General features: G+C 73.2%; 51 protein-coding genes and 2 rRNA genes (1 of these 53 cut by a window edge). 33 read left to right on the forward strand and 20 right to left on the reverse strand.

The features are described 5' to 3' along the window. Window positions 1-1524 carry the 5' portion of a putative Ig domain-containing protein gene (locus BM223_RS25890; protein WP_052138843.1) on the reverse strand. The gene continues 1038 nt to the left of window position 1, outside the view, so 1524 of the gene's 2562 nt are visible here — the first part of the coding sequence; the start codon lies at window positions 1522-1524; its stop codon lies off the left edge, out of view. Between the two features lie 100 nt (window positions 1525-1624). On the opposite strand from BM223_RS25890, the gene BM223_RS25895 reads away from it, so the two are divergent. Both BM223_RS25895 and BM223_RS25900 read left to right on the forward strand, forming a co-directional pair. Continuing rightward, window positions 1625-2476 carry a hypothetical protein gene (locus BM223_RS25895; RefSeq protein ID WP_038680345.1) on the forward strand — a complete coding sequence of 284 codons (852 nt, stop codon included), beginning with the start codon at window positions 1625-1627 and terminating at the stop codon, window positions 2474-2476. An 11-nt stretch (window positions 2477-2487) separates the two neighbouring features. Beyond that, a complete protein-coding gene (locus BM223_RS25900) occupies window positions 2488-2814 on the forward strand; it encodes a hypothetical protein (protein WP_038680347.1) in 327 nt (108 codons plus the stop codon). Between the two features lie 37 nt (window positions 2815-2851). On the opposite strand, the gene BM223_RS25905 is transcribed toward BM223_RS25900, so the two are convergent. The 5 genes from BM223_RS25905 to BM223_RS25925 all read right to left on the reverse strand — a co-directional run bounded on the left by BM223_RS25905 (window position 2852) and on the right by BM223_RS25925 (window position 6867). Next, window positions 2852-3157 (reverse strand): hypothetical protein, encoded by a 306-nt coding sequence (locus BM223_RS25905; protein WP_038680348.1) that lies wholly within the window; start codon window positions 3155-3157, stop codon window positions 2852-2854. 41 nt (window positions 3158-3198) lie between these two features. Beyond that, on the reverse strand, window positions 3199-4131 hold the full coding sequence (locus BM223_RS25910) for a MetQ/NlpA family ABC transporter substrate-binding protein (protein WP_052138844.1): 933 nt from the start codon (window positions 4129-4131) through the stop codon (window positions 3199-3201). Window positions 4132-4147: 16 nt separating this feature from the next. After that, window positions 4148-4819 carry a methionine ABC transporter permease gene (locus BM223_RS25915; RefSeq protein WP_038680350.1) on the reverse strand — a complete coding sequence of 224 codons (672 nt, stop codon included), beginning with the start codon at window positions 4817-4819 and terminating at the stop codon, window positions 4148-4150. Next, window positions 4816-5838, reverse strand: coding sequence for a methionine ABC transporter ATP-binding protein (locus BM223_RS25920; protein WP_075018764.1), 1023 nt, complete (start codon window positions 5836-5838; stop codon window positions 4816-4818). Before BM223_RS25920 ends, BM223_RS25915 begins: the two co-directional genes overlap by 4 nt. Window positions 5839-5952: 114 nt before the next feature. Beyond that, window positions 5953-6867 (reverse strand): Lrp/AsnC family transcriptional regulator, encoded by a 915-nt coding sequence (locus BM223_RS25925; RefSeq protein WP_038680352.1) that lies wholly within the window; start codon window positions 6865-6867, stop codon window positions 5953-5955. Between the two features lie 213 nt (window positions 6868-7080). Here BM223_RS25925 and BM223_RS25930 point away from each other — a divergent pair, with 213 nt between their 5' ends. Both BM223_RS25930 and BM223_RS25935 read left to right on the forward strand, forming a co-directional pair. Beyond that, the gene (locus BM223_RS25930; RefSeq protein WP_235318964.1) at window positions 7081-7500 is read left to right on the forward strand and encodes a nuclear transport factor 2 family protein; all 420 of its coding nucleotides are present in this window, start codon (window positions 7081-7083) and stop codon (window positions 7498-7500) included. A 7-nt stretch (window positions 7501-7507) separates the two neighbouring features. Further along, window positions 7508-9016 carry a purine-cytosine permease family protein gene (locus BM223_RS25935; protein WP_038680354.1) on the forward strand — a complete coding sequence of 503 codons (1509 nt, stop codon included), beginning with the start codon at window positions 7508-7510 and terminating at the stop codon, window positions 9014-9016. A gap of 195 nt (window positions 9017-9211) precedes the next feature. On the opposite strand, the gene BM223_RS25940 is transcribed toward BM223_RS25935, so the two are convergent. Further along, window positions 9212-9841 carry a TetR/AcrR family transcriptional regulator gene (locus BM223_RS25940; protein ID WP_038680356.1) on the reverse strand — a complete coding sequence of 210 codons (630 nt, stop codon included), beginning with the start codon at window positions 9839-9841 and terminating at the stop codon, window positions 9212-9214. A 96-nt stretch (window positions 9842-9937) separates the two neighbouring features. On the opposite strand from BM223_RS25940, the gene BM223_RS25945 reads away from it, so the two are divergent. The 6 genes from BM223_RS25945 to BM223_RS25970 all read left to right on the forward strand — a co-directional run bounded on the left by BM223_RS25945 (window position 9938) and on the right by BM223_RS25970 (window position 16165). After that, the gene (locus BM223_RS25945; protein ID WP_038680358.1) at window positions 9938-10867 is read left to right on the forward strand and encodes a patatin-like phospholipase family protein; all 930 of its coding nucleotides are present in this window, start codon (window positions 9938-9940) and stop codon (window positions 10865-10867) included. Next, entirely contained in the window at window positions 10864-11712 is an 849-nt protein-coding gene (locus tag BM223_RS25950) for an SDR family oxidoreductase (protein ID WP_038680360.1), read from the forward strand. Before BM223_RS25945 ends, BM223_RS25950 begins: the two co-directional genes overlap by 4 nt. Continuing rightward, window positions 11709-13217 (forward strand): flavin-containing monooxygenase, encoded by a 1509-nt coding sequence (locus BM223_RS25955; protein WP_038680362.1) that lies wholly within the window; start codon window positions 11709-11711, stop codon window positions 13215-13217. Before BM223_RS25950 ends, BM223_RS25955 begins: the two co-directional genes overlap by 4 nt. A gap of 69 nt (window positions 13218-13286) precedes the next feature. Beyond that, on the forward strand, window positions 13287-14186 hold the full coding sequence (locus tag BM223_RS25960) for a helix-turn-helix transcriptional regulator (RefSeq protein ID WP_052138845.1): 900 nt from the start codon (window positions 13287-13289) through the stop codon (window positions 14184-14186). Window positions 14187-14288: 102 nt separating this feature from the next. Continuing rightward, on the forward strand, window positions 14289-15545 hold the full coding sequence (locus BM223_RS28715; protein ID WP_141267513.1) for a hypothetical protein: 1257 nt from the start codon (window positions 14289-14291) through the stop codon (window positions 15543-15545). An 8-nt stretch (window positions 15546-15553) separates the two neighbouring features. Then, a complete protein-coding gene (locus BM223_RS25970) occupies window positions 15554-16165 on the forward strand; it encodes a hypothetical protein (protein ID WP_141267515.1) in 612 nt (203 codons plus the stop codon). A gap of 114 nt (window positions 16166-16279) precedes the next feature. On the opposite strand, the gene BM223_RS25975 is transcribed toward BM223_RS25970, so the two are convergent. Then, a complete protein-coding gene (locus tag BM223_RS25975) occupies window positions 16280-16918 on the reverse strand; it encodes a TetR/AcrR family transcriptional regulator (protein ID WP_052138846.1) in 639 nt (212 codons plus the stop codon). 99 nt (window positions 16919-17017) lie between these two features. Between BM223_RS25975 and BM223_RS25980 the strand changes: the two genes are divergently transcribed. The 7 genes from BM223_RS25980 to BM223_RS26010 are packed head-to-tail and all read left to right on the forward strand — an operon-like array spanning window position 17018 to window position 24638. Then, window positions 17018-19111 carry an acetate--CoA ligase family protein gene (locus BM223_RS25980; protein ID WP_052138847.1) on the forward strand — a complete coding sequence of 698 codons (2094 nt, stop codon included), beginning with the start codon at window positions 17018-17020 and terminating at the stop codon, window positions 19109-19111. Then, window positions 19108-19941 carry an ABC transporter ATP-binding protein gene (locus BM223_RS25985; RefSeq protein ID WP_082003719.1) on the forward strand — a complete coding sequence of 278 codons (834 nt, stop codon included), beginning with the start codon at window positions 19108-19110 and terminating at the stop codon, window positions 19939-19941. Before BM223_RS25980 ends, BM223_RS25985 begins: the two co-directional genes overlap by 4 nt. Then, window positions 19938-20768 (forward strand): ABC transporter permease, encoded by an 831-nt coding sequence (locus BM223_RS25990; RefSeq protein ID WP_038680368.1) that lies wholly within the window; start codon window positions 19938-19940, stop codon window positions 20766-20768. Before BM223_RS25985 ends, BM223_RS25990 begins: the two co-directional genes overlap by 4 nt. A 37-nt stretch (window positions 20769-20805) precedes the next feature. Beyond that, entirely contained in the window at window positions 20806-21795 is a 990-nt protein-coding gene (locus BM223_RS25995) for an ABC transporter substrate-binding protein (protein WP_141267517.1), read from the forward strand. Window positions 21796-21804: 9 nt separating this feature from the next. Beyond that, complete coding sequence (locus tag BM223_RS26000; protein ID WP_038684882.1) at window positions 21805-22506, forward strand: hypothetical protein; 702 nt, start codon at window positions 21805-21807, stop codon at window positions 22504-22506. A gap of 13 nt (window positions 22507-22519) precedes the next feature. After that, window positions 22520-23746: a CaiB/BaiF CoA transferase family protein gene (locus BM223_RS26005; RefSeq protein ID WP_038680371.1), complete on the forward strand. Its 1227-nt coding sequence runs from the start codon at window positions 22520-22522 to the stop codon at window positions 23744-23746. Window positions 23747-23759: 13 nt separating this feature from the next. Continuing rightward, a complete protein-coding gene (locus tag BM223_RS26010; protein ID WP_038680373.1) occupies window positions 23760-24638 on the forward strand; it encodes an SDR family NAD(P)-dependent oxidoreductase in 879 nt (292 codons plus the stop codon). Here BM223_RS26010 and BM223_RS26015 read toward each other — a convergent pair. The 3 genes from BM223_RS26015 to BM223_RS26025 form a co-directional block, all read right to left on the reverse strand. Then, window positions 24635-25570, reverse strand: a complete 936-nt coding sequence (locus BM223_RS26015) for a hypothetical protein (RefSeq protein ID WP_038680375.1) — start codon at window positions 25568-25570, stop codon at window positions 24635-24637. The genes BM223_RS26010 and BM223_RS26015 overlap by 4 nt on opposite strands. 10 nt (window positions 25571-25580) lie before the next feature. Then, entirely contained in the window at window positions 25581-27029 is a 1449-nt protein-coding gene (gene zwf / locus BM223_RS26020) for a glucose-6-phosphate dehydrogenase (protein ID WP_038684884.1), read from the reverse strand. Window positions 27030-27150: 121 nt separating this feature from the next. Beyond that, a complete protein-coding gene (locus BM223_RS26025; protein WP_038680377.1) occupies window positions 27151-27642 on the reverse strand; it encodes a TetR family transcriptional regulator in 492 nt (163 codons plus the stop codon). 96 nt (window positions 27643-27738) lie between these two features. Between BM223_RS26025 and BM223_RS26030 the strand changes: the two genes are divergently transcribed. From BM223_RS26030 to bioD, 9 genes are all read left to right on the forward strand, one after another. Further along, window positions 27739-28338, forward strand: a complete 600-nt coding sequence (locus BM223_RS26030) for a biotin transporter BioY (protein WP_038680379.1) — start codon at window positions 27739-27741, stop codon at window positions 28336-28338. Next, a complete protein-coding gene (locus tag BM223_RS26035; protein ID WP_038680382.1) occupies window positions 28335-29036 on the forward strand; it encodes an energy-coupling factor ABC transporter ATP-binding protein in 702 nt (233 codons plus the stop codon). Before BM223_RS26030 ends, BM223_RS26035 begins: the two co-directional genes overlap by 4 nt. A 5-nt stretch (window positions 29037-29041) precedes the next feature. Continuing rightward, entirely contained in the window at window positions 29042-29653 is a 612-nt protein-coding gene (locus BM223_RS26040; RefSeq protein WP_038680384.1) for an energy-coupling factor transporter transmembrane component T family protein, read from the forward strand. A 66-nt stretch (window positions 29654-29719) separates the two neighbouring features. Continuing rightward, window positions 29720-30562, forward strand: coding sequence for a hypothetical protein (locus tag BM223_RS29395; RefSeq protein ID WP_038680386.1), 843 nt, complete (start codon window positions 29720-29722; stop codon window positions 30560-30562). A gap of 1 nt (window position 30563) precedes the next feature. Continuing rightward, complete coding sequence (locus BM223_RS26050) at window positions 30564-31088, forward strand: RNA polymerase sigma factor (protein WP_158510217.1); 525 nt, start codon at window positions 30564-30566, stop codon at window positions 31086-31088. A gap of 115 nt (window positions 31089-31203) precedes the next feature. Beyond that, window positions 31204-32274: a biotin synthase BioB gene (gene bioB, locus BM223_RS26055; protein WP_038680388.1), complete on the forward strand. Its 1071-nt coding sequence runs from the start codon at window positions 31204-31206 to the stop codon at window positions 32272-32274. A gap of 5 nt (window positions 32275-32279) precedes the next feature. After that, complete coding sequence (locus BM223_RS26060; protein WP_038680390.1) at window positions 32280-33563, forward strand: adenosylmethionine--8-amino-7-oxononanoate transaminase; 1284 nt, start codon at window positions 32280-32282, stop codon at window positions 33561-33563. Next, window positions 33560-34687, forward strand: coding sequence for an 8-amino-7-oxononanoate synthase (locus tag BM223_RS26065; protein ID WP_038680392.1), 1128 nt, complete (start codon window positions 33560-33562; stop codon window positions 34685-34687). Before BM223_RS26060 ends, BM223_RS26065 begins: the two co-directional genes overlap by 4 nt. Then, a complete protein-coding gene (gene bioD / locus BM223_RS26070) occupies window positions 34684-35364 on the forward strand; it encodes a dethiobiotin synthase (RefSeq protein ID WP_038680394.1) in 681 nt (226 codons plus the stop codon). Before BM223_RS26065 ends, bioD begins: the two co-directional genes overlap by 4 nt. A 68-nt stretch (window positions 35365-35432) precedes the next feature. Here bioD and BM223_RS26075 read toward each other — a convergent pair whose 3' ends face one another. The 3 genes from BM223_RS26075 to BM223_RS26085 are packed head-to-tail and all read right to left on the reverse strand — an operon-like array spanning window position 35433 to window position 38909. Beyond that, on the reverse strand, window positions 35433-36860 hold the full coding sequence (locus BM223_RS26075) for an amidase (RefSeq protein ID WP_038680396.1): 1428 nt from the start codon (window positions 36858-36860) through the stop codon (window positions 35433-35435). A gap of 45 nt (window positions 36861-36905) precedes the next feature. Continuing rightward, a complete protein-coding gene (locus BM223_RS26080) occupies window positions 36906-37907 on the reverse strand; it encodes an SLC13 family permease (protein WP_052138849.1) in 1002 nt (333 codons plus the stop codon). A 12-nt stretch (window positions 37908-37919) separates the two neighbouring features. Further along, window positions 37920-38909, reverse strand: coding sequence for an alpha/beta fold hydrolase (locus BM223_RS26085; RefSeq protein WP_052138850.1), 990 nt, complete (start codon window positions 38907-38909; stop codon window positions 37920-37922). Window positions 38910-39011: 102 nt separating this feature from the next. On the opposite strand from BM223_RS26085, the gene BM223_RS26090 reads away from it, so the two are divergent. The 6 genes from BM223_RS26090 to BM223_RS26115 all read left to right on the forward strand — a co-directional run bounded on the left by BM223_RS26090 (window position 39012) and on the right by BM223_RS26115 (window position 45637). After that, a complete protein-coding gene (locus BM223_RS26090; RefSeq protein WP_038680401.1) occupies window positions 39012-40196 on the forward strand; it encodes a PucR family transcriptional regulator in 1185 nt (394 codons plus the stop codon). Between the two features lie 216 nt (window positions 40197-40412). Continuing rightward, window positions 40413-41612: an acyltransferase domain-containing protein gene (locus BM223_RS26095; protein WP_038680404.1), complete on the forward strand. Its 1200-nt coding sequence runs from the start codon at window positions 40413-40415 to the stop codon at window positions 41610-41612. After that, window positions 41609-42607: a beta-ketoacyl-ACP synthase III gene (locus tag BM223_RS26100; RefSeq protein ID WP_038680406.1), complete on the forward strand. Its 999-nt coding sequence runs from the start codon at window positions 41609-41611 to the stop codon at window positions 42605-42607. Before BM223_RS26095 ends, BM223_RS26100 begins: the two co-directional genes overlap by 4 nt. A gap of 60 nt (window positions 42608-42667) precedes the next feature. After that, window positions 42668-42913: an acyl carrier protein gene (locus BM223_RS26105; RefSeq protein ID WP_038680408.1), complete on the forward strand. Its 246-nt coding sequence runs from the start codon at window positions 42668-42670 to the stop codon at window positions 42911-42913. A 32-nt stretch (window positions 42914-42945) separates the two neighbouring features. Next, window positions 42946-44196, forward strand: a complete 1251-nt coding sequence (locus tag BM223_RS26110) for a beta-ketoacyl-[acyl-carrier-protein] synthase family protein (RefSeq protein ID WP_038680410.1) — start codon at window positions 42946-42948, stop codon at window positions 44194-44196. A 139-nt stretch (window positions 44197-44335) separates the two neighbouring features. Further along, the gene (locus BM223_RS26115) at window positions 44336-45637 is read left to right on the forward strand and encodes an acyl-CoA carboxylase subunit beta (RefSeq protein WP_240532645.1); all 1302 of its coding nucleotides are present in this window, start codon (window positions 44336-44338) and stop codon (window positions 45635-45637) included. A gap of 12 nt (window positions 45638-45649) precedes the next feature. On the opposite strand, the gene BM223_RS26120 is transcribed toward BM223_RS26115, so the two are convergent. From BM223_RS26120 to BM223_RS26130, 3 genes are all read right to left on the reverse strand, one after another. Beyond that, window positions 45650-46573, reverse strand: coding sequence for a hypothetical protein (locus BM223_RS26120; RefSeq protein WP_141267523.1), 924 nt, complete (start codon window positions 46571-46573; stop codon window positions 45650-45652). Window positions 46574-46703: 130 nt separating this feature from the next. Beyond that, entirely contained in the window at window positions 46704-47201 is a 498-nt protein-coding gene (locus BM223_RS26125) for a DUF3145 domain-containing protein (protein ID WP_038680412.1), read from the reverse strand. A gap of 197 nt (window positions 47202-47398) precedes the next feature. Further along, window positions 47399-48319 carry an alpha/beta fold hydrolase gene (locus BM223_RS26130; protein WP_052138852.1) on the reverse strand — a complete coding sequence of 307 codons (921 nt, stop codon included), beginning with the start codon at window positions 48317-48319 and terminating at the stop codon, window positions 47399-47401. An 83-nt stretch (window positions 48320-48402) separates the two neighbouring features. Here BM223_RS26130 and BM223_RS26135 point away from each other — a divergent pair, with 83 nt between their 5' ends. After that, a complete protein-coding gene (locus BM223_RS26135) occupies window positions 48403-49023 on the forward strand; it encodes a hypothetical protein (protein WP_141267525.1) in 621 nt (206 codons plus the stop codon). Window positions 49024-49026: 3 nt separating this feature from the next. Here the strand turns inward: BM223_RS26135 and BM223_RS26140 are convergent, their stop codons facing one another. The 3 genes from BM223_RS26140 to BM223_RS26150 form a co-directional block, all read right to left on the reverse strand. Next, a complete protein-coding gene (locus tag BM223_RS26140) occupies window positions 49027-50130 on the reverse strand; it encodes a hypothetical protein (protein WP_038680416.1) in 1104 nt (367 codons plus the stop codon). A gap of 90 nt (window positions 50131-50220) precedes the next feature. Next, window positions 50221-50337 (reverse strand): 5S ribosomal RNA (rrf, locus tag BM223_RS26145). Between the two features lie 195 nt (window positions 50338-50532). Further along, window positions 50533-50848 (reverse strand): 23S ribosomal RNA (locus BM223_RS26150); the annotation flags it as partial.

Raw genomic sequence — 50848 nt, forward strand, 5'->3', positions numbered from 1 at the left:
CACCCGGCAGCCGTGCTGCCCGCCGGCGCTGAGCCGCACCGTCGTCGGCAGCGGGACGGTCGCGTCGATCCGGAGCGGCAGGACCACCGGGCTCGCCGCGACGCCCGTGGAGGTCTGCGTGAAGCCGAGGGTGACGCTCGACGTGCCGGCCGCGTTCGGGGTGCCGGTGATCAGGCCCGTCCCGGCGGCGTAGGTCAGGCCGGCGGGCAGGCCGGACACCGACCAGGTCCCGGCCGGGCTGCCGACCGCGGTGAGCTGCTTCGAGTACGCCGTGCCCTGCACGCCGTCCGGGAGCGTGCCGGTCGCGATGACCGGCGGCGGCGGGGCGGTGACCAGCAGCGGGAGGATCACCGGGCTGGCCGCGACGCCCGTGGAGGTCTGGGTGAAGTTGAGGGTGACGCTCGACGTGCCGGCCGCGGTCGGGATACCGGTGATCAGGCCCGTCGCGGCGGCGTAGGTCAGGCCGGCGGGGAGGCCGGACACCGACCAGGTCCCGGCCGGGCTGCCGACCGCGGTGAGCTGCTTCGAGTACGCGGCGCCCTGCAGACCGTCCGGCAGCGACGACGTCGCGATCACCGGCGGGGGCGCGGCCGCGACGTGCAGCGGCAGCACGACCGGGTTCGCCGCGACACCGTTGGCCGTCTGGGTGAAGCCGATGGTGACGCTCGACGTGCCGGCCGCGGTCGGCGTCCCGGTGATCAGGCCCGTCGCGGCGGCGTAGGTCAGGCCGGCGGGCAGGCCGGACACCGACCAGGTCCCGGCCGGGCTGCCGACCGCGGTGAGCTGCTTCGAGTACGCGGCGCCCTGCAGGCCGTCGGGCAGGGACGACGTGGCGATCACCGGGACCGGCGTCGTGGCGCCGAGGGTCCGCAGCGGCGAGACGCCGGCGAGCCGGGGTCCGCCCGCCGGGACCGTGGCCCGGTAGGTCGTGGCGCCCGACGCCGTCGTCGTCGCCGTGAAGGAGCCTGTCGCGTCGAGCGTCGCCGTCGTCACCGGCACCCACACCGCGCCGGACCTGCTCTGCAGCGTGACCGTCGACCCGGTCGCGAAGGGCCGCACCGTGCCGCGCAGGGTGACGGTGGTCGGCACGCCGTCCACGACGGACGCCGGGTCGACGGTGAGACCGACGGCGACCGAGGTCTGCGCGACCACGGCCACCGGCCGCGACGTCGCCGCCTTGAGCTTGCCGCGCTTGGGCGCGACCGCGCGGTAGTAGTAGGTGCCGGCCGTCGTCGGGCGGGCCAGCGTGACCGCATAGGTCCCGGCCTTGTTCTTCGTCTTCGCGGCCTTGACCTTCGTCCAGCGGGTGCCCACCTTGCGCTCGACGACGAGCGGCGTCCCCTTCGGCGACCGGGTCAGCCGGCCGGCGAAGGTCACGGTGGACCCCGTCAGCGCCTGGGCCGGTGCGGCCGTCAGGCTGACGGTGCGCTTCGTCACCGCGTCGGCGACACCGGGCACACCGGTGAGGAGGAGAGCCGCGAGCAGCAGCGGCAGGACAGTTCGGAGCAGGCGCGTCAGCAGCACGAGGACCTCGGGAGCTAGGTCGAGTGGGGGGACGCCCAGGCTAGGCGCCGCAGGGCACCACCACCGCCGAACGCGACAACCGGTCACTAACCTCGGGGGCGTGGACACCTGGCGAGAGCGGGCCGCGGCGCACGCCGCGCGCATCGACGCGTACATCGCGCCGCACCTCGCGCGCCGCGAGTCGCACGTCAAGCACCCGGTGTTCGACTTCCTCTTCACCTACTACTCCCACCGGCCCGCCCAGCTCCGCCGCTGGCACCCCGGCTACGGCGTGACCCTTCCCGCGTCGGCCGAGCACGCGTCGCTCAAGGGGTACGGACCGGTGGCCTCCGGCGGCGTTGGCCTCACGGCGGCGTACCTGGCGTCGCAGCGGCCCCTCGTCGAGGCCCTGCACCGGCTGCTGGCCGCGACCGCCGGCCGTGCGCCCCACTTCGGCTGCTTCGGCCTCCACGAGTGGGCCATGGTCTACCGCCTCACCGAGGACGAGACCCGCCACGCCGACTGGCCCTTGCGACTCGGGCCGGCGGGCACCGACGCCGTCGTCGAGGGTCACCGGATCGCCTGCTCCCACTTCGACGCCTACCGCTTCTTCACTCCCGCGGCGCGGCCCCTGAACACGCTGTCCCCCGGCCGCGACGACCGCGTCGCGTTCGAGCAGCCGGCCTGCCTGCACGCGGGGATGGACCTCTACAAGCACGCCTTCCGGCTCTCACCGCTCATCTGCTCGGACCTCGTCGCGGACTGCTTCGAGCTCGCGTGGGACATCCGGGTGCTCGACATGCGCGCGGCGCCGTACGACCTGGCGGACCTGGGGTTCGCTCCGGTGCCGATCGAGACGGCGGAGGGCAAGGCGTCGTACGTCGAGGCGCAGCGGGGGTTCGCGGAGCGGGCGGCGCCGTTGCGGGCGGGGTTGGTGGCGGAGTGCGAGCGGTTGCTGGCGGTCGCCACCTAGGCTCCCCCGCCATGCGCTACTTCCACGTCACCTCCAGCCTGAATCGCGCGTCCATCACCGCGCACGGTCTCGACTGGGACCGGATGGGCGCGGCGCCGGGAATCGCGGGCAGCCCGGTGCCCGAGCAGGAGGGTTGCTTCCTGGGCACGGACAGGGATGCGGAGTTCTTCATCCGGATCAACAACACCGGCGGCCCCGTCGACCTCTGGCAGGTCGACGGGGTCACGGACGGCGACCTGGTCGAGTCGCCGGAGGGCTTCCGCTACCTGCCGCGCCGGATCCCGGCGAGCCAGGTCCGGTTGGTTCGGCAGGACATCACCGGCGACGCGCCGTTCTGACCACCGGCTGCCGGCGACCGGGAGGGACCAGGCGCCCTCAGCGCTCATCCCGGGTGTGCCGGCCCGGCTTCTGGGCCCCGAACCACACCCGGTGCGCGAGCTCCCCGGCACCGAGCAGGAGAACGACCACGCCGGCGATGCCGAGTCCGGTGGCAACACTACGTCGGCCGCCGTATCCCCACTCTGAGCCCGAGCTGTCCGGCAGGTGCGGTTCGACGAGGTTGCTCCACAGGAGCGCGGCGCCGAGGAGGAGCAGGCCCACGCCGAAGTACGCCGTGATCCACGCCAGGCGCTTGCGGTCTGACCGTCGCTGCCGCAGGCGCACGCGCTGCTCGTCCTTCACGCCGGCAGCGTACGACGGCGTACGACGTCCGCGCCCGGCCCCTACTCCGCCGACACCGGCGCCAGCTGCCCCGACAGGCTCGGGTCGTCGTTCTCCGCGAGGTAGGGCTGGACCCGCTTGTCGAAGAAGACCTTCTTCAGCTTCTCGACCTGGGGGTCGTCGAGGTAGGCGGTGCCGACGACGAGCTGGCCGGCGAACTCCTTGGGGGCGTCCGGCTCGTAGATGCGGTACTTCGTGGGGGTGCCGGCGTCGACGAAGGACATGTTATAGTCGATGACGGCGTCGACGGAGTCGAGCGTGCGGGGGCCGGCGCCGTACTCCATGTAGGTGAACTTGTAGCCGCCGATGTTGTCGGCGATGTCCTGCTCGGTGGCGGCCCAGGGGTCGACGCCGTCCTTGAAGGTGAGCTTGCCGGCGCGCTCGAGGATCCAGAGGGCCTGGGCGGTGTTGGCGGGGTCGTTGAGAAGGGCGATGGTGGCGCCCTGGGGGAGGTCGTCGAGGGAGGCGTGCTTGGTCGAGTAGACGGAGTACGACCACTGGAAGACCTCGCCGAGGGCGGTGAGCTTCATGCCGGTGGCGTCGGTGACCTGCTTCAGCCAGTGCTTGTGCTGGTAGATGTTGGCGATGTACTTGCCGTCGGCGGTGGCCTGGTCGAGCTGGTTGCCGTCCTCGATGCCGATGCCCTCGATGGTGACGCCGTAGTCGGGCGCGATCTCCTTGTTCAGGTAGTCGAGGAACGCCTTCTCCGAGGCACTGCTGGCCTGGTAGGCGATCTGGAAGTCGCTGCCGAAGTGGCTGCCGGCGACGGTCTTGTCGTCGCCCCCGCCGGTCAGCCGTACGACGAGGAAGACGGCGAGCGCGAGGACGACGACGGCGCCGATGCCGGGGAGGAGCCAACGGCGCGGAGAGCGGCCGAGGTCGATGGCGTCGTCCGGTTCGGAGGTACGGCGTCCGGGCTGCTGGGTGGTGGACATGACGATCCCTTTCGGGTCAGTGGGTGAGGGCCCGGACGATCCGGTCACCGGAGAATTGGATGAGCTGGACCAGCGCGACGAGCAGCACGATGCAGGCGATCATGATGTTGTCGTCGAAGCGCCGGTAGCCGTAGTTGACGGCGAGGTACCCGACGCCGCCGGAGCCGATGGCGCCGGCGATCGCGGAGTACTCGATCATCGCGATCACGTTGAGGGTCAGTCCGGCGGCGAGGCCCGGGAGCGCCTCGGTGAGCTGGATGGACGTCATGATCTGGCGCTTGCTGCTGCCGCCGGCGAGGCCGACGTCGAGGAGCTCGCGCGGCACCTCGCGCACGGCGTTCTCGGTGAGCCGCGCGAAGAAGGCGATGCCGGCGATCGACATGGGGATGAGCGCCGCCTGGAAGCCGATCGTGGTCCCGAAGACGAGCTTCGTCACCGGGATCACGGCCGCCATCAGCACGAGGAACGGCAGCGAGCGGCCGAGGTTGGCGATCCAGCTGATCGACACGTGGACGAGCCGGTGCGGCGTGAGGCCGAGCGGCGAGGTGTTGAAGATGAGGACGCCGAGCGGCCCGCCGACGAGGACGACGACGCCCATCACGACCGCGACCATCCGCAGGGTCTCGCCCAGGGCGGGCAGCAGCAGGTCCGGCACGTCGGGCCAGGGCGTGCCGAGGAGGACGGTCATGCCGCACCCGCGCCCGCGTCGCGGACGGCGTGCAGCAGCACCCGCTCCGGCGGCTCCAGCGGCTCCGCGACGACGCCGTGCCGCGCGAGCACCTCGGTGACCCGGCGGTCGTCGAGGTGCGGGTCGAGCCCGAGCGCGAGCCGGCCCACGCGGGACTCCCCCGCGGCCTCGACCAGCGCGGCGAGGACGGCGATGTCGGTGTCGAGCTCGCGGCCGGCCTGGACCAGCCACACGGGCGAGACGTCGTCCTGCTCGTAGCGGACGTTCCAGGTCCGCAGCCGCTCGGCGCCGGGAGCCGGCGGCAGCGGCAGCAGGGCCCGCGAGAGCCCCGAGTCCGAGCGGCGCACGACGTCCGCGACGGCGCCCTGCTCGACGATCCGGCCGTGGTCGAGCTGGGCCACGACGTCGGCGATGCTGCGCACGACGTCCATCTCGTGGGTGATCACGACGACGGTGAGGCCGAGGTCGTCGCGCAGCTCGGTGAGCAGGTCGAGGATGGCCCGGGTGCTGTCCGGGTCGAGCCCGGACGTCGCCTCGTCGGCGAGCAGCACCGCGGGGTCGAGGGCCAGCCCGCGGGCGATGCCGATCCGCTGGCGCTGACCGCCGGAGAGCTGCGAGGGGTAGTGGTTCGCGCGGTGCCGCATGCCGACCCGCTCGAGCAGGTCCCCGACCCGGCGCCGGGTCTCGGCCTCGGAGAGGCCGGCGTGCCGCATCGGGAGTGCGACGTTCTGCGCGGCAGTCCGCCGGCGCAGCAGGTTCGCGGACTGGAAGACCGTGCCGATCTGGCGGCGGGCCTGGCGCAGGTCGCGGCGCGAGAGCCGGGTCAGGTCCTGGCCGTCGACGGCGATCGTGCCGCTGGTGGGCCGCTCCAGGAGGTTGATGCAGCGGGCGAGGGTGCTCTTGCCGGCGCCGCTCGGCCCGACCACCGCGGCGATCTGCGCCTGCCCGACGGAGAGGTCGATCCCGTCGAGCACGGTGGTCGCCCCGTAGGACTTGGTGAGCCCGGCGATCTCGATCATCCGGCGTCCCCCGTTTCAGTCGGTCAATGTTTCTCGACTGAATTTATAGACTTTGCGGGACGGCTCCGCCAGAGATCGACGTCACCTGCCCCGACGGCGTGACCGATCCCCCGATCAACGAGACCTTTCAGCCGTGCCGTCGGGCGCCAGGGTCACCGCGTCGTAGGACTCCTTGACGATCGCCAGGTGCCGCCAGGTCTCGACATCGCGGACGCCGGGCAGCGCGCGGATCCGCTCCAGCACGTCGAGCGCCGGCTGCGAGCGCCCGTCGGCGAGCGTGACGAGGAGGTCGGCGCGGCCGTAGGTGGCGGCCAGGAAGAGCACATCCGGCAGCTCGAGGACCGCTGTCACCACCGGGGCGAGCGAGCCGGCGACGCGGACCGCGACGCCGGTGACGTCCTGCCCCGCGAAGCGCGTACGCCGGGCGAGCCCGCCGATCCGCACGGCCGAGGCCGCGACGAGCCGCTGCACGCGCCGTCGGACGGCGGCCGGGGTCAGGCCGACCGCCTGCGCCAGCGCGACGTACGACGCCCGCCCGTCGGCCTGGAGCAGCCGCAGCAGGTCGAGGTCGATCTCGTCGATCTCGCACGTGACCGGACCGACGGGGCCGAGCACGTCGCGGTGCACGGCCGCGTAGACGAGGGTGTCGACGGACCGGACGCCCGGCAGGGCGCGCAGCTCGGCGACCGCGGCCCCGAACCTGGCGGCGTCGGGCTCGCGGACCTCGACCACGACCGGCCGGTCCCCCGTGGTGACCGAGACGAGCGTGGCGTCGGTGCGCTCGGCCGCGGCCCGGGCGACGGGGAGCACCGGGCCGTCGACGGCGAGCGCGAGGTAGCCGAGCTCGCGCTGGCCGAGGAGCGCGGGGTTCACCGCGCCCCGGACGACGACCGCCTCGTCGGCGAGCAGCCGGGTCAGCCGGGCACCGGCGGCCGAGCGGGACAGCCCGGTCCGCTGGGCGAGCTCGCGGTGCGTCATCCGTCCGTCGCCGGCCAGGAGCGCGACGATCCGGGCGTCGAGGTCGTCCACGCGTCCCTCCTTGCACGAAGTCGCAGCAAGATCTTTCCGCGACGGCGACCGGCAGATCGGTAGCCCGGTCTCGCCCAGAGTCCCAGATCGCGCCGGATCTGCCCAGCCCACCGGCAGATCGATCGCCGATATGCAATCACCACGTCCGGTTGTGCTTGTCACCACCGCACCCCCGCCGTAGCGTCAGCCGACCGATCAGCGCAGGAGGACGACGTGGACGACGTGACCGAGCCCCAGCCCGACCTCGACGAGACCGCCGTCCTCGCCGCCGCGGACCGCCTCGTCGCCGCCTTCGCGGCGACCGACACCACGGCGTACTTCGGGTGCTTCTCCCCCGACGCGACCTTCGTCTTCCACACCGAGCCGGCCCGGCTCGACGACCGCGCCGCGTACGAGGCACTGTGGGCGTCCTGGCTCACCGACGGCTGGCAGGTCCTGGCCTGCGCGAGCACCGACCGCAAGGTCCAGCTCGCCGGTCCGGCCGCGATCTTCACCCACACCGTCCGCACGACGGTCCGCCCGGCGACGGGCGCCGCCGAGGAGTCCTACGCCGAGCGGGAGACGATCGTCTTCACGCGCACCGGCACCGGCCTCGTCGCCGTCCACGAGCACCTGTCCCCGATCGCCGAGTGAGGCTCCGATGACCACCACCGACCGCGCCGCCGCCGCGCCGTCCGCGACCACCGTCGAGGTCAACGGCATCGCCCCGATCCCCGACGACGAGCGCACCGCGTCGCCGGTCGACCTCTTCCGGCTCATCTTCGGCGGCGCCAACACGTTCGCCACCGTCGTGCTCGGCACCTTCCCGATCGTCTTCGGGCTCTCGTTCTGGCAGGGCGCCGCGGCGATCGTGATCGGCCTGCTGGTCGGCGCCGCCCTGCTCGCGCCGATGGCACTCTTCGGCGCCCGCAACGGCACCAACAACGCGGTCTCGTCCTCGGCCCACCTGGGCGTGCACGGCCGGGTGGTCGGCTCGTTCCTCTCGCTGCTCACCGCGCTCGCGTTCTTCTCGATCTCGGTGTGGTCCTCGGGCGACATGCTCATCGGCGCCGCCCACCGGGCGATCAAGATCCCGCAGAACGACGTCAGCCTGGCCCTCGGCTACGGGCTGTTCGCCGTCCTGGTGCTCGTCGTGTGCATCTACGGCTTCCGCTTCATGCTGCTCGTCAACAAGATCGCGGTCGTCGCGACGACGCTGCTCTTCGTGCTCGGCATCGTCGCCTTCGCCGGCGACTTCGACGCCGGGTACGCCGGAACCGCGACCGGCTCGCTGTTCTGGCCGGCCTTCGTGGGCGCCGTCCTCATCGTGATGTCGAACCCGGTCTCGTTCGGCGCCTTCCTCGGCGACTGGTCGCGCTACATCCCGCGCGAGACCCCGCGCCGGCAGCTGATGGCCGCCGCCTTCGGCGCCCAGCTCGCCACGCTCGTGCCGTTCGCGTTCGGCCTCACCACCGCCACCATCGTCGCCACCGCGCAGCCCGACCTGTTCGCGGCCGGCAACTACTCCGGCGGCCTGCTCGCCGTCTCGCCGGGCTGGTTCATGCTGCCGGTCTGCGCGATCGCCGTCATCGGCGGCCTCTCCACCGGGACGACGGCGCTCTACGGCACCGGCCTCGACTTCTCCAGCGTCTTCCCGGCCTTCAGCCGGGTGCAGGCCACCGCGTTCATCGGCGCCTTCGCCATCGCGTTCATCTTCATCGGCCGGTTCGCCATCGACGTGGTCACCAGCATCAGCACGTTCGCCGTCCTCATCGTCGTGTGCACCGCGCCGTGGATGGTCGTGATGATGATCGGCTGGTACGTGCGCCGCGGCTGGTACGACTCGGACTCGCTCCAGGTCTTCAACCGCCGCCAGCACGGCGGCCGCTACTGGTTCACGCACGGCTGGAACTGGCGCGCCATGGGCGCCTGGCTCGTCTCGGCCGGCGTCGGCCTGCTCTTCGTCAACCTGCCCGGGCAGTTCGTCGGCTGGCTCGGCGACCACGCCAACGGCGTCGACCTGAGCATCCCGATCAGCCTCGGGCTGGCCGCAATCCTCTACCTGGGCGCGCTCTTCGTGTTCCCCGAGCCCGCGGACGCCTACGGCCCCGAGGGCGCCGCGCTCGTCCCGACCGGGCCGGCTGCGAACCACCCGATCGTCGGCGACTAGCTCCCACCCCGGCACCGGCGCCGGCACCGGCCCGGGCAGCGGTGCTGTAACACGCTGTCCGCGTTGCTACCCAGCGGTTGTCGTCGCCGAACGCCCCGATTCCACGGCGTGTCGCGACGACAACCGGCGCGTAGTGCGGTGGACGGCGTGTTACCCGCGCCCGCCGCCGACCAGGCGACCAGGCGACCCCGACCGCTAGCGCGCCGCGATCCCGTCATACATCACCGCACGGATCGCGGCGCTGAGCCGCTCCTGCTGCGCCGGCGCCGGATCACGCATGCCGGCGAGCACCGAGCCCAGGATCATTCCGTTGATCGCCTGCGCGGTCGGCTCGACGTCGAGGTCGGCGCGCAGGTAGCCGAGCCGCACCCCGTGCTCGAGGTACGCCGCGGTGAGCGGCGTCGTCGTCGCGAACAGGTCGAGCATCCGCTCGCGCATCGCGTCGTCGATGCCGGCCGCGGACAGCAGCAGCGAGGCGACCCGCGGGTCCTCGCTGAAGATCTGGGCCAGGGCGGTGCCGATGCGGGCGGTCTGGGCGCGGTACTCCTCGAGCGTGCTCACCGCGTCGGGCGCGTTCTCGGCACCGAGGGCCGCGACGATGCGGTCGATCAGGTCGGTGATGACGTGCTCGACGATGTCCCGCTTGTTCTCGAAGTAGCGGTAGAAGGTGCCGTGCCCGATGCCGATCCGCGCGGCGATGTCGGCGATCCCGGTGGCGTGGTAGCCCTGCTCGGCGAAGCAGGTGAACGCGGCCTCGATGATCTCGCGCCGGGTCTCGGCCTTGCGCCGCTCCAGCCCCGTGAGCCCCTCCGTGGTCGCCGTCATGACACCGGAGCCTATTGCAGATCGCCGGAACTGACGATACGTTCCAGAACTGACACGCCATTCCGTTCTGCTCGAGACCACCTGCAAGGGGGCGCCATGGGGCGCGCACTCGTCATCGGCTGCGGCGGCACGCTGGGCTTCGCCTGGACGGCCGCCGTGCTGGCCGAGCTCGATCGCCAGGGCTGGGACACCCGGACCGCCGACGTCCTCGTCGGGACGTCGGCCGGGGCCGAGCTGGTCGCGCTCCTCGGCGCCGGCGTGCCCGCGGCCGCGATCGCTGACGGCAGCGACGCCCGGGTCGCGGCGCACCTGGCCGCGCCCGGCGCACCGGGCCGGCTGCCCGGGCTGCCCCGTCCCACGCTGCCCGCCCTCGGGCTCACCCGGGCCGCCCTGCGCGGCCGGGGCGACGTGCTGTCCGGGCTCGCCGGGCTGCTCCCCCGCGGCGGCGGGGACGCCCGGTGGCTCGCCGACCTCGGCGCCGCCCTCGCCGATCCCGGCACCGGCTGGGTCACCCATCCGGCCACCTGGCTGGTCGCGGCCGACGCCCGCACCGGCGAGCGCGTCCCGCTCGGCCGCGCGGACGCGCCCACGGCCTCGCTGGGCCAGGCGATCGCCGCCTCGTGGGCGATCCCCGGCTGGTTCCCGCCGGTCGCGATCGACGGACGTCGCTACGTCGACGGCGGCGCCGTGTCCCCCACCTCGGCCGACCTGCTGCTCCCCCACGTCGCCGACGGCCGGATCGACGAGGTCGTCGTGGTCGCCCCGATGGCGAGCCACGGCGGCGCTCCCGCCCGCGGCGCCGCCCGCCTGGAGCGGCTGCTGCGCCACCCGATGACCCGCCGGGTCGACCGCGAGGTCGCGCAGCTGCGGGCGGCCGGCGCCCGGGTCCACCGGATCGAGCCGAGCCCGGCCGACCTGACCGCCATGGGCGCGAACTTCATGGACCGCTCGCGCGTCGAGCGGGTCCGCGAGGTCGCCGCCCGCACCGCTCCCACCCTCGTCGCCCACCAGGAGGTCGCCCGATGACCCGTCCCACTCCCATCGACCTGGCCGGCGCGCACGTCGCGCTCACCGGCGGTGCCCGCGGCATCGGCCGGGCCACCGTCGAGGCCTTCCTCGCGCGCGGGGCGAAGGTCTCGTTCGGCGACCTCGACCTCGACACGGCGCGGGCCACCGCGGCCGCGACGGGCGCCTCCGCGCACCTGCTCGACGTCGCCGACCGGGCGTCGTACGACGCCTTCGTCGACGCCGCCGAGGCCGAGCACGGCCCGGTCGACGTGCTGGTCAACAACGCCGGGATCATGCCCAACGGTGCCTTCCTCGACATGGACCCCGCACTCGACCGGCTGATGATGGAGGTCAACGTCCACGGCGTGCTGCACGGGATGCGGCGGGTGCTCCCCGGGATGGTCGAGCGGCGCCGCGGCCATGTCGTCAACGTCGCCTCGCTGGCCGGCAAGTTCCCGATCCCGGGGCTCGCGGTCTACAACGCCAGCAAGTTCGCGGTCGTCGGCCTCACCGCCGCGACCCGGCTCGAGATGGCGCCCCACGGCGTCACCCTCACCGCGGTGCTGCCCTCCGCGGTCGACACCGACCTCGCCTCGGGCCTCGACATGAAGCCGATCCCCAAGGTCTCCCCCCAGCGGATCGCCGACGCCGTCGTCGGCTCGGTCCGCAGCCGCGACGCCGAGATCGCGGTGCCCGGCTACGTCGGAGCGCTCGCCGCGGGCTCCCACCTGGTGCCCGTGCCGGTCCTCGACCGGTTCCGGCGCCTGATGCGCGACGACCGTGCGCTCCACGCCGATACCACCCAGCGGGCGGCGTACACCGAGCGTCTCGCCGACGCCGCCACCGAGAGGACCTCCCGATGAACCAGATCCACGACGCCGTCATCGTCGGCGCCGGCTTCGGCGGCATGGGCGCCGCGATCGAGCTGCACCGCCAGGGGTACGACGACCTGGTGATCCTCGAGCGCGAGGACGACCTCGGCGGCACCTGGCACGTCAACCGCTACCCGGGCCTCGCCGTCGACATCCCGAGCTCGACGTACTCCTACTCGTTCGAACCGAACCCCCACTGGTCGCGGCTGTTCGCGCCCGGCGCCGAGCTCAAGAAGTACGCCGGCCACGTCGCCGACAAGTACGGCCTGCGCCGCCACATGCGCTTCGGCACCGTGGTCGAGGGCGCCCGCTGGGACGAGGACGCCGCCGCCTGGGAGGTGACGCTCGCCGGCGGCGAGGTGGTCCGCGGCCGCTTCCTGCTGACCGCGACCGGCTTCCTGTCCCAGCCCAAGCTGCCGGACATCCCCGGCGTCGAGGACTTCGCCGGCACCGTCGTCCACACCACCCGCTGGGACGACGACATCGAGCTCGCGGGCAAGCGGGTCGGCATCATCGGCACCGGCGCGACCGCCGTCCAGCTCATCCCCGAGCTGGCGAAGGTCGCCGACCACCTCACCGTCTACCAGCGCACGCCGATCTACGTGAGCCCCAAGCTGGACGGCCCGGTCCCGGGCGTCGTCCGCGGCGCGTTCGCGAAGGTGCCGCTGACCCAGAAGGCGACGCGGCTCGTCGGCACCTCGATCCTCGAGGTGATGATGGTGGCCGGCGTCCTGCACTTCCGCGACCTGCCGTGGGCCAACGCGGCCGGCAAGCGGGTGTGCGCCGCGCACCTCGCGCGCCAGGTCAAGGACCCGGTCCTGCGCGCCAAGCTCACGCCCGACTACGACTTCGGATGCAAGCGGCCGACGTTCTCCAACACCTACTACCCGACCTTCACGAAGCCGCACGTCGACCTCGAGACCATCGCGATCGACCACGTCGACGCCGGCGGCATCGTCACTTCCGACGGCAACCGCACCGACCTCGACGTCCTCGTGCTGGCCACCGGCTTCAACCTGTGGGACGTGAACTTCCCCGCCATCCAGGTGGTCGGGCGCGAGGGGCGCGACCTCGGGAAGTGGTGGCGGGACAACCGGTTCTGCGCCTACGAGGGGATCACCGTCCCGAAGTTCCCCAACTTCTTCTCGCTCAACAGCCCCTACTCGTACTCGGGCCTGTCGTACTTCACGACGATCGAGACCCAGATGGCCCACATGGGCCGGGTCCTCGGGGCGATGCGCCAGCGCGGCGCCGACATCGTGGAGGTCACCGAGGAGGCCAACGACCAGTTCCTGGACCGGATGACCGGCCTGCTCGACAACTCCGTCTTCAACGCGGGCAGCTGCAGCACCGCGCGGAGCTACTACTTCAACCAGCACGGCGAGGCGGTGCTGCTGCGCCCGACGTCGACGTTGAGCGCGGCCCGCGAGGCCACCCGCTTCCCGCTCGACCACTACACGTTCACGGGGGCGAGGGTCTCGGCGTCCGCCTCCTGAAGGAGGCACTACCCCCCAAAGAGGGTGCCGTCGTTGCCGCGTGTGACTGCAGTCACCTACCGTGGGGCCATGTCCCCCGAGCTCATCCAGGAGCCGCCGACCGAAGGTGGCCGGCTCCTGCGCACGCTCGCGGCGTTCCGGGCCACGGGAGACAGCGACATGGCCTTCGGCGGCCCGGTCGTCGACAGCGGCGGCGCCCTCGACATCACCGCCCTGCACAGCGCCCAGACCCGTGCCCTGCAGGGCCTGCGCGTGCGCTCGGGCTACGGCCTGGGCGGCAAGGCACTGCTCATGGGCCGGCCGGTCTCGGTCACCAACTACTACGACGCCCGCGGCATCACCCACCAGTACGACGGCCCGGTGCGCGCCGAGCAGCTCGAGACGGTGACCGCGCTGCCCATCGTGGTCGACCGGGTGCCGCGGATGGTCGTCTACGTCGGCCACCGCGCCCAGGTCGTGCTCGGTGACGTCTGGTACGACGCGTTCCTCCCCCACGTCCGCCGGCTCGAGCGCGAGATCGCCGTCGACGACGAGGTGCGCCGCCGGCTCGGCCAGCTGCGCCACCTCGGCCGCCCCGCGGCGCCCGCACCCCAGCCCGACGTCCAGCTGACCCGCGCCGACCTGCGCGACATCTCCGACGAGCTCGCCGACCTCGCCTCCCTGGTCGAGGACGACGCCCTGCGCGCGCGCCTCGAAGAGGTGCGCAGCCGCGTCGAGCAGGGCCGCGCGCCGGCCCCCGCGCAGATCGCGCGCCGCAAGGCCGACGGGGTGCCGACCGGGCTCGCCGCGCGCGAGATCGACGTCCTCACCCAGGTCGCGCTCGGCCAGAGCAACCGCGAGGTCGCGGTCTCGCTCGGGCTCGTCGAGAGCACCGTGAAGTCCTACCTCAAGAACGCCATGCGCAAGCTCCACGCGTCCAACCGGGTGCACGCCGTCCGGCTGGCGCGCGAGGCGGGCGTCATCGACTAGGGCCCGCGATAGGTCACCCCCCTGCTGCATCGGAGTGCCACGCTCACCGAGGCCATACTGGTATGGTCATCTAGGCATGCAGAGCGACACTCGGGGGATGCGATGAGAGACAAGCACGGTCCACCACGACGCCCAGGCCCACGGATCGGCGTCGTCGCCGCGGCCATCGCCCTGACCGTGACGTCGGCAGCACCGGCCCTGGCGACAGAGCAGTCGGCATCGGAGACCGGCCCGCCGGCCGCCGTCGCCGGCGTACTGCCGGCCGGCGCGGACGTCACCGGTGTCCGACTCATCGCGATGCCCGCCGACCCGGTACTGCGCAGGGCGGCCGTCGGCAGCACGGTCGCCCCACTGACCGAGGTCCGGCCCGCGCGACTGGTGATCAAGGACAACGGGTTCACTGCCTACCTCTCACCGGAGCAGGCTCCGGCGGAGGCGGTCGACGGTCGCGGCATCGCGTTCTGGCAGGTGCTGGTCCAGACCGACCAGGGGACCTATGTGTCGTCGGCGAGCCTGCAGGCCGCGGTCCTCCCGGACGGCCGCAGCCGTTGGGCACGCCCCGATGCCCCGACCGTCGATCAGAGCCGCGGCCGATTGCGGATGCAGCGCGGCCTGACACGGAGTGTTCCCGTGGTGAGGGCTGTGAACACGGGCGCGGTACGCCTGTCGGCGTTCGGCCGCGTGGCGACCAACGCGCCGGCGACGCGTGCTGGTCGGACGGCGGCGAGCGATCCGCAGCCGCCACCCGGGTGCAGCTACCGCAAGCTCTCCACCCGGGTTCGGTCCGCCACCATCGGAACGACGTACCCGGTCGGGGGTGACACCGCAACCATGCTGGTCAGCTCCTCGACGGGCGCGAGCTACGGCGTGGCCTTCTCGATGACGGACCGCAAGGGCAAGTGGGGCGCCTTCAAGGCCGGGCAGTCGAAGCACACCCAGAGCTCGTGGGGCTTCAAGTGGACCCCGTCGGCGAAATCGCGGAGCTACCGCAAGGGCGTCGAGTACGGCCTGTTCGAGACGACGTGCGCCCGAGGCTGCGTCAAGTGCCAGCGGCAGTGGATCCCCATCGGCGAGACCGGAGGAACGGGCGCCAACACCAAGGGCGTCAACCGGCCCACGTGGACCAAGTGCGCACCCGTCGTCAAGGGCCAGTGGTGGCGCGACCGCAGCGACGGGCGCGCCTACGACTACAACGCCGGCGTGAAGTTCGCCGAGGTGATCGGCATCGATCTCTCAGTCAACCGCCAGTACAACAGGTCGCAGAAGCTCGTCTACCACCTGAAGAAGGCGCGGCGCATGTGCGGCTCCGACGGCGTGTGGGCCTCGAAGGCCAGTAAGGTCATGGCGCGCCTCCGGTGAGGCGGCCCTTGCGCGCCGCGGCGGCCGCCACCGTCGCCGTGCTCTTCTTTGCGGCCTGCTCCCCACAGGGCGGTCACCCCGACGGCACGGACGGGCCGCTGGACTCGGACCTGGACGGCGGCGGCGTCAGCATCGCCGTGCCCGACCATGCCGACTGGCCGTGGCAGGGGACCTTCGGCAGCCTGATGATCTGCGCCGACGAGGAGGTCACCCTGCTCTGGGTCGAGCCGCACTACCGCGCGGGCAGGCCGGTCACCGCGACGTTCACGGTGCGCAGCGTGCCGGAGCGAGCACGGCGTACCGGCCGCCAGGGTCCGTGGTCGCCGGTCGGCTCCAGTACTACGCCGCTCGAACGGCTGCTCGGGCAGGAGCTGCGCTCGACGCAGGTCAGGCCGTTGGGAGGAGCCGTGGTCGACGAGCCCTGTGTCCCGAACAGCAAGGCGGACGACCCCTACACCGAGATCCTGACGACGCTCGCGGTCGACGAGGCCGGGGTGTGGATCGACCGGCTGGACGTTCACTACCGCGCCGGCGGTCGCCAGCACGTTCTGCGAGTCGGATGGTCGTACGTGGGTTGCGGAAGGGCGATCACCGACCCGGACGTCTGCTGGGTCGATTGATCGCGGGAGCTGGCGGCGCGGGCGGCCGGCGAACGTCCGCGGCTCGCAGCCAGCAGAAGCACGAGGAGCGCGCACCGGACTGACCTGACCACGCGCACTAGTAGGGCTCGGGCCTCAGCCCCCGCGAACCGGCCGCGCCCCGTCGATCAGCACGGCGCACAGCGTGTCGACGTTGCGCGTCGACGGGTCGCCCAGGATGTCGGCACGCCGCCCCGGGTCGGTGAGCCCGGTGATCGCGGTGAAGATCAGCCAGGTCATGCCCGCCGGGGTGATGTCGCGGCGCAGCGACCCGTCGGCCTGACCGCGCCGGATCACCAGGTGCCAGATCGCGATGCAGCGCTGGCCGTCGGCGACGAGCGACTCGGCCCCGGGCTCGCGTCGCACCTGCATGAGCTCGCGGACCATCGTGAGGTGGTCGAACGGGTGCGCGGTGCTCACGGCGGTGGCGACCCGGATCAGGTGCTCGAGCCGCTCCACGCCGGAGCCGGGCATCCGGGAGGCGGCCTGCAGCTCGGGCACCAGCGCCGCGAAGTAGCGCTTGCCGACCGCGATGAGCAGCTCGTCCTTGCTCGCGAAGTGGTTGTAGATCGAGGGCGCCCGCATGCCGGCGGCGTCGGCGATCGTGCGCATCGAGGCGCCGCGGCTGCCGTGGGTCGCGAAGGACTCGGCGGCGGCGTCGAGGATCCGCTCGGCCGGGTTCGTCTCCGGCTTGCCGGGCGGTCGGCCGCGCCGTCGTGACATCTCGTCGTTCATGGGACTCCGCATCCTAAGAGCCTTGACAGACTAACGATCGTTAGTAAACCCTGACGCTACCCGCCGAACCAAGCATTTGCTTCGCCAAAGGAGTGTTGGATGGACCACATCGACCGCGCGAGCGTCGACCTCGACGCGCTGTTTCGTCCGGAACGGGTGGCGGTGATCGGGGCCTCGGACGCCGAGGGGCGGCCGACGACGCTCAACTGGCGCCGGGTCGCCGGGTGGGCGGAGCGCGTCGGTGCCGAGGCGGTGCCGGTCCACCCGCGGCGCGCGGTCGTCGACGGCCGGACGGCGTACCGCTCGATCGAGGACGTGCCCGGCCAGGTCGACGTCGCGATCGTGCTCATCGGCGACGTCGACTCGGTGCTGCCCGGGATCGCCGCGAAGGGCGTCGGGTTCGTCGTCCTCTTCGCGGCCGGGTACGCCGAGACCGGGCCCGACGGCGAGCGGCGCCAGGCCGAGCTCGTCCGCTCGCTGCGCGCGGCGGGGGTCCGGGCGCTCGGGCCCAACACCAACATGAACCTCTTCGAGGAGTTCCGCACCGACCTGCCCGGCCGGCCCATCGCGCTGATCACGCAGAGCGGCCACCAGGGCCGCCCGGTCTTCCAGGGCCAGGAGCTCGGCATCCGGTTCAGCCACTGGGCGCCGACCGGCAACGAGGCCGACCTCAACGCGGCCCACTTCGTCGACTACTTCGCGCACGAGGACGACACCGGCGCGATCGCCCTCTACCTCGAAGGATTCGCCGACGGGACGGCGTTCCGCCGGGCCGCGCGCGCCGCCGCCCGCCGCGGCGTCCCCCTGGTCGCGGTCAAGGTGGGCCGGACCGAGCTCGGTCGCTCCTGGGCCATGTCCCACACCGGCCACCTGGCCGGCGCGGACGACGTCGCCTCGGCGGTCATGCGCCAGTACGGCATCGCCCGGGTCGACGGTCTCGACGAGCTCCTCGACACGGCCGCGCTCTTCGCCCGGGCAGGCGACCCGCCGCACGCCGGCGTCTGCGTCTACGCGATCAGCGGCGGCACGAGCGCGCACATGGCCGACCTGCTCGGCGCCGCGGGGATCGACCTCCCCGAGCTGAGTGCCGAGACCGTCACCGCCCTGCGCCAGTGGATCCCCGACTACCTGCGGGTGAGCAATCCCGTCGACAACGGCGGCCACCCCGTCGGCGACTGGCGGGGGCGGCGGATCCTCGAGACGATCCTCGCCGACCCGGCCGTCGGCATCCTCGTCGTCCCCATCACCGGCGCCTTCCCGCCGATGAGCGACACGCTCGTGGCCGACCTCGTCGCCGTCGCCGAGACGACGGACAAGCCGATCTGCGTCGTCTGGGGCTCCCCCTCCGGCACCGAGGACGCCTACCGCCGGGTGCTCCTCGGCTCGCAGCTCCCCGTCTTCCGCACGTTCGGCAACTGCGTCGCCGCGATCCGGGCGCTGGCCGACCACCTCGACTTCCGCGAGCGGGCCCACGAGCTGCCGGTCGTCCCCGACCCGCCGCCGGCCCTGGCCGGGCCGGGGCGCCAGCTCACCGAGCTCGACGCCAAGCGCCTGCTGGCCGCGCACGGCGTCCCGGTCTCGCGGGACGCACTGTGCGCGGGCGCCGACGAGGCGGCCCGCGCGATCGACGACCAGGGCGGTCCGGTCGTCGTCAAGGCGGTCGTCGACGGGCTGGCCCACAAGTCCGAGCACGGGCTGGTCCGGCTCGGGATCGCCGACGCCGCCGAGGGCCGGGCCGTCGTGGCCGACTTCGAGCGGATCGTCGCGGACCTGCCGGGCCGCGAGCTGGCCGGCGTCCTGGTGAGCGAGCAGGTGCACGGCGGTGTCGAGATGGTGGTCGGCATCGCGCCCGACCCGGTCTTCGGCCCGACCGTGATGCTCGGGGTCGGCGGCGTCGCCGTCGAGGTCTACCGCGACGTCTCCTTCCGGGTGCCGCCCTTCGACCGTCCCGAGGTGCACCGGATGATCGACGAGCTCACCGGATCGGCGCTCCTCACGGGCTTCCGCGGCGCGCCGCCGGTCGACCTCGAGCCCCTCGTCGACGTCGTGATGGCCGTCCAGCAGCTCGCCGCCGACGGCGTCGTGACCGAGCTCGACATCAACCCCCTCATCGTCCTGCCCGACCGCGTCGTCGCCGTCGACGCGCTCGCCTCGATCCCCGACCCGCACGAGAACGCCGGAGCCGTCGCATGAGCACCCCAGGAGCCACCTTGTCCCCCACCACCGATCCCGCCGCCACCGGCGCCGCCGCGATCGAGGTCCGCGGCGTCGCCAAGAGGTACGGCACCCGGGACGCGGTCATCGCCCTCGACGGCGTGGACCTCACCGTGCGCCAGGGCGAGTTCGTGTGCCTGGTCGGCCCCTCGGGCTGCGGCAAGTCGACCTTGCTGCGGATGATGGCCGGGCTGCACCGCCCCAGCGAGGGCGAGGTCCTCGTCCACCACGACGGCACCGGCCGCACGCCCACCGCGATGGTGTTCCAGGACTACGGGATCTTCCCCTGGAAGTCGGTGCGCGCCAACGTCCGCTTCGGCCTCGACGTCGCCGGGGTCCCCCGCGCCGAGGCCACCCGGACGGTCGACTCCTGGCTCACCCGGCTCGGGCTCGCGGACTTCGCCGACGCCTACCCGGCGACGCTCTCGGGCGGCATGCGCCAGCGCGTCTCGATCGCCCGGGCGCTCGCGGTCGAGCCGGAGGTGCTGCTGCTCGACGAGCCGTTCGCGGCCCTCGACGCCCAGCTGCGCACGGTGCTCCAGGAGGAGCTCCTGGCGCTGTGGCAGGCCGACCGCCGCACGGTCGTGTTCGTCACCCACAGCCTGGAGGAGGCCATCCTCCTGGGCGACCGAGTCGTCGTCATGTCCGCCCGGCCCGGCCGGATCCTCGCCGACCTGCCGGTGCCGCTCCCCCGGCCGCGGTCCGCGGAGACCCGTGGCGAGCCGGCGTTCGCCGCGCTGGAGCAGCAGCTCTGGTCGCTGCTGCGCGACGAGGTCTCGCGCACCTTCGACGGCGGGAGCCCGGCATGAGCGCCACGCTGACGGTCCGGCCCACCGCCGCCGAGATCGACCCGGTCCGCACCGCCCGCCGGCGCCGCCGCCTGGAGCGGGCGCTCGCCGTCCTCACCCCGCTGCTGGTGCTCGTCGCCTGGGAGATCGCCGCGCGGACGGGCGCCATCCCGGTGCGCTTCTTCCCCGCACCCACGATGATCGTGTCGACCGCCGGTGACATGATCCGCAGCGGCGTCCTGCTCGACGACCTCGGCGCGACCCTGCGCCGCGTGGTGGTCGGCTTCGTCGCCGGGTCCGCCGCCGGCGCCGCCGCGGGCCTCGCGCTCGGCCTGTCCGGGCTGGCCCGGGCCGCCTTCGACCCGTTCCTCTCGGCCCTCTATAGCGTGCCCAAGCTCGCGCTGCTCCCGCTGCTCCTGCTCATCTTCGGGCTCGGTGAGACGCCGCTCGTCCTGCTGGTCGCGCTGTCGGTGTTCTTCCCGACCTGGATCACCTGCATGGCCGGCGTGACGGCCATCCCGGAGGGCTACCGCGAGGCGGCCCGCGCGTTCGGCGCGAGCCGGTGGGACATGTTCCGCCACGTGCTGTGGCCCGCCTTCCTTCCCCAGCTCTTCGTCGCGCTCCGGCTCTCGGTCGGCGTCGCGATCCTCGTCATCGTCGGCGCCGAGTTCGTCCAGGGCAGCAGCGGCGTCGGCTTCCGGATCTGGCACAGCTGGTCGCTCTTCCAGGCCCGGCCGATGTACGTCGGCATCTGCGTCATCGCTCTTCTCGGGCTGCTCTGCACGACCTTGGTCACCGCGCTCGGACGGCGGCTCCTGCCCTGGGCGCAGCCGGCGAACCGCCGCTGACCGCGCCCCCTCCCCTCACCTCTGCAAAGGAACCGAAGTGTTGAACCGAAAGCTCGCCCTGCCCGTCGCCGGGCTCCTGGCCGGCGTCCTGCTCGCCGGCTGCGGCTCGTCGGACGACTCCGACGACAAGAACACCGTCAAGGTCGCCATCTCGGCCAAGCTCGAGGCCTTCGCGCCGCTGCTCGTCGGCATGGAGCTCGGCAGCTATGCCGACCAGGACCTCGACGTCGAGATCGTCACCGCCGCGCCCAGCGACGCGATGGTGCTGCTCGCCACCGGCGAGGTGGACGCCGTCTTCAGCGCCCCGAGCGCGGCGTTCTTCAACGCCGTCTCCGGCGGCTCGCCGATCAAGATCGTCGCCCCGGGCATGTTCCCGCCGGAGAACAGCCGCTCGGGCCTGTGGGTCAGCAAGGACCTCGCGCCGGGCGGCACCTTCGACCCGGAGAAGCTCCGCGGCGAGACCGTCGCGACCGCCGTCGGCGCGGGTGCGCCGGTCTCGATGGTGCTGGAGGAGGAGCTCGAGCGCAGCGGTGTCTCCGCCGAGGACGTGAAGTTCCAGACCATGGGCGCGACCGACATCCTGGTCGCGCTGGAGAGCGGCGCGGTCAAGGCGGGCTGGCTCTCCGACCCGGTCTGGCTGGAGGCGGAGAAGTCCGACGACCTCACGTTCGCGTTCGGGCAGCCGGAGGACATCACCATGGGTGCGGTGCTCTTCGGCCCGACTCTGCTGGAGAAGGACCGGGACAAGGGCGCCCGCCTGCTCGCCGGCATGCGCAGCGCGGTCGCCGACCACCTCCAGGGCGCCTACCACGACGACCCCGAGGTGCGGGCCGCGCTGATCGAGCAGCTCGAGATCTCCGAGGACCAGCTCGACAAGCTGCCCGAGCTCGTGTTCCCGCCCGACCTGGCCTACCCGGCCGGTCTGACCGACCGCTACCAGGCGACGTACGCCCGGCAGAAGGGCGTGCTCGTCTACTCCGACCCGCTGCCCGAGGACGAGGTCATCGACGCCGACCTCGCGAAGTAGCCCGCCTCGATGAGCGCGATCTACATCCACGAGGAGATCGACATCCTCGGTCCGCGCCGGGCCGACTACATGACCCACATGACGTCGGGCTGGGACGCCGCCGCGCGCGGTGAGCGCGGGATGCGCTGCTTCGGCGTGTGGGCGACGGTCGGCAGCACCGGCCGGTGGCCGACCGTGGTCAACCTGTGGGAGCTCGACGGCTGGGAGGGCCTCGCCGCCAACTTCGCCCACGAGCTCTCGCACGACACGCTCCAGGACCCCACCCTGGCGCGGTGGTGGTCGGCGGCCGCCGAGCTGCGGTCGGGCGGGCGGGACCGGATCCTGCTCCCGGCCGACTACAGCCCGGACATCGAGACGCTCTGCGCGGACCTCCCGCCCGCCGTGTGCCACCTGCACGAGGTGGTCACCCTGCGCCGCGGGACCGCGCGCGAGTACCTCGCGCTCCTCGCGGACGAGTGGCTCGAGCCGGCCCTCGGCGCCGGCCTCGGGCTGACCGGCGCCTACCGGACCGCGATGGTCTCCGACAGCGAGGTGATCGTCCTGTGGTCGGTCCCGGACTGGCCGCGCTGGGCGGAGATCGAGCAGCTCCTCGACCACGGCCCCGCCATCGACCGGTGGCGCGAGCGCACCGCCGGCCTCGTCACGTCCGACCAGCGCACCTTGGTGTGCGCGGCCCCGCTGTCGCCGCTGCGTACCGGCCGGCAGCCCTGACCGAGAGGATCTCGTGAACCACGACACCCCGCTGCTGGACGGCGTCCGCGTCGTCGAGTGCACCCTGCTCGAACCCGGCGCCCTCGCCATGACGCTCGGCGACCTGGGCGCCGACGTCATCAAGGTCGAGCCCCCGGGCGGCGACTACATCCGCCGGCTCGGCTGGCCGATCGTCGAGGGGCACTCGCTCCTGCACTGGCACGTCAACCGCGGCAAGCGCTCGATCCGGCTCGACCTGCGCACGCCCGAGGGACCCGAGGTGTTCCTCGACCTCGTCCGCGACGCCGACGTCGTCGTCGAGGGGATGCGCCCGGGCGCCCTGGAGCGGCGCGGCCTCGGCTACGACCGGCTGCGGGAGGTCAACCCCGCCGTCGTGCTCTGCTCCCTGTCCGGCTTCGGGATCGACGGCCCCTACCGCGACCTTCCCTCCCACGGCGTCGGCTTCGACGCCTGGGCCGGACTGGCCACCCCTGCGGTCGACGACCGCGGCTTCACCTACATCCCGGAGCACACGGGCACCGGCACCAAGGTCGGGCCGCTCTGGGGCGCGCTCGCGGCGGTGTCCGCGGTGCTGCGGGCACGCCGTACCGGTGTGGGGTGCCATCTCGACATCTCGCAGAGCGACGCCGCGGCGTTCAGCAACTGGCTACCGATCGAGGGCCACCGCGCCTACGAGCGGCCCGAGCCCGAGGTCACCGGCAACCCGGCCGACGACGGCGCCCGCCGTCGTCCCGGACCGGGGGGCATGGAGGAGGCCGTGCGCTACCAGTACTACCGCTCGGCCGACGGGCACGTGCTCTTCCAGGCCTCGGAGCAGGAGTTCTGGCGCAACTTCTGCGTGGCCTGCGACCGGATGGACCTCTTCGAGGGCCGCGAGGGCCAGCAGTACGGCGACCACGCCACCGGCGACCGCGACCTGCGCGCCGAGCTGCGCGACCTGTTCGCCACCCGGACCACCGCGGAGTGGGTCGAGCTCGGCCTGGCCATCGACTGCCCCATCGCCCCGGTCAACGACGCCGAGGGCATCGGCCGCGACCCCCAGTTCGCGCACCGGATGGCGTGGTGGCCCGCGGCCGAGCACGGCGCGGACCTGCTGCCCTCGCCCGTCAACGTCGTCGGCGAGCCGCGCCGCCCACCCCGCCGGGCACCCGAGGTCGGCGCGGACACCGAGGAGGTGCTCGCCGAGCTCGGCTACGGCGACGACCGGGTAGCCTCGCTGCGCCGTTCCGGCGTCATCTAGGAGGAGCCGAGCCGTGCCGAACTCGCAGGACCGCCGCGTCGCCGTCGTCACCGGAGCCAGCCGGGGGCTCGGCAAGGGCATCGCCCTCGCCCTCGGAGACGCCGGGTACGTCGTCTACGTGACCGGCCGCAGCGTCGACCCCGGCGCGCACGACCTCGGCGGCACCGTCGGCGAGACCGCCCGCCTGGTCACCGAGCGCGGCGGCACCGGCGTCGCCGTCGCCTGCGACCACCGCGACGACGACGCGGTCGCGGCGCTCGTCGCGCAGGTCCGGTCGGAGCAGGGCCGGCTCGACGTGCTGGTCAACAACGCGTTCGCGGTGCCCGACGAGGTCACCGCGGGCGGCGGCTTCTGGGAGAAGCCGCTCGACGCGGTGATGATGTTCGACGTCGGGCTGCGCTCGACGTACACGACGACCTGGCACGCCACTCCCCTGCTGCTCGCGTCGGCGGAGCGGGCACCGCTCGTCGTCAACATCTCCGGCTTCGGGGCGACCTGCTACCTGCACGGGCCGGCGTACGGCGCGGTCAAGGCGGGCGTCGACAAGATGACCCACGACATGGCCGTCGACCTCGACGGCCGCGGCGTCACCGTCGTCTCCCTGTGGCCGGGACTCCTGCGCACCGAGCGCACCATGCGCGTCGTCGACGCCGACCCGACCCTCTACGAGGCCTCGCTGCCGATCATGGAGCACCCCGAGCTCACCGGCCGCGCGATCGCCGCGCTCGACGCCGTCCCGGCCGACGCCAAGCTCGCGCGCTCGGGGCGCGCGCTCATAGGTGCCGAGCTGGCCGTCGAGCTCGGCGTCACCGACGTCGACGGGCGGGTGCCGGTGTCGCGTCGTACGTTGCTGGGTGGGCCGCGGGGGTACAGCGAGGCCGTCGTCCGCTAGGGAGCCGGCACCTGCGCCTCACCCTCGGCGCGGCCGCTCGCCGCGTCGAGGTCGAGGTAGCCGCGCGCCCTCCGGACCCGCTCCGCGAGCGCCGCCCGGTGCGCCTCCCACCGGTCGGTGTCGGCGTCGAGCGAGCGCTGCTGCAGCTCAGCGAGGACCGCCACCCGGCGCTCGACGTACGACGTCGCGACCCGGCAGTCGGCGTCTTCTCGAGCGACCGCGAGCTCGCGCTCGGTGACCGCGCTCGCGCCGCCGTACTCGACGACGGGGTCGAGGGGGTTGGCGTAGTCGTGGCCGGCGTCCTTCATGCAGTCCGCCCAGTCCCCGATCGCCGCGCGGACCCGCGGATCGGCGCGCTCCGCCTCCTCGATCGCGGTGACCGCACGCTCGGCGAACTCGTTCTCGGCAACCGTGCCACCGAGGAACGCCTCGGCCTCACCGGCGCAGCCGTCGTCCGGCAACGCGGCACCCCCGGGATCGAGCGGCCGCTTCACGCCGGCCGGGACGTCGCCGTCGAGCAGGTAGGACGCCGTCGGGCGCCCGGGCGGCACCCGCACCGGATGGGCCGCGGCGAAGCTCTCGCTCAGCTCGTCGGCGGGATCGTGGTACCCGTGCTCGCGCGCGCTCGCCGTGCCCACCAGGCCGAAGCGGTACGGCGAGAACGCCGGCGTCACCCCGGTCGCGACCTCCGGGACGTGGTGGACCTGGGTGTAGCGCAGGACGCACTCGTCGAGCAGCGCGGCCCGGGCCCGCGCGACGTCGCGGACCTCGGCACCGTCGAGGACGTAGCCGTCGAGCGGGAGGACGATGTCGGACGCGGCAGTCACCCCCACGGCCGACGGAGCCGACGGAGACGCCGTGCGGTCCCCGCCGCCGCAGCCCGCGGCGAGCAGACCCACGGCGGCTGCGATGGCGGCGAGCGCGGCCCTCATCGGACCCCGCTCAGCCACCCATCGCGTTCGGGTTGCGCCACCCACGCTCGAACGGCAGCCGCCACGCGTACGGCGCGATCAGCTGGTGGATCTGGTTCGGACCCCAGCTGCCCTGGCGGTAGGGCCGGACCACCGGCGGGTTCTCGAGGAGCGGGGCGGAGACCTCCCACAGCCGCTCGATGCCGGCCGCCGAGGTGAAGAGCGTCTGGTCGCCGCGCGCGGCGTCGTAGATGAGCCGCTCGTAGGCCTCGAGCACCGAGCCGGCCCACGTGGTGTCGGTCATCGCGAACTGCATGGAGAGCTTGTCGAGCTTCATGCCGGGACCGGGCCGCTTGCCGTAGAACGACAGCGACATCTTGGCCTTGTCGGCCAGGTCGAAGGTGAGGTGGTCGGGGCCGTGGTCGCCGACGCCGGAGTTGTGGGGGAACATCGAGCGCGGCGGCTCCTTGAACGCGATCGAGATGATCCGCGCGCCCTCGGCGAGGCGCTTGCCGGTGCGCAGGTAGAACGGGACGCCGGCCCAGCGCCAGTTGTCGATGTAGCACTTGAGCGCGATGAACGTCTCGGTCTCGGACTCGGGCGCGACGCCGGCGATGGAGCGGTAGCCGTCGTACTGGCCGCGGACGACGTTGGCCGGGTCGATCGGCAGCAGCGAGCGGAAGACCTTGTTCTTCTCGTCGTTGATGGCCGACGGGTCGAGCGACGTCGGGGGCTCCATCGCGGTGAAGGCGAGCACCTGGAAGAGGTGGGTGACGACCATGTCGCGGTAGGCGCCGGTGGACTCGTAGAAGTCGGCGCGCTGCTCGAGCCCGAGCTCCTCGGGGACGTCGATCTGGACGTGGTCGATGTTGTTGCGGTGCCAGATCGGCTCGAAGAGGCCGTTGGCGAACCGGAACGCGAGGATGTTCTGCGCCGCCTCCTTCCCGAGGAAGTGGTCGATCCGGTAGATCTGCGACTCGTCGAAGGTCTTGTGCAGCTCGGCGTTGAGCTTCTTGGCCGAGTCGAGGTCGACGCCGAACGGCTTCTCCATGATGATCCGGCTGCCGGCCGCGAGGTCGGCGTCGTCGAGCGTCTTGACCACCGCGAGCGCGGCCTTGGGCGGCACGCTGAGGTAGTGGAGGCGGACCCGGTCGCCGTCCCAGGCGGACTCGGCCTTCTCGACGGCGGACCGCAGTCCCGCCGGCCCCTCGGCGCCGGGCGCCCAGTGCAGGAGCTTCGAGAACTCCGGCCAGGCCGCCATGTCGCCGTCGTCGCCGGAGAACTCCATCACGGCCTCGTGCACGAACTCCACGAACGTCTCGGTGGTGTGCTCGTCGAGCGAGGTGCCGACGATCTGCAGCTGCGGCAGCAGCCCGGTCTCGAACAGGTGCAGCATCCCGGGCAGCAGCTTGCGTCGTGCGAGGTCGCCGGTCGCGCCGAACAGCACGACCGTCACCGGCTTCTGGGTCTTCGGTGCCATGTCGTCCACAGTGCCTCCTCGGTGTTACCGCAACGATAACGAGAGGCGCCCGATCACCGTCGTACCGGACGATCTGGTCGTGATCTCGGCCCGATCGCGACCGAATTGTCCGGTACGACGCTCAACCGAGGCGCGCGCGCAGCCCGTCGAGCACCAGCGCGAGCGCCATCCCGAAGTCCGCCGGCTCGTCGTCCTCGTGGGAGAGCACGAAGCGGACGAGCGTGCGGGCACCGACGCGGGCGAGGTCGGGGTCGGCGCCGGCCCGCTCGAGGGCGGCGCGCAGCGGCCGCTCCAGCGCCTCCGCGTCGGCCCGGTTGACCTGCGCGATGAGCACCGCGCCGTCGCGGTGCCGGCGCATCGCGTCGCGCAGCCCGACGCAGAGCAGCTGCACCTCGGCGTCCCACGCGGCGATCTCGGCCGGCCGGCTGCCGCGGCGCAGGATCTCGTCGGCGATCGCGGAGAGCAGCGCGTCCTTGTTGGTGAAGTGGTGGTAGAGCGCACCGGGTTGGACGCCGAGGTCGGTGGCCAGGCGGCGCATCGACAGTGCGTCGAGACCGTGGGCGTCGAGCACCTCGATCGCGCGCTCCACGACGTCCGCCCTGCGGTACCTCATCCGCCCTCCCACTTTGACCGTTGTCGAGAGGCCACTTTAACCTGAACACCGTTCAGTCTGCGCGACCGCCGCGCTCCCGGCCCGAGAGGGACCCCGATGACCCGCCGTACGCCCACCACCGACGTCGCCCTGATCGCCGGTTTCGCCGCCCTCATCGCGGTGTGCGCCATCCTGCCCGACATCAAGACCGGCGTCGGCGTCCCGTACTCGCTGCAGACGTTCGGCGTGCTGCTCACCGGAGCCGTGCTCGGCCCGGTGCGCGGCTTCCTCAGCGTCGTGCTCTACCTCGTCGCCGGCCTGGTGCTGCCGATCTACTCCGGCGGCGCGTCCGGGATCTCGCACTACAGCGGCGTGACGGCCGGCTACCTCGTCGCGTTCCCGCTGGCCGCGGCGCTGTGCGGCTACCTCGTCTACCGCAACCACCGCAACGCTACGCAGTTCACGCTCGTCTTCACCTGCGGCCTGCTCAGCAGCTTCGTCTTCGTGCACACGCTCGGTCCGCTCAACCTCGCCTGGCGCGCGGACCTCAGCCTCAAGGAGGCGTTCAGCTTCGACGCCGCCTACTTCCCCGGTGACATCGCCAAGAACGTCGTGATGGCGCTCATTGCGACCGCCGTGCACCGGGCGTTCCCCGACCTCGCCGCGCGTCGCTCCCCCGCGACCACCACGGACGAGCCGGCGACGCAGTCCGCGTGAGCCGGATCGAGCTCGACCGGGTCGTCGTCCGCGCGGCGACGCCCGGTGGGCCGGTCCCGGAGGTCACCGTCCTCCGGGAGACCACGCTCGACCTCACCGAGCAGCGGATCGCGCTCGTCGGCCCCAACGGCTCGGGCAAGTCCACGCTCGCCCGGCTGGTCAACGGGCTGGTCGAGCCGACCTCCGGCCGGGTCGTCGTCGACGGGCTCGACGTGGCCAAGAAGGGCCGCGAGGTACGCCGCCGGGTCGGCTTCGTCTTCACCGACCCCAGCGCCCAGCTCGTGATGCCCACCGTCGTCGAGGACGTCGCCCTCTCGCTGCGCCACCAGGTCCGCGGCCGCGAGGAGCGGGCCGACGCGGCGCGGGGCGTGCTCGCGTCGTACGGGCTGGAGGAGCTGGCGGACCGCAGCGTCCACACGCTGTCCGGCGGCCAGCGCCAGCTGCTCGCCCTGGCCGGCGTCCTGGCCACCGACCCCGCGGTGCTCGTCGCCGACGAGCCGACGACGCTCCTCGACCTGCGCAACGCCCGGATGATCGGCGACCTGCTGCTCGGCCTCCCCCAGCAGCTGGTCCTCGCCACCCACGACCTCGACCTCGCCCTGCGCTGCGACCGGGTCCTGCTCGTCGACGACGGGACCGTCGTCGCCGACGGCGCCCCGGACGAGGTGGTCGCCCACTACCGCGCGAGCGCCGGCTGAGCCCGATGACCGCCAGCCCGCTCGGCGACTACCAGCCGGGGACCTCCGTCTTCCACCAGCTCCCCGTCGGCGCCAAGCTGCTGGGCCTGCTCGTGCTCAGCATCGTCGCCGTCAGCTTCCGCGGCGTGCCCACCACGATCGGGCTGCTCGTGCTCGCCGTCGCCGGCTGCGTGGTCGCCGGCGTCCGCCTGCGCCGCGCGGCCCGGGCGCTGCGCGGAGTGCTCGTCGCGATGACCCTGCTGGCGGCGTACCAGACCTGGCAGCGGGGCGGCGAGCACGCCTTCGTCGTGGTCGGCGCGCTCGTCGCGCTCCTGCTGCTGGCGACCGTCTTCACCACGACCACCTCCGTCGAGCGGATGGTCGACGCGATCACCCGGTGGCTGGGGCCGTTCCGCCGCTTCGGCGTGAACCCCGAGCTCGTGGCCCTCGCGTTCTCGCTGATGATCCGCGGCATCCCCCTCACCCTCGCCATCGCCGGCGAGACCCGGGACGCCGCCCGCGCCCGCGGCCTCGAGCGCAACCCGCGCGCGTACCTCACGCCGCTGGTGATCCGGGTGGTCGCGCACGCGCGCGCCACCGGCGACGCCCTCCACGCGCGCGGGCTCGGTGACGACTGAGCCGCGCGTCCGGTAACGCACCGACACATCCGTGGTGGAGGCTGACCCCCGACCCCGGAGGACGAGATGGACCCGCTGCCCTGGACCGACGAGCACACCCGGCTCGTCACCGACACCGCGCCCGAGGTGGACGGCGCCGACCCCGCCGCGCTGGCCCGCACCTGGAACGTCGTCCGCGCCCGGATGGACGACGCCCCGCCCCCGCGACGCCGTCGTCGCCGGCTGATCGCGGCGGGAGTCGCCGCGGCGGCGCTCGCCGTGCCGGCCGGCCTGGCGGCGGCCGACGGCTGGGGCGCGCGGACCGGGCGGAGCGCCGCCGACGCCGAGGACCTGCGGCTCGGAGGGCCGGGCGAGCACCTCGACCCGGCCGGCGCGGACTACGCCGAGGTGATCGAGGAGGAGACCCGCGACATCCGGTTCCCGACCGCGGCGGCGCGGCGGATCGCGCTCGACAGCCACGTCGAGGACGCCCGGCGCGGTGGCGGCGCGGAGCCGGGTACGACGTCCGTCAGCACCGGCGCGATCCGGGGCTGGACGGCGATCTTCGCGGTGTGCGCGTGGTCCAACACCTGGAAGCGTGCGATCGACGCCGGCGACACCGCGCTGCGCGACGAGGCGGCCGCGGTCCTGGTCACCGCGCGGACCTGGCCGGCGATCACCGACCTCGACCCCCGCCAGGCCACGAGCATGGCGACGATGGACGTGTACGACGCCGACACGGGCGTGACCACCACCGAGGTGCATGCCGACCCGACGCAGTACTACTACCTGCGCGAGGTCACCCGGGCCGTGGCCGCCGGGGACGTCGACGCGCTCGCCGCCAGCCTCGCCGCCCACGCCAATTGCCTCGGCCCGGCGCTCATGCCGGACTTCCCGCAGGCGCTCCCCTCCGACGGACCGGGGCGCTGACGTGGCGCGCATCCTGACCGCCGGCGAGTTCGAGGAGCTCTACCGCGCGACGGCTCCCGAGCTCTTCGGCTACGTCCGGCGCCGGACGACGGCCGACGCCGAGGACGTCGTCGCCGAGGTGTTCACCACCGCGTGGCGCCGCCGCGGGGACCTGCCGGCACCGATGCTCCGCCGGGCCTGGCTGTACGGCGTCGCGCGCCGCCTGCTGCTCGCCGAGGCCCGGCGCCAGGGCCGGGAGGACGCCACCGTCACCGAGCTCGCGAGCCGGCCCGAGCAGGCCCCGGCCGACGCGGGCGAGGCCCGCCGCCAGGCGGTCCGGGCGGCCCTCGACCGCCTCTCCCCCGCCGAGCGCGAGGTGCTGCTCCTCGTCGAGTGGGAGCGGCTGACCCCGGCCGAGCTGGCGGTCACCCTGGGGGTGCGCCCGGGGACGGCGCGGGTCCGGCTGCACCGCGCCCGCCGCGCTCTCGCCGCCGATCCGGAGCTCGACGCCCTGGCCCGCGCGCTCCGCGCGGGGTCGCGTGCCTGAGAAGGCAGATGTCCGGGTTCTCGGGCACACGACTCCCCAAACCGGCGCCGCGCCGCTATCCTGAGCAACCTGAACACTGTTCAGGAAGCCTGCCCACCGCACCAGGGAGTCACCGATGAGCGCGCAGTTCGACCAGCTGGCCACCACGATCCTGGCGGGTGGCGCCGCCTCCGAGGCCGACGCCCTCGCCGTCCTCCGGGCCCCCGACGCCGACCTGGTCGGCCTCGTCGCGGCGGCCGGGCGGCTGCGGCGGGAGCACTTCGGCAACACGGTCAAGGTCAACTACCTGGTCAACCTCAAGTCCGGGCTGTGCCCCGAGAACTGCAACTACTGCTCCCAGGCGCTCGGCTCGGACGCGCCGATCCTCAAGTACTCCTGGCTCTCCAAGGACGAGACCCTCCAGCAGGCCGGCGCCGGCCTGCGCGGAGGCGCGACCCGGGTGTGCATGGTGTCGTCGGGTCGCGGGCCGTCCAACCGCGACATCGAGAAGGTCGCCGAGATGACCGAGGCGCTCAAGGACGAGTACCCGGACGTCGAGGTCTGCGCCTGCCTCGGCCTGCTCAAGGACGGCCAGGCCGAGCGGCTCAAGGAGGCGGGCGTCGACGCGTACAACCACAACATCAACACCGCCGAGTCGCACCACGACACGATCGTCCAGACCCACACGTACGACGACCGGGTCGAGACCATCGGCAGGGCCAAGTCCGCCGGCCTCTCCCCCTGCTCGGGCCTGATCGCCGGGCTCGGCGAGACCGACGAACAGCTGGTCGAGGCGCTGTTCGCGCTCAAGGCGCTCGACTCCGACTCGATCCCGGTCAACTTCCTCATGCCCTTCGACGGGACGCCGTTCGAGAACACCTGGGAGCTCTCCCCCACCCGCTGCCTCAAGATCCTCGCGATGGCGCGGTTCGTGTGCCCCGACAAGGAGATCCGGATCGCCGGCGGCCGCGAGATGCACCTGCGCTCGCTCCAGGCGCTCGCGCTGCACGTCGCGAACTCGATCTTCCTCGGCGACTACCTCACCTCCGAGGGCCAGGAGGCGAAGGCCGACATCGAGATGATCCGCGACAACGGCTTCGTCATCCTCGGTGCCGAGGACGCGCTCGACCCGGCGGCCGAGGCGACCGAGCACGACCCGGCCATCCGGCGCCGGGGCGCGGGCACCGAGGTCGCGGCGAACGCCTGAGCGCCATGACCCTCACCGCCACCGACGCGGTGCTCGCCTTCGACCGCGAGCACCTCTGGCATCCCTACACGTCGATGACCGCGCCGACGCCCGCACACCTGGTCACCGCGGCGCGCGGCTGCGAGCTGGAGGTCGACGGCGCCTGGGTGGTCGACGGGATGGCGTCGTGGTGGTCGGCGATCCACGGCTACCGGCACCCGGCGCTCGACGCCGCGCTCACCGAGCAGGCCGGCCGGTTCAGCCACGTGATGTTCGGCGGGCTGACCCATGAGCCGGCCGTCGGCCTGGGCCGCCGGCTCGTCGAGATCACGCCGGAGCCGCTGGAGCGGGTCTTCCTCGCCGACTCCGGCTCGGTGAGCGTCGAGGTCGCGATGAAGATGGTGCTGCAATACCAGCGCGGCCGCGGCCGCCCCGAGCGCACCCGGATGCTCACCGTCCTCGGCGGCTACCACGGCGACACCTTCGACTGCATGAGCGTCACCGACCCGGTCGGCGGCATGCACAGCATGTGGGCGGGGCTGCTCCCCGACCAGATCTTCGGGCCCCAGCCCCCGTCGTACGACGCCGGGGCGCCGGAGCTTGCCACCTGGGCCGCCGGACTGCGCTCCCTCGCGGCCCGGCACGCGCACGAGCTGGCCGGGATCATCGTCGAGCCGCTGCTGCAGGGCGCGGGCGGCATGCACCCCTATCCCGCGGAGTGCCTGCAGGTCTTCCGCGAGATCGCCGACGAGCACGGCCTGCTGCTGGTGTTCGACGAGATCGCGACGGGCTTCGGGCGTACCGGTCACCTGTTCGTCAGCGAGCTCGTCACGCCCGACGTCCTGTGCCTGGGCAAGGCGCTGACCGGCGGCTACCTCACGCTCGCCGCCGTCATCACCACCGACGAGGTGGCCCGGGGCATCTCCGCGAGCGAGTCCGGCGTCGTCATGCACGGGCCCACGTTCATGGGCAACCCGCTGGCCTGCGCGGTCGCCAGTGCGTCGATCGACCTGCTCCTCGACGGCGACTGGGCGGGCCGCGTGCGCGCGATCGGCGACCGGCTCGCGGCCGGCCTCTCCCCCCTGCGCGGAACGCCGGGCGTGCGCGACGTCCGGACGATCGGCGCGGTGGGCGTCGTCCAGCTCGACCACCCGGTCGACGTCATCGCGGCCACCGAGGCGGCGCTCGCGGCCGGGGCGTGGCTGCGCCCGTTCCGCGACCTGGTCTACGCGATGCCGCCCTACGTCACCGGCCCCGACGAGCTCGACCGGCTCCTCGCCGGGATCACCGCGGCGGTGCGCGCCGGATGAGCGCCTGGGAGACCTGGCTCGCCGAGCAGGCCGCCACCCGCGAGGCCGCGGGGCTCACCCGCCGGCTGCGCCCGCGCGCGGCCGACGACCCGGCCGTCGACCTGGCCGGCAACGACTACCTCGGTCTCGCCCGCGACCCCGGCGTCCGCCGGGCCGCCGCGGACGCTGCGCTGGCCTGGGGGGCCGGCGCCAGCGCCTCGCGCCTGGTCACCGGCACGCTGGGGATCCACGACGAGCTCGAGCGCGAGCTCGCCGACTACCTCGGCCAGCCGGCCGCGCTCGTGCTCTCGACCGGCTACCACGCCAACCTCGCCGTGGTCACCGCGCTCGCCGACCGCGGCACCCGGGTCCTCTCGGACGCCCACATCCACGCCTCGCTCGTCGACGCGGTCCGTCTCTCGCGCGCCCGGCTGACCGTCGTCCCGCACAGCGACGTCGACGCGGTCCGGGCCGGTCTCGTCGCCGCCGCGGCCGACGGCGAGCGGACCATCGTGCTGGCCGAGTCGGTCTACTCGGTGCTCGGCGACGCCGCGCCGCTGGTCGAGCTCGCCGAGCTCTGCGCCGAGCACGACGCCCTGCTCGTGGTCGACGAGGCCCACGGCCTCGGCGTGCACGGCCCGGGGCTGGTCGCCACGCTCGGGCTCGCCGGCCTCCCCCACGTCGTCGTCACCGCGACGCTGTCGAAGTCGCTCGGCGCCCAGGGCGGCGCCGTGCTCGGCTCTCCCGCGCTGCGCGAGCACCTGGTCAACCGGGCCCGGCCGTTCATCTTCGACACCGGCCTGGCACCCGCGCCGACCGCCGGGGCGCTGGCCGCCCTGCGCGCGCTGCGGGCCCGCCCCGAGCTCGGTACGACGGTCCGGGCCCGGGTCGCCGAGCTGGCCGACGTCCTCGGCGTGGCGGCACCGGCGGGCGCCGTCCTGTCGGTCCCGATGTCGTCGCCGCAGGCCGCCGTCGCCGCCCAGGCCGCCGCGCTCGGCGCGGGACTGCGAGTGGGCTGCTTCCGGCCGCCGTCGGTGCCCGACGGCATCTCCCGGCTGCGGATCACCGCCAGCGCCGGCGTCCCGGACGACGACTGGGCGCGCGCCGTCGCCACCCTCGCCGCCCTGGTCAAGGAGCACCAGTGACCGCCGCCCGGATCGTCGTCGTCACCGGCACCGACACCGGGGTCGGCAAGACGATCGCCACCGCGGCGCTGGCCGCCCGGGCACGCGGGATCGGCGAGCGGGTGCTGGTCGTCAAGCCCGTCCAGACCGGGATCGGCGGCGCCGACCCCGACCCCCACGACGTCGACACGGTCGCCGCCCTCACCGGCGCCGATGTCATCGAGCTGGCCGCGCTCGACGAGGCCCTGGCCCCCGACACCGCCGCCCGCCGGGCCGGCGCCACGCTGCCGACCGTCGCCGAGCACGCCGCCCGGGTCCGCGACCTGGCCACCACGGGCCAGCACGACCTCGTGCTCGTCGAGGGCGCCGGTGGCCTGCTCGTCCGGCTCGACCTCGACGACGGCACGCTCCTCGACCTCGCCGTCGCGCTCGGCGCCGACGTCGTCGTCGTGGCCCGGGCCGGGCTCGGCACGCTCAACCACACCGAGCTCACCGTCGCCGCGCTCCGTGCCCGCGGGGTCGAGCCGGCCGGCGTGGTCATCGGCGCCTGGCCCTGCTCGCCCGGGCTCGCCGAGCGCTGCAACCGCGACGACCTGCCGCGGGTCACCGGGCTGCCGGTGCTCGCCGTCGTCCCGGACGGGGCGGGTTCGCTGCTGCCTGACGCGTTCGTCGAGGCGGCGGTGGGGTGGTTCGGCTGAGGCGGCGCGTCCTGACGGCAGTTTCACCGCCTAGGCGGTGAAACTGCCGGACGGCGCCGACCACCCCCTCACCACACCGGCGGCCGCCGGTCCCTCCACGGCAACGCCGCCTCGAGCTGCGCCGCGAGCGAGAGCAGCAGCTCCTCCTCGGCCGGCCGCGCGGCGAGCATGATCCCCACGGGCAGGCCCTCCGGCGTCTGGTGCAGCGGCAGCGAGATCGCGGGCATGCCGGTCACGTTCCAGGCCGAGGTCCACGGCGTGTAGCGCTTCTGCGCCTCGAAGTCGGCCGCGGGGTCGGCGTCGTCGCGCAGGGCGCCGACGAGCGGCGGCGGGGTCGCGACGGTCGGCGTCAGCACGATGTCGTACGGCGCCAGCGCGACCAGCGCCTCGGCGGCGTGCCGGCGCAGCGCCCCGATCGCGAGCCCGAACTCCGGCCCCGAGACGGCGGCCCCGCGCTCCCCCAGCCAGCGGGTCAGCGGGCGCAGCGTGGCCTGCTGCTCGGGCGCGAGCGGCACCGTGGACAGCCCGGTCAGCACCGCCCAGCAGGTCTCGAAGTCGGCGACGGCCTCGCGCGGGAGCGGGACCGGGATGTCCTCGACGGCGTGCCCGAGCGACGCGAGCAGCCGGGTCGTCTCGTCGTAGGCGCGCCGCACCTCGGGGTCGAGGTCGGTGTCGGCGATGACGGGCTCGTCGAAGCAGCCGATCCGCAGCCGGCCGGGCTCGCGACCGGTCGCGGCGAGGAAGGCGCCGCCGCTCGGCTCGGGGGCCCAGGACGGGTCGCCGGCGCGGCGCCCGGCCATCACGTCGAGGAGTGCGGCGGCGTCGGCGACGGTCCGCGCGATGGGTCCGGCGACGGCGAGGCCGATCGGGTCGCCGTACATCGGGAAGCCGCTGATCCGGCCCCGGCTGGGCTTGAGGCCGACCAGACCGCAGCAGGCGGCGGGGATCCGGATCGAGCCGCCCCCGTCGGAGCCCTGGGCGACCGGCACCAGTCCCGCGGCGACCGCGGCCGCGGCGCCGCCGGAGGAGCCCCCGGCCATCCGGGTGGTGTCCCACGGCGTTACGGCCGGCGGGCGGCCCTCGGGCTCGGTGTAGCAGGGCGAGCCGAACTCGGGCGTGCTCGTCTTGCCGAGGCTGATCATCCCGGCGTCCTCGATCGCGAGGGTCACGCCGTCGGAGATCTCGGGCACGTAGCCCGCGAACGCCGGCGAGCCGAACGCGGTGGGCACGCCCTTGGTCAGGTTGAGGTCCTTGATCGCCGTCGGGACGCCGGCCAGCGGCGACGCGCCGTCGCCGACCGGACCCACGGCCGCGACCTCGCGCGCCCGCAGCCGGGCGGCATCGGGGTCGCGGAAGGCGAAGGCGCCGTCGACGTACTCCTGCGGGAGCCGCGCGGCACGTTCGAGGTAGTGCTCGGTCAGCTCGACGGGGCTGATCTCGCCGGAGCGGATCAGCGCACCCTGCTCGAGCGCGGACAGGTCGTGGAGTTCGGCCACCCTCCGACCGTATCGCCCGGGCGCGGAGCGCCGGAGTATCGGCCCCTAGACCCAGCCCGCCCCGACGGCGCCGCGCATCACGGCGACGAGCACGACCAGGAAGCCCACGTTGACGACAGTGAACAGCCCGAGGAACGAGCGCGCCTCCCCCGGCCGCAGCGCGGCGTACTGGCGCAGGGTGATCAGGCTCGCCAGGGACGCGATGATCGTGCCGACCCCGCCGATGTTGACGCCGACGAGCAGCTGGGCGTGCTCATCGGTGAACGGCGCGGCGAGGACGGCGGTCGGGACGTTCGAGAGCACCTGGCTGGCCAGCGTGCTGACGAGCAGCGGGTCGTGGGCGAGCAGGTCGCCGAGCGCGGTCGCGACCGCGGGCACCCGGGAGAGCCCCTCGGCGACCACGAAGAACAGCGCCAGGATGACGATGAGCAGGTAGTCGACCTTGAGCAGCGCCGCACGGTCGACGACGAGCAGCACCGCGACGACCCCGATCCCGGCCCACCACGGCAGCACCCGCAGCACGATCGCGACGGTGACGGCGAACAGCACCAGGTGCAGCAGCGCCGGGCGCCAGGCGACCTCGTGCGGGAAGACCACCGGCTCGTGCCGGGTCCGGCGGACGAACAGGCAGGTCACCACGATCAGCGCGACGGACACGGCGAACGGCAGCGCCATGATGCGCAGGAAGTCACCGATCCCGAGCGCGTAGTACTGGTAGAGGTAGAGGTTCTGGGGGCTGCCGAAGGGCGTGATCATCCCGCCGAGGTTGGCCGCGACCGTCTCCATCACGAAGACGAACGCCAGCAGGTCGTCGTTGCCGGTGGCGCGCAGGGTGACCGCGGTGAGCGGCAGCAGCGTCAGCAGCGCCATGTCGTTGGTGATGAGCATCGACGCGAGCAGGGTGAGCAGCACCAGCCCGAGCACCAGCGAGCGGCGGCTGCGCAGCAGCCCGATGATCCCCTCGGCGACGGCGCTGAAGAAGTGCACGCCCTCCAGCGCCCGGACGACCGCGAGCAGGCAGAAGACGCTCGTCAGCGTGGTCAGCACGGGCGGCGGCGCTCAGGCAGGGGTGCTCGCCTCGTCCCGCGCCTCGGCGACGGCCACCGCGGCCATCGGCCCGAGCGGCGCGGTGACGCCGGCCTTGAGCATCCGCCGGAACCGCGCTCGGTTGTACGACGCCGGCTCGGTCGTCGAGACGAACTCGTCGAGGATGCGGGCGAACTCCTCGGGGTGGTTCTTGTGCGGGAAGTGCCCGGCGTCGGCGAGCAGGTCGACCCGGACGTCGGGCGCGAGCTCGGCCGCATTGGCGGCGTGGCGCACCGGGAGCACCTGGTCGTCCTCGCCCCACACGACCGCCATCGGCATCGCCTCGGACAGGTAGGCCCGGTCGGACATGGTGACGATCTGGCCCCGCCAGTCGATCACCGCGCGCACGAGGTGCCGGATCGCGAAGCGGGTGCGCCGGTCCTTCCAGGACTCGACGATGTCGGCGACCTCGTCGAGGTCGCGGGTGTACTTGCGCAGGGGGCCGACGTCGCCGTACCGCGCGGCGGTGCGGAGCGCGAACGTCTCGGCGTGCCGGATGCCGGGCAGCGTCAGCACCCCGACGGCGCGGAACCAGCCGGGCACCTGGATCAGCCGGATGAGCGGGGTCACCTCGGGGCCGAGCCCGCCGGTGGCGACGAGCATCACCCGCTGGGTGCGCTCGGGGAACTGGTAGGCGAACTGCATCGCGATCCCGCCGCCGAAGCTGTGGCCGACCACGGTCACCTTGTCGATGCCGAGGACGGTGAGCAGGTCGCGCATGCCGTTGGCGTAGCCGCCGAGCGTGTAGTCGGCGCGGGGCTTGTCCGAGAGCCCGTGCCCCAGCAGGTCGGGGGCGATGACGGTGTAGCGCTCGGCGAGCCGGTCGATGACCGGCGACCAGGTCGTGTGGTCGCAGGCGAGGCCGTGCAGCAGCAGGAGCGCGGGACCGGAGCCCTTCTTGACGTAGGCGCGCCGCTTGCCGTGCAGCGTGACGTACTGGACGTCGTCCTCCGGCTCCGTCATGGCGCGCCCCCTCCCGCAAGCAGATGGTGGACGATTCAACCACGTCCGGCCCCGGGCCGACACCCGGGCCGCCGGGTGTTCACCGGGTCCTACGCTGGTGTCATGTCCCCGATCGGTCGCTCGACGCGCGCCAGCGCGACCCAGCAGCTGCGCGCCGCGTCCGGCTCGCTGGGCTCCGCCGCGATCGCCCGCATGGAGGCCGACCGCCCCTGGTTCCGCGACCTCTCCGCCGAGGAGCGCTCGTGGGTCGGGATGATCGTCCAGGCGGGCGTCAAGGGCTTCGTCGACTGGTTCGCCGAGGGGGGCGGCGTCGACCCCCAGGACGAGGCCGTCGTGCTCCAGGTCTTCGGTGTCGCGCCCCGCGCGATGGCCGGCGTGATCGACCTGCACCAGACCGTCGACCTGATCAAGCTCACCATCGACGAGGTCGAGCGCAGCGTCGAGCGGCTGCTCGACCCCGACCTGCTGGGCGAGGTGCACGCCGCCGTCCTCCGCTACGGACGTGAGGTCGCCTTCGCCACGGCCGAGGTCTACGCCCGCGCCGCCGAGGTCCGCGGCCGCTGGGACGCCCGGCTCGAGGCGCTCGCCGTCGACGCCGTGCTGCGCGCCGAGACCGACGAGTCGGTGCTCTCCCGGGCCAGCGCCGTCGGCTGGTCCTCGCGCGGCGAGGTCGCCGTCGTCGTCGGGCCCGCCCCCGCCGAGGCGAACGGCGCCGGCACCGGCGTCTTCGACGAGGTGCGACGGACCGCGCTCGAGCACGGTCTCGACGCTCTCAGCGCCGTCCAGGGACACCTGCTCGTCGTCATCCTCGGCGGCGTCACCGTCCCCGAGAAGGACGCCGCGGCCGTCGTCCACCTCTTCGGCGCCGGCGCGGTCGTCGTCGGGCCCGCGGCCGCCGACCTGGCCCACGCCCACCGCTCGGCCGGCATCGCCCTCGGCGCGCTGCGGGCCGCCGTCGGCTGGCCCGACGCCCCCCGCCCGGTCTCGGCCCACGACCTGCTCCCCGAGCGGATCCTCGCCGGCGACGACGTGGCCCGCCAGGACGCCGTCGAGCAGATCTTCGGCCCCCTCAGCGAGGCCCGCGGCGAGCTCGTCGCCACCCTCGTCGCCTACTTCGCCAACGGCGGCGGCATCGAGGCCACCGCCCGCGCCCTCTTCGTCCACGCCAACACCGTGCGCTACCGCCTCGGCCAGATCGCCGACCTCACCGGCCTCACCCCTGCCGTCCCCCGCGACGCCCTCACCCTGCAGCTCGCGCTCATCCTCGGCCGCCAAGCCGCGTCCTGACCCCTCCCGCCCGCCGAAGGGGCACGTTCCGGCGGCCGAAGGAGCACGTTCCGGCGCTCGAAGAAGCACTCGACGGCAGCCGCGCGCCTGTTCGTGCGCACTCGGGCGCCGGAACGTGCTCCTTCGCGGGGCTTGTAGGACTCCCACAAACCGGGGGCGGCATCTTCGTGGGCGGCGCAGGCGCTTTCGTCCTACGCCGCGAGGCAGGCTGGTTCCGTGCTCGTGATCGTCGCCCCCGGCCAAGGGGCTCAGACCCCCGGTTTCCTCTCGCCGTGGCTGGAGGACCCGACCTTCGCCGCCCGCATCGAGTGGCTCTCGGCCGTCGCCGGCCTCGACCTGGCGCACTACGGGACGGAGGCCGACGAGGCCACGATCCGCGACACCAAGATCGCGCAGCCGCTGCTGGTCGCCTCCGGGTTGGTCGCCGCGCTGCAGCTCTACCCCCACCCGGCCGACGCCTACCGCGGCCTCGGCGCGGTCGCCGGCCACAGCGTCGGTGAGATCACCGCCGCCGTCGGCGCCCGGGTGATCACCGCCGAGCAGGCGATGGTCCTGGTCCGCGAGCGCGGCAACGCGATGGCCGCCGCGGCCGCGGTCACCCCGACCGGCATGACCGCCGTCCTGGGCGGCGACCGCGACGAGGTCCTCGCCGCCATCGAGGCGCACGGCCTCACCGCCGCCAACGACAACGGCCCCGGCCAGATCGTGGCCGCCGGGACGATGGAGCAGCTCGCCGCGTTCGCCGAGAACGCGCCCAAGGGCGCCCGCCCGCGGCCGCTCTCGGTCGCCGGCGCGTTCCACTCCCAGCACATGGCCCCCGCGGTCGACCACGTCGCCCACCTGGCCCGGTCGGTCTCGACGCACGACCCGCGGACCCGCTTCATCTCCAACCGCGACGGCAACGTCGTCCACGACGGCCAGGACGTGCTCCGCCGCATCGTCGGCCAGATCGCCCGCCCGGTCCGCTGGGACCTCTGCCTCGAGACGATGGCCGACATCGGCGTCACCGGCATCCTCGAGATGCCGCCGGCCGGCACCCTGACCGGCATCGCGAAGCGCTACTTCAAGGGCCGCGACCTGAGCGTCGAGACGTTCGCGCTCACCGGTCCCGAGCAGCTCGACGAGGCCCGCGCGTTCTGCGGCCGCCACGTCGAGACCTCCCTCATCGACAGCTCGCCGACCTGGCGCATGGTCGTCTCCCCCGCCAAGGGCCTCTTCCACCGGGCCGAGGCCGCCGCCGACGCCGACCGCCTCGACGCCGGGACGCCGATCGGCGAGGTCGCCAGCCTGCGCGACCGGATCACGGTGACCGCGGCCCACGGCGGCCAGGTCGTCGAGTGGCTCGTCGAGGACGGCGACCCGGTCGCCCCCGGCCAACCCCTCCTGCGCCTGCACCCCGAGGTCGTCCCCGCATGACCGCGCTCCGCACCGAGACCGGCGCCGCGCACGCCGCGATCCTCGGCGTCGGCGCCTACCGCCCGCGCCGCGTCGTCCCCAACGCCGAGGTCGTCGACGCGATCGACTCCAGCGACGAGTGGATCCAGCAGCGCTCCGGCATCAAGACCCGCCGCTTCGCCGAGGACGACGAGACCGTCGTGTCGATGAGCGTCGATGCCTCCCGCGACGCCCTCGCCGCCGCGGGCATCGACGCCCGCCAGATCGACTGCGTCATCGTCGCCACCGTCAGCCACCTGCTGCAGACCCCGTCGGCCGCGACCGCGATCGCCTACGAGCTCGGCACCGACCAGGCGGCCGCCTTCGACATCTCCGCGGCCTGCGCGGGCTTCTGCCACGGCGTCGCCCTGGCCAACGACATGATCCGCGCCGGGAGCGCCGGCTACGCGCTGGTGATCGGCGTCGAGCGGCTCTCCGACATCACCGACCCCACCGACCGCGGGACGGCGTTCATCTTCGCCGACGGCGCCGGCGCGGTCGTGGTGGGCCCGTCCGAGACGCCGGGCATCGGCCCGGTCGTCTGGGGCTCCGACGGCGAGCACTACGACCACATCCGCACCCCCGACTGGCGCGACATCCTCGCCTCCGGCGAGAAGAAGATGCCGTGCCTGTCGATGAAGGGCAACGAGGTCTTCCGCTGGGCCTCCTACGGCATGGCCAAGGTCGCCCAGCAGGCCCTCGACCGCGCGGGCATCACCGCCGACGAGCTCGACTGCTTCGTCCCGCACCAGGCCAACAACCGGATCACCGACGCGATGGCCCGCTCGCTCAAGCTGCCCGACACGGTCAAGATCGCCCGCGACATCATCGACGCCGGCAACACCTCCGCCGCGTCGGTCCCGATGGCGCTGCAGCGCATGATCGACGACGGCGACGCGAAGTCGGGCGACACCGCCCTCCTCATCGCCTTCGGCGCCGGGCTCGCGTACGCCGCCCAGGTCGTCGTCGTCCCCTGACGACGACCCCACGATTCAGCACCACCCAGCACCACCCATCAACCAGGGAGAACACGAAGAATGAGCACCGAAGAGATCCGCGCCGCCCTTGCCGAGATCGTCAACGAGGTCGCCGGCATCCCCGCCGAGAACGTCCAGCTGGACAAGTCCTTCAGCGACGACCTCGACGTCGACTCGCTGTCCATGGTCGAGGTCGTGGTCGAGGCCGAGGAGAAGTTCGGCGTCACCATCCCCGACGACGAGGTCAAGAACCTCAAGACCGTCGGCGACGCCGTCTCGTACATCGAGCGCAACCGCGCCGCCTGATCCACCCCTGACTCACTAGGAGACCGACAGCCATGTCCCGCACTCGTGTCGTCGTGACCGGCCTGGGCACCACCAGCCCGCTCGGCGGCGATGTCGCCAGCACCTGGGAGGGCCTGCTCGCCGGTCGCTCGGGGGTCCGTCCCCTCGGCGACATGGCGGAGGGTCTCCCCGTGACCATCGGCGCCCCGGCCGCCGTCGACCCCACCGAGGTCCTCGACCGCGTCGTCGCCCGTCGGCTCGACCGCTCCTCGCAGCTCGCCCTCGTGGCGGCGCTCGAGGCGTGGGCCGACTCCGGGCTCGACACCGTCAAGGACGCAGGTGAGCTCGACGGCGACCGGTTCGGCGTCGCCTTCGCCTCGGGCATCGGCGGCGTGCACACGCTGCTGTCCAACCACGAGGTGCTGCTCGAGAAGGGTCCGCGCCGGGTCTCCCCGATCTCGGTCCCGATGCTGATGGCCAACGCCCCGGCCGCCACGATCAGCCTCAAGCTCGGCGCCCGCGGACCGGTCAACACGCCGGTCTCCGCCTGCGCGTCCGGCAACGAGGCGGTCTCGCTGGCCGCCGACCAGATCCGGCTCGGCCGGGTCGACGTCGCCATCGCCGGCGGCACCGAGGCCGCCATCCACCCGCTGCCGATCGCGGCCTTCGCCAACATGATGGCGCTGTCCAAGAACGACGGCGACCCGACCACGGTCTCGCGCCCGTTCGACACCGGCCGCGACGGCTTCGTCCTCGGCGAGGGCGCCGGCGCGCTCGTCCTCGAGTCGCTGGAGCACGCCCAGGCCCGCGGCGCCCGGATCTACGCCGAGGTGCTCGGCACCGGCATCACCGCCGACGCCCACGACATCGCCCAGCCCGACCCGGCCGGTCGCGGCGGCGCGCGCGCCATCCGCCTGGCCGTCCAGGACGCCGGCGTGGCGCCCAGCGACATCGCCCACGTCAACGCCCACGCGACCTCGACGCCGCAGGGCGACGTCGCCGAGTCGCTCATGCTCCACGCCGTCCTCGGCTCCGCGGCCAACGACCTCGTCGTCTCGGCCACCAAGTCGATGACCGGCCACCTGCTCGGTGGCGCGGGTGCGCTCGAGGCCGTCGCGACGGTCCTCGCGATCAAGAACCGCACCGCTCCCCCGACGATCAACCTCGACGAGCAGGACCCCCGGGTCGAGCTCGACGTCGCGACGAAGCCGCGGGACCTCCCGCTCGGCGACATCGCCGCGATCAACAACTCGTTCGGCTTCGGCGGCGCCAACGTCGCCGTCGTCTTCGGGTCGGTGAGCTGACGTGACGTCGGCTCCGACCGCCCCCAGCGCCGCCAAGCCCGCTCGTGAGGACGACCCCCGTCATCCTCTGAAGCGGCTGGCCGCGCTCCTCGATCCAGGGTCGCTGGAACTCCTCCCGTCCGGCGACCCTGACTGCGGAATGATGGCCGCGACCGGCACGGTCGACGGCGCTCGCGTGGTGGCGTTCTGCTCGGACGCCACCGTCATGGGTGGCGCGATGGGCAATGACGGCTGCACCGTGGTCGTCGATGCCTATCACCGCGCGCTGACGGACCGCATCCCGATCATCGGGCTGTGGCACTCCGGCGGTGCGCGTCTCGCCGAGGGCGTGCTCTCCCTGCACGCCGTCGGCCGGATCTTCGAGGTGATGACCCGGGCCTCCGGCGTCATCCCCCAGATCTCGGTGGTGCTCGGCCCGGCCGCGGGTGGCGCGGCGTACGGCCCGGCCCTGACCGACGTGGTGATCCTCGGCCCCGAGGGCCGGATCTTCGTCACCGGTCCCGAGGTCGTCCGCTCGGTGACGGGCGAGGCCGTCGACATGCTGCGCCTGGGCGGTCCCGAGCCGCACGGACGCCGCTCCGGCGTCGTCCACGTCGTCACCACCTCCGAGGAGGAGGCGCTGGGCAAGGCCCGCTCGGTGGCCGCGCTCGTGGGCGCGCAGGGCCGGCTCGACGCCGCCGCGGTGCCCGACACCGACCTCGGCGCGCTGCTGCCCGAGTCGCGCAAGCGTGCGTACGACGTCCACCCGCTCGTCGCCGGCATCCTCGACGACGAGACGACCGTCGAGCTCCACGCCGGCTGGGCCCCCAACATGGTCACCGCGCTGGGTCGCCTGGGCGGCCGCACCGTGGGCGTCGTGGCGAACAACCCGCTGCGCCTCGGCGGCTGCCTCGACTCCCCCTCCGCCGAGAAGGCCGCCCGCTTCGTGCGGATGTGCGACGCCTTCGGCATTCCCCTGCTCGTCGTCGTCGACGTGCCGGGCTACCTGCCCGGCGTCGGCCAGGAGTGGGACGGCGTCGTGCGCCGCGGCGCCAAGCTGCTCCACGCGTTCGCCGAGTGCGAGGTCCCCCGGGTCACCCTCGTCACCCGCAAGTCCTACGGCGGCGCCTACATCGCGATGAACTCCCGCTCGCTGGGCGCCACCAAGGTGTTCGCCTGGCCGGGCGCCGAGATCGCCGTGATGGGCCCGCTGGCCGCCATCCGGATCCTGCACCGGCGGCGCCTCGCCGAGGTCGCCCCCGAGCTGCGCGACCAGGTCGAGGCCGAGCTGGCCGACGAGCACGAGCGGATCGCCGGCGGCGTCGAGCGCGCCGTCGAGATCGGCGTCGTCGACGAGATCGTCGACCCCGCCACCACGCGCTCCGCACTCGCGGCCGCCTTCCTCGAGGCGGTCCACGCGCAGGGCGTGCGCCGCGGCAGCCACGGCAACATCCCGCTGTAGCCGCCTCCCGAGCTACAGCCGGCCGACCCCCGACGCCACGTCGGGATCGATCCGGAAGCTGGGCTGCAGGGCCTGCTGCTCCCCCGTGCGGAGCAGCCCCGCCCTGCGGCCCAGCCGCATCGCCGCCACCTTGCCCGCGGCGAGCGCGCCGTCCTCACGCGTCGAGCGCGGGTCGCGGCGCAGGGTGTCGCGCAGGAAGTGGTTCGCGGTCCAGACCCGCTCGCGCCGGACCGACGCCGGCGTCCAGTGCTCCGTCGACAGCGAGACGTTGAGCCCCTCGACGTTCTCGACCCGGTGCGGGCTGTTCTGCGGCCACCAGGCCACCTGACCCGGCTCGAGGTCGAGCACCTGCGCGTGCGCGTCGTAGGAGCTGTCGTAGGGCAGTCCCTCCGTTGTCGCACCGGCCACGACCTTCTCCAGGTCCGGTGCCGCAGCGAAGCGCTCGGAGCGGGGGTACACGTACGCCCGCTTGCGCCCGCGCAGGTGCCAGAGCATGTTGGGCTGGTTGTCCGCGTGGTAGTAGACCATCGCGGTGGGCGAGGAGATCAGCAGCGTCGCCTTGATCTCCAGCGGCACGAAGCCGGGCACCAGCGAGCCGATCTCGCCGTAGACCTCCTCGACCAGGCGGGCCAGCGCGTCGTCGTACCGGTTCACGCCGACCAGGTTGAGCCACAGCCGGCCCCGCCCCACGACCTCGAGCAGCTCCTTGCCCGGCAGGTCGCTCGGCGTCCCGCGCTGCCACTCCCCCGTGGCCGACGGGTCCGCGCCCATCGTGTACGGGTGGACGGCGGTGCGGGGCAGGCGGTCGAGGAGGTCGGCGAGCGCGTCGTCGGTGAACATCGGCTGCTCGTGGAGCAGGTGGGCCGCCCGGTGCGGGGCGGTGCCGAAGGCGTCGATGTCACGGTACGTCCACGGGAGCAAGGTCGTAGCGGTCACCGGGCGACGCTAGCGGCGCCGTCGCCGACCCGCCGAGGAGTGCGCCCGGTCGTGACCAGATCGGAGAACACCGGTGCCCCGGCTCGAAGGATCGAGCCGGGGCACCGGGACGTCATCACGGGGCGGGTCGTCAGACCACCTGGTGCAGCCACCGCACGGGGGCGCCCTCGCCGGCGTGCCGGAAGGTCTCCAGCTCGTCGTCCCAGGGCTTGCCGAGCAGCTTGTCGATCTCGTTCTCCAAGGTGACCTCGCCGAGCGCGGAGCGCACGACGGCCGCCTTGAGCCGGTCCTCGGGGATCATGATGTCCCCGTGCAGGCCGGTCACCGCGTGGAAGACGCCGAGGTCGGGCGTGTACGAGAAGCGTGCGCCCTCGGTCGCCGACGTCGGCTCCTCGGTGATCTCGAACCGGAGGTGGTTCCACCCGCGCAGCGCGGAGGCCATCTCGGCCGCCGCACCGGGCTTGCCGGTCCAGGAGAACTCGCAGCGGTAGCTGCCGGACTGGGCCGACTGCGGCGTCCAGTCCGGGTTGACGGGCACACCGAGGACACCGCCCACGGCCCACTCGATGTGCGGGCACAGTGCGGACGGTGCGGAGTGGACGTAGAACACGCCCCTGGTTGCACTCATGCTTCCGGTCACCACGAACCCTCGCTTCTCCCTACCTACCTCCGGCGCGAGATACGCCTTCCCCAGCGGTCTCAACGGAGGTGTCGGGAGTGGGCGAACGAGTGCGGGCACCGTTGCTGCGTGACACCTGTGATGTTGTGTCACCCATTGTGGCCCATGGGGAGCCTCGTTTCCAGCGCTTCCCGGCGTGTCCTCGACTACGCCCCCAGCTGGAGGAGCTCCTCCATCACCTGCTGAGCGATCCCGAGGCCGCCCAGGTGGCTCTCGCCGTCGATGGTGGTCATGGTCGCGTCCGGGAGCCGGTCGACGCAGTGCTGGCCGTGCCGGAAGGGGACGATGTGGTCGTCGTCCCCGTGCCACCAGCGCACCGGGACGGTGACGTCGGACAGCGCGAAGCCCCACTCCCGGGTGAACAGCAGCAGGTCCGCCAGCGGCGCCGAGGTCTGGAACCGGCTGCCGTTGAGCAGGTCGTCGAGGAACATCGCCTTGAACTCGGGACGCCCCAGCAGGTTCTTGTCCCCCGGGGGCTGCACGGCGGCGTACAGGTCGAGCGCGGGGCCGGCCAGCGGCTTCACCGTGCGGATGGCGCCGGTCAGCGCCATCCCGAGGGGGACGCGCGCCGCAGCCAGCACCGGTGCGGCGTGCACCGCCAGCCGGATGATGCCGCCCTCGGCGGCGTCCGGACCCCGGGTGGGCGCCACGCCCCCGAGGACGCCGACGCCGTGCACCCGCTCCGGCATCGCCGCCCCGGCCGCGAGCGCGTACGGGCCACCGCCGGACAGCCCGATCACCCGCAGCGTGTCGATCGCCAACGCGTCGAGCAGCAGCGCGAGGTCCGCGGTCCAGTCGTGCACGTCCGGGTAGAGGTACGGCGTCGAGGAGCCGATCCCCGGGCGGTCGATGCCGATGATCCGCACGCCCGCCTCCGCGGCGTACGCGCGGGCGTCGACGGGGATCTGCCGGCGTGCTCCCGGCGTCCCGTGCATCCAGACGATCGCGGGGCCGCGCGGGGAGCCGTACTCCGCGAAGCTGATCCGGCGCCCGTCCCGCACCGCCACGCTGCCCTCCAGCGTGGGCCGCTTGGGCTGCTCGGCGATCCGGACCCCGGAGAACGTCATGCGCAGGAGTGTGACAGGTTCTCCCCCGCTCCGGAGGACGGTCCACGACGGTCGGTCCGGCCCGGATGCCCTAGGGTGCGGGCATGACCATGGGGGCATCAGAGCGACGCGCGCCCGCTCCCGGGCGACGCAAGGCCGAACGGCCCCGCCGCCGCGCCGGGAACCGGAGCGGCGACCTCGACTCGTCACGGATCCCGCGACCGTCGTTCCGCTCCCGGGCGTGGCGCTACGCCGTGCTGGTCCTCGCCGGACTGCTCGGCGTCGGCTGGCTCGTCTGGTACGCCCTCACCCCCGAGGAGCTCCCCCTCAGCGACAAGTCCATCAGCGCGAGCGGTGTCGTCGGGACGCCGCTGTACGTCGGCATGTTCGCCCCGCCGTCCGACTTCGGGCGCACGCTGCGGATCGCCGGCGTCCGGGTGCACACCACCGCCGACGTGAGGGTCACCGTCACTCCCCTGCTCTGCCGCCGGGGCACGGTGGGCGTGACCACCGCCCCGGAGCAGTTCTGCGCCGAGCTCGTGAACCCCGAGGGCGAGCGCCTGGTCGGCGGAGACTCGATCGTCCTCAAGGTGGACGCGCCCGAGGCCGCGCTCGCGGTCATCGACCGGGTGCACGTCGCGTACCGCGAGGACATCCGGTGGGACACGCAGCCGGCCGGCAACCGCCAGGCGATCGTGATGATCGCGGGGCGGCCGCCGGCCTGAGCACTACTCGGCGGCGTTGCGGTCGACGCGCTTCTCGAGGGACTCCGCACGCTCGGCGGCGTCGGTGTTCTCGTCGGCGTCGATGGCGTTGACCTTGTGGAACCAGGTCAGCGCGTCGTTGAGGCGACCCGCAGCCTCGAGCGTGTCGGCGTACGCATAGCGCAGCCGCACCACCCAGGGCTCCCGGCTCTTGCTGTTGAGCGGGGAGACCTCGAGCGTGCGCAGGGCCGCGTCGAGCTGACCCAGGTCACGACGGGCACCCGCCTCGACGATCACCATCTCGGCCCGCGCCGGCGACGCGAACTTGGCCACCGACGGGCTCTTGGCGAGCTCGAGCGCGCGCTTGGGATTGCCCAGCGCCCGGTGGCAGTCCGCCATGATCGGCAGGTACGCCGTCGCGCCGTTCATCCGCTTCGCCGCGCGCAGCTCCGAGAGCGCCTCGGCGTAGTGACCGGCCGCGTAGGCCGCCTCGCCGACCGCCTCACGCACCACGGCGATCCGCGACGCCCGGGCCTTGGCCGCCAGCGCGTGCTGGTACGCCGTCTCGGGCTCGTCGTCGACGAGCTGACCCGCGGCGGCGAGGTGGCGCGCCACCCGCGCGGCGAGCTTCTCCGGCAGCCCCTTCAGGTGGGCGCGCACGGACGGGCTCAGCTCGGCGCCGGTGATGTCCTCGGGCAGCGGCGGACCGTCGTACACGGCCTGCTCGGCCGTGCGGTCCCGCTGCTCGCGATTCTTGTCCCGGTCGCGATCCGACGCCGCGCGCGGAGCCCGGCTCCGGTCGCCACCGGCCGCGGGCTTGCCGCGGCGGTCAGGACGGTCGGACCGCTCGTTGCGGTCGTCCCGGTCACGGCTGTAGGGACGGCGCCCCTCGCCGCTGCCACCGGGCTTGCCCCCGCCGGGCTTACCGCCACCGGTACGCCGTGGGCCGCCGCTGCCGGCACCACTGCCGGTGGGCTTGCCGCCGGACCCGTACGGCTTGCCGCCACCGGTCGAGCTGCTGCTGTTGCTTCGGCCTGCACCGCCCTGTCGAGCACTGCCGCCCTGTCGTGCGCTACCGCCCTTGCGGGGGGCCGCACCGCTGTCGCGTCGGCCTCGCTGGTCTGCCACGTCGGTCTCCTGGACGTCGAATCGCTATTGAGGAAAGAGGGTGCAAAACAGAGTAGAGGCCACCCGAGGGTGGCCTCTACCTGAATGTATGTCCGGCGGCGTCCTACTCTCCCACAGCCTCTCGGTTGCAGTACCATCGGCGCTGGCAGGCTTAACTTCCGGGTTCGGGATGGGACCGGGTGTTTCCCTGCCGCTATGGCCGCCGTAACTCTATGAACCCCTGTACGCGCCTCGGGTCACCGTCACGGGAGTGTTCTCGTGGGGTGGCCCGACGCTGGTCGGGGTTGGTCTTCATCGTGGACGCGCAGCACATCCAGAACCACTCGGATTCTGTGTGTTGTTCCGTGACACCACCACCCACCCTTGTCGGGGGGTGTGTTGTTGGGTGTGTTGGGGGTTTGTTGTGGCAAGTCTTCGGCCTATTAGTACCGGTCGGCTGGGCATTGCTGCTGTACACCTCCGGCCTATCAACCCAATCATCTTTTGGGGGCCTTAACCCACAAGGGGTGGGAAACCTCATCTTGAAACGTGCTTCCCGCTTAGATGCGTTCAGCGGTTATCACTTCCGAACGTAGCCAACCAGCCATGCACCTGGCGGTACAACTGGCACACCAGAGGTTCGTCCATCCCGGTCCTCTCGTACTAGGGACAGCCTTTCTCAAGTTTCCTACGCGCGCGGCGGATAGGGACCGAACTGTCTCACGACGTTCTAAACCCA

Source organism: Pimelobacter simplex (genome assembly GCF_900114845.1).
GTDB lineage: Bacteria > Actinomycetota > Actinomycetes > Propionibacteriales > Nocardioidaceae > Nocardioides > Nocardioides simplex.

Bases quoted from the DNA above. Each gene is read 5' to 3' on its own strand.
- BM223_RS25900 (WP_038680347.1), top strand. From the start codon at position 2,488: ATGCGCTACTTCCACGTCACCTCCAGCCTGAATCGCGCGTCCATCACC.
- BM223_RS25910 (WP_052138844.1), bottom strand. From the start codon at position 4,131: ATGTCCACCACCCAGCAGCCCGGACGCCGTACCTCCGAACCGGACGAC.
- BM223_RS25915 (WP_038680350.1), bottom strand. From the start codon at position 4,819: ATGACCGTCCTCCTCGGCACGCCCTGGCCCGACGTGCCGGACCTGCTG.
- BM223_RS25920 (WP_075018764.1), bottom strand. From the start codon at position 5,838: ATGATCGAGATCGCCGGGCTCACCAAGTCCTACGGGGCGACCACCGTG.
- BM223_RS25935 (WP_038680354.1), top strand. From the start codon at position 7,508: ATGACCACCACCGACCGCGCCGCCGCCGCGCCGTCCGCGACCACCGTC.
- BM223_RS25940 (WP_038680356.1), bottom strand. From the start codon at position 9,841: ATGACGGCGACCACGGAGGGGCTCACGGGGCTGGAGCGGCGCAAGGCC.
- BM223_RS25945 (WP_038680358.1), top strand. From the start codon at position 9,938: ATGGGGCGCGCACTCGTCATCGGCTGCGGCGGCACGCTGGGCTTCGCC.
- BM223_RS25950 (WP_038680360.1), top strand. From the start codon at position 10,864: ATGACCCGTCCCACTCCCATCGACCTGGCCGGCGCGCACGTCGCGCTC.
- BM223_RS25955 (WP_038680362.1), top strand. From the start codon at position 11,709: ATGAACCAGATCCACGACGCCGTCATCGTCGGCGCCGGCTTCGGCGGC.
- BM223_RS25960 (WP_052138845.1), top strand. From the start codon at position 13,287: ATGTCCCCCGAGCTCATCCAGGAGCCGCCGACCGAAGGTGGCCGGCTC.
- BM223_RS28715 (WP_141267513.1), top strand. From the start codon at position 14,289: ATGAGAGACAAGCACGGTCCACCACGACGCCCAGGCCCACGGATCGGC.
- BM223_RS25975 (WP_052138846.1), bottom strand. From the start codon at position 16,918: ATGAACGACGAGATGTCACGACGGCGCGGCCGACCGCCCGGCAAGCCG.
- BM223_RS25980 (WP_052138847.1), top strand. From the start codon at position 17,018: ATGGACCACATCGACCGCGCGAGCGTCGACCTCGACGCGCTGTTTCGT.
- BM223_RS25985 (WP_082003719.1), top strand. From the start codon at position 19,108: ATGAGCACCCCAGGAGCCACCTTGTCCCCCACCACCGATCCCGCCGCC.
- BM223_RS25990 (WP_038680368.1), top strand. From the start codon at position 19,938: ATGAGCGCCACGCTGACGGTCCGGCCCACCGCCGCCGAGATCGACCCG.
- BM223_RS26000 (WP_038684882.1), top strand. From the start codon at position 21,805: ATGAGCGCGATCTACATCCACGAGGAGATCGACATCCTCGGTCCGCGC.
- BM223_RS26015 (WP_038680375.1), bottom strand. From the start codon at position 25,570: ATGAGGGCCGCGCTCGCCGCCATCGCAGCCGCCGTGGGTCTGCTCGCC.
- zwf (WP_038684884.1), bottom strand. From the start codon at position 27,029: ATGGCACCGAAGACCCAGAAGCCGGTGACGGTCGTGCTGTTCGGCGCG.
- BM223_RS26025 (WP_038680377.1), bottom strand. From the start codon at position 27,642: ATGAGGTACCGCAGGGCGGACGTCGTGGAGCGCGCGATCGAGGTGCTC.
- BM223_RS26030 (WP_038680379.1), top strand. From the start codon at position 27,739: ATGACCCGCCGTACGCCCACCACCGACGTCGCCCTGATCGCCGGTTTC.
- BM223_RS26040 (WP_038680384.1), top strand. From the start codon at position 29,042: ATGACCGCCAGCCCGCTCGGCGACTACCAGCCGGGGACCTCCGTCTTC.
- BM223_RS29395 (WP_038680386.1), top strand. From the start codon at position 29,720: ATGGACCCGCTGCCCTGGACCGACGAGCACACCCGGCTCGTCACCGAC.
- bioB (WP_038680388.1), top strand. From the start codon at position 31,204: ATGAGCGCGCAGTTCGACCAGCTGGCCACCACGATCCTGGCGGGTGGC.
- BM223_RS26060 (WP_038680390.1), top strand. From the start codon at position 32,280: ATGACCCTCACCGCCACCGACGCGGTGCTCGCCTTCGACCGCGAGCAC.
- BM223_RS26065 (WP_038680392.1), top strand. From the start codon at position 33,560: ATGAGCGCCTGGGAGACCTGGCTCGCCGAGCAGGCCGCCACCCGCGAG.
- BM223_RS26085 (WP_052138850.1), bottom strand. From the start codon at position 38,909: ATGACGGAGCCGGAGGACGACGTCCAGTACGTCACGCTGCACGGCAAG.
- BM223_RS26090 (WP_038680401.1), top strand. From the start codon at position 39,012: ATGTCCCCGATCGGTCGCTCGACGCGCGCCAGCGCGACCCAGCAGCTG.
- BM223_RS26100 (WP_038680406.1), top strand. From the start codon at position 41,609: ATGACCGCGCTCCGCACCGAGACCGGCGCCGCGCACGCCGCGATCCTC.
- BM223_RS26105 (WP_038680408.1), top strand. From the start codon at position 42,668: ATGAGCACCGAAGAGATCCGCGCCGCCCTTGCCGAGATCGTCAACGAG.
- BM223_RS26110 (WP_038680410.1), top strand. From the start codon at position 42,946: ATGTCCCGCACTCGTGTCGTCGTGACCGGCCTGGGCACCACCAGCCCG.
- BM223_RS26115 (WP_240532645.1), top strand. From the start codon at position 44,336: ATGATGGCCGCGACCGGCACGGTCGACGGCGCTCGCGTGGTGGCGTTC.
- BM223_RS26125 (WP_038680412.1), bottom strand. From the start codon at position 47,201: ATGAGTGCAACCAGGGGCGTGTTCTACGTCCACTCCGCACCGTCCGCA.
- BM223_RS26130 (WP_052138852.1), bottom strand. From the start codon at position 48,319: ATGACGTTCTCCGGGGTCCGGATCGCCGAGCAGCCCAAGCGGCCCACG.
- BM223_RS26135 (WP_141267525.1), top strand. From the start codon at position 48,403: ATGACCATGGGGGCATCAGAGCGACGCGCGCCCGCTCCCGGGCGACGC.